Consider the following 55,890-nt stretch of genomic DNA (forward strand, 5'->3'; position numbering starts at 1 on the left):
CCATGCGGCACACCTCGGCGTGCAGTTCGCCATAGGTGATGCGGCGGCTGTCGGCGGGATCGTCGCCTTCCCAGATGATCGCCGTCTCGTCCTTGCGGTGGGGCAGGTGGCGGTCGATGCAGTTGGCCGAGACGTTCAGCACCCCGTCCTCGAACCAGCGGATGCGGAAGTCTTCCTTCCTGAACGAGACGTCCTTGATTTTTGTCGGCGGGGTGATCCAGTCCAGCCGCCGGGCCTGTTCGGCCCAGAAGGCCTCGGGGGTCTCGCGCGCCGCGACCCGTGCGGCCTCATAGGCCTGCCGGTTCATATGGGCCTTGGCGGCCCAGTCGGCGGGGACGGGATAGAGGTCGAGATCAGGCACGAAAGGCGTCTCCGGGGGAAATCAGAATCCGTATTTGGCGAACAGGATCAGACGGGTCATGTCGCCGCTGGCGCCGGTCTCGATCTCGCGATCCGCGAACATCAGCTCGGCCCCCACATCAAACGCCGTAACCGGCGACCAGATCAAGTTGGCGTGGAGGCTCTGGGCCGATCGGTTGGCGGACAGGCCGGTGAAGGCGACATCGTTGTCCACCTTCTGCGCCGACCAGATCAGGCTGGAGCGCCAGCCGGGCGCCCAGACGTGGCGATAGGCGGCGAAGCCGGCGACCACGCCGATGGCGTCCAGATCGCCCGAGGCGTTCAGCACCGCGTCGTTGGAGAAGTTCAGCCCCACATAGCGGCCGATGCCCTCGCCGCCGGTCACCATCAGGCGCAGATCGTCCTTCGATCCGACCTTGATCTTGGTCGAGGCCGACAGACCCCAGCCGGTCGCGGTGGAATCGATGCTGGTCGCCGGGTTCTGATACTTCAGCTGGCGCAGCAGGCCGGCGACCTGGACATCGCCCCAGGGCCGCGACACCGCATAGCGGGCGGTGAAGTCCGGCAGGCTGTTGTCGTCGGCGACGATGCGCGCGCCGCCGCCGAACGGGGTCACGGTCGTCTCGGGGTTCTCGACCGAGACCGAGAAGGGACCGCGCGTGTAGCGGACCTGGACCTGACGGGCGAAGACCGTGCCCTCGGCCGCGCCGATGAAATCGGCGGATTCGGGCAGGACGGCGGTGTTCTGGAAGTTGGTCCACTCCTGGCCGATCAGCCAGTTGTCGATGGTGACGAAGGCGCGGCGCAGGGCCGGGTTGGCCGGGCTGGTGGTGCGTTGATCGCCGGCGCCGGGCAGGGTCTGGAAGTCCATCTCCATCCGCGTGCCGATCTTGTGGCCGCCCACCATGCCGTCGGTGGTCAGCCAGAAGCGGGTCTGGCGGGCGTTGAAGTCGGTCGCCGTATCTTCCTTGGAGCCGCCGATGGGGATGGAGCCGGGAATGTGGAACTCGCGCAGGGCGTCGCCATTGACCGGATCGCCGCCGGAATAGCGGCTGGCGTAGGCGTCCACCTTGACGAAGCCGCCGAACTTGACCGTGTGGTCGCCGATGCGGAAGCCCTCGCCGGGCGACGCCGGCGCCGCAGCCTGCTGGACCGGGGCGTGCGCGGCCGGGCGGGTCTCCAGGCGAATGATGTCCTGGGCCTGGGCGGCCTGTTGGGTGCGGGCGGCGACGACCTCGCCCTTCAGGGCGTTCAGCTCGGCCTCTAGTTGGGCGATGCGGGCCTCCAGCGCCGCCTGGCTGGACTGGGCCGAGGCCATGCCGGGCGCGGCCAACAGGGCGACGACGGCGGCGCCCGCGAAAAGGGTGGTCCTGGTCATGCTGATATCCTCCGCGCCCGTCTCCGCAGGCGTCCCTGATCCCAGCTTTCCGCCTATGTCCTCGCCAGACCATTGGCCATTGGTCTAGTTTCGACCAAAGTCGAACGGCGCCATGGTGGCGACGACGCGGCCGATCAGACGCCGCGCAGGGGAAGGACGCCCCAGGGGAAGGACGCTATGGATCGCATCGTCGTCGCCGACGACCATCCCCTGTTCCGCGCCGCCCTGCGCTCGGCGGTCGACAAGGCCGCGCCGGGCGCGGAGGTGATCGAGTGCGCCAGCCTGGCCGAGGCGCGGGCCGCGCTGAAGGCGGGGCCGGTCGATCTGCTGCTGCTGGATCTGAAACTGTCGGACAGCGAGGGGATGGCGGGCCTGGCGGCGCTGCGGGCCGAACATCCGGCCGCGCCCGTGGCGGTGGTCTCGGCCAGCGAGGAGGCGGCGGTGGTGCGAAACGCCCTGGGTCTGGGCGCCGCCGGCTTCATCCCCAAGTCCACCGCCCTGCCGCAGATGGTCGAGGCCATCGCCGCCATCCTGGCCGGCGACGGCTGGGCGCCGGACGTGCCCGAGGCCGAGGGCGACGACCTGGCCGAACGGGTGGCCAGCCTGACGCCCTCTCAGCTGCGCATTCTGGAAGGGCTGAAGGCGGGGCGGCTGAACAAGCAGATCGCCTTCGACCTGGGCGTCTCGGAGGCCACCATCAAGGCGCATCTGACCAGCGTGTTCAGAAAGCTGGGCGTCCACAACCGCACCCAGGCGGTCATCCTGGCCAAACAGATGGATCCGCTGTGATCAACTGGACAGAAAGGCCTTCAGCGCCGCCGGCTTGATCGGCTTGGGCAGCAGGACGGCCCCGGCGGCCGTGGCCTGTTCGTTCAGCCCGTCGCGCGTATCGGCGGTGACCAGGGCGATGCGGCGTACGCCGTGGGGGCGCAGCCAGTCGATCACGGCGAAACCTTCCGGCCCGTCGCCCAGATGAAGATCGACCACGGCGGCGTCGAACGGCCCCGGCGACGCCATGGCCGCCTCGACGCTGGCCGCCAGCGTCGGTCGCGCGCCCCAGCGGGTCAGAAGGGCGTTCAACGCATCCAGGATCACTGGCTCGTTGTCCACGCACAGCACCCTCAGCCCCGCCAGCGGCAGGCGCACGTCTCGCGACGGCGCGATCTCGGCGACCACATCCGGTGCGCAGCGTTTCAGGTCGATGCGGAAGGTCGCGCCCGCCCCCAGGTCCGAGGTCAGCGACAGCGGATGGTCCAGCAGGCTGGACAGGCGTTTGACGATGGCCAGGCCCAGGCCCGCGCCCGGCTCGTCCACCGCCGCGCCGGGCAGCCGCACGAACTCGTTGAACACCGTCTCCTGCTGCGCCTCGGGTATGCCGCGCCCGGTGTCGCAGACGAACAGCCGCACCGTCTCGCCGCGCCGCCGCACCCCGACCAGAACCCGGCCCCGGTCAGTGTAGCGGATGGCGTTGGCCACCAGGTTCTGCAGCATGGAGCGCAGCAGGTCGCGATCCGACGTCACCCACAACCGCGTCGGCGCCAGGGTGAGGCAAAGACCCTTGGCCTCGGCCACCGGCGCGAACTCGCGCCGCAGATCGTCGAACAGGCCGCCCAGGGACACCCGGGTCACATTGGTCCGCACCCCGCCGGCCTCCAGCTTGGACAGGTTCAGCAGGGCGGTCAGCAGCCGGTGGGCGCTGTCGATGGCGCGGTCGGCGTTGACGGCCAGGGTGCGGCTGGCGGGATCTTCCAGCGCCGGCTCCTCCTTGAGTGCGGCGATGAACAGGCGCGCGGCGTGCAGCGGTTGCAGCAGGTCGTGGCTGGCGGCGGCCAGGAACCGGGTCTTGGAGGCGGTGGCGTCCTCGGCGACCTGACGCGCCTCGTCCAGCCGGACGGTGCGGTCCGCGACGCGCGCCTCCAGCCGTTCGTTCGCCTCTTCCAACTGACGCGCTGCGCGGCGCAGGGCGGTGATGTCGGTATAGCTGGTGGCGTAGCCCCCGCCGGGGATGGGCGCGCCGGATGAGCGCAGCACCCGGCCGTCCGGCTGCTGGCGTTCGTGGTCGTGGGGGATGCGGCGGCTGAGCGCCTCCAGCCGGCGTTCGACCCAGGCCTCGATGTCGTCGGGGCTCTCGCCGCGCTCGGCGTTCAGCCGATAGATGTTGGCGATGGGCAGGCCGACGTGTACGAAGCCGACGGGCAGGTCGAACATGGCGACATAGCGCCGGTTCCAGGCGGTGACGCGCAGATCCTCGTCCACCACGATCACGCCCTGGTCGATATTGTCGAGCGTGGTCTGCAACAGGTCGCGGTTGAACTGGACGGCCTGGGACGCCTCGTCCAGCATCCGCACCACGTCCTCAGGCGCGCGGCCGACCCCGGCCAGGGCGGCGGAGATGACCCGGCGGGCCGAGGCCGCGCCGATGGCGCCGGCCAGCATCCGCTCCGCCGCGCGGGCCAGGGCGGCGTCTGCGGGGTCGGCGTCGCGCAGGCGGGCGGCGGTTTCCCTGCCCCAAGCGGAAAAGGCGCGCTCAGCCCTTTCGTCGCCGATGAAGCGGGCGACCAGGGCGCGCAGGTCGCCGACGGAGGCCCCCGACGGCGCGGGCTTGGCCTCCATCCAGTCCGGCCCCAGCCGATCCACGAAGGCGCGCGCCTGAACCCGGTCGATCAGCCGGGGCTGGGCCAGACGCGACACCCCGACATAGGCCGTCAGGTTCAGCCCCAGGCTGACGAAGACGCCCAGCGCCAACGGGTCCTCGATGCCCAGCATGACATAGATGTGCCAGGGCGCGCCCGGCGCCAGTTGCGGCAGGGCCAGCATCATGATCCAGACCAGGACCCCCGCCGCCATGCCCGCCAGCGCGCCTTGGGCATGGCCGCCACGCCACAGGACCGCGCCGAACAGGGCGGGCGCCAGCTGGGCCAGGGCGGCGAAGGACACCAGCCCCATGGCCGCCAGACCGTGCGACTGGTCGGTCGCCTGATAATAGAGCCACGCCAGCAGCAGGACCGCGACGATGGCCCCGCGCCGCACCTGCAGGATGGTGCCCGCCATGTCCGAGGCGTCGCCGCGCATCCGCCAGCGGTCGCGCGCCAGGAAGGGCAGGATCAGGCTGTTGGACACCATGGCCGACAGGGCCACGGCCTCGACGATCACCATGGCGGTCGCCGCCGAGAAGCCGCCCACGAAGACGATGGCGGTCAGCAGGGTCTCGCCGCGCTGGAACGGCAGGGCCAGCACCAGAAGGTCGGGGTTCACCGTGGGCGCGAACAGGGCGCCGGCCGCCACCAGCGGCAGGACCGCCAGGCTGGTCAGCATCAGATAGAGGGGAAAGATCCAGCGCGCCCGCCGCACGTCCGACGGCTGGGCCCCCTCCACGAAGGCGACGTGGAACTGACGCGGCAGGCAGAAGATCGCCAGGGTCGAAACCAGGGTGATGGCGGTGAAGCGCGGCGTGACGTCCGGCGGGGCGGCCAGGGCGCCCAGCCCCTGCGCGATACGCGCCGGCGATCCCTGGTTCAGCAGCAGGACCAAGGCGAAGACGGCGACGAACAGCAGGGCGCCCAGCTTGACCATCGATTCCAGACCGATGGCCTGGATCAGGCCGCGATTGTGCTCGGTCAGATCGGGCCGCCGCGCGCCGAACAGAATGGCGAAGAAGGCCAGCACCCCGGCCAGCACCAGAACCGTCAGCCGCTCGGACCCCGCGACCGGCGTGCCCGCCGTCAGAAGGGCGCCCGCCATCGACAGCGATTTCAGCTGCAGCGCGATATAGGGCAGCGACCCCAGGATGGCGACCACGGTGACGGCCGCGCCCAGGGTCTGGCTCTTGCCATAGCGGGAGGCCACGAAGTCGGCCATGGAGCCGACGTTCTCGCGCCGGGCCGCCGCCGCGATGCGCCGCCACAGCGGGAACAGCAGGGTCAGGCCGATCACCGGCCCGATATAGATGGGCAGATATTCCCACCCGTCGCGCGCCGCCGTGCCGACCGCGCCATAATAGGTCCAGGAGGTGCAGTAGATCGCCAGCGACAGGGCGTAGACCGACGGCCCCAGGCCCTTGCCGCGCGCCCTGGCCGCCGGACGTTCCTGATGCCAGGCGACGGCGAACAGCACCGCCATATAGGCGGCGACCAGGCCGAGGATCGTCAGGCTGAACATGGGGGCATCTGAACCGGGCAGGGGGTGTTTCACAAGCGAAAGGCGGGCCGTCTTTCGACGACCCGCCCCTCGTTCCGCCTGAAAGCAGGATCAGGCGTTCAGATCGACGTCCTTGCCTTCCTTGACCAGCAGCAAGCCCAGAACGACCGTCCCCAGCGCCACCACGATCGGATACCAGAGGCCGGAGTAGATATTGCCCGTCGCCGCCACGATGGCGAAGGCGGTGGTGGGCAGGAAGCCGCCGAACCAGCCGTTGCCGATGTGATAGGGCAGGGACATGGAGGTGTAGCGGATGTTGGTCGGGAACATCTCGACCAGAGCCGCCGCGATCGGCCCGTAGACCATGGTGACATAGAAGCCGAGGATGAACAGGATCATCACCACCATCGGCTTGTTGACCAGGGCGCTGTCGGCCTTGGCCGGATAGCCGGCGGCGGTCAGGGCCTCGCCCAGGCTTTTGTCCCAGGTCTTCTTCTGGGCGGCGAAGTCGGCCGGGGCCATGGCGTCGCCGCGGAAGCTGGGGACCACGACCTGATCGCCGATGCGGACCTGGGCCACCGTGCCGGCCGGGGCGGCCTCGTTGGCGTAGGTCACGCCCGCCTTGGCCAGATAGGATTTGGCCACGTCGCAGGAGTGGTTGAACACCGTCTTGCCGACCGGATCGAACTGCAGGTTACAGTCCGCCGGATCGGCATAGACCACGACCGGCGCCGAGGCGGCGGCGGCGGCCAGGCGCGGGTTGGCGGCCTGGGTCAGGGCGTTGAACAGCGGGAAATAGGTCAGGGCCGCGAGCAGGCAGCCGGCCAGGATGATCGGCTTGCGCCCCACCTTGTCCGACAGCCAGCCCCAGAAGATGAAGAAGGGCGAGGCGGCCAGAAGCGCGATGGTCAGCAGCACATAGACCAGGGTCGCGTCGACCTTCATGACCCGTTCCAGGAAGAACAAGGCGTAGAACTGGCCCGTGTACCAGATGACGGCCTGGCCGGCGGTCAGGCCCAAGAGCGCGATCAGCACCAGCTTCAGATTCGGCCATTTGCCGAAGCTGTCCTTCAGCGGGGTCTTGGAGCCTTTGCCCTCGGCCTTCATCTTCTTGAACGACGGGCTTTCGGCCAGCTTCAGGCGGATCCAGAGCGAGACGCCGAGCAGCAGGATCGAGACCAGGAAGGGAATGCGCCAGCCCCAGGCGGCGAAGGCTTCCTCGCCCACGCTGTAACGGACGCCCAGGATCACCAGCAGGCTCAGCACCAGGCCGGCGGTCGCGGTGATCTGGATGAAGGAGGTGTAGAAGCCGCGCTTGCCTTGCGGGGCGTGCTCGGCGACGTAGGTGGCCGCGCCGCCGTATTCGCCGCCCAGGGCCAGGCCCTGGATCAGGCGCATCAGCACCAGGATGATCGGCGCCGCGATGCCGATGACCGCATAGGGCGGCAACAGGCCGACCACGAAGGTCGACAGGCCCATCAGCAGCATGGTCACCAGGAAGGTGTTCTTGCGCCCCCAGAGATCGCCCAGCCGTCCGAAGACCACGGCGCCGAACGGACGCACGGCGAAGCCGGCCGCGAAGGCCATCAGGGCGAAGATGTAGCCGGTCGTCTCGTTGACGCCCGAGAAGAACTGGACGGTGATGATCGCCGCCAGCGAGCCGTAAAGATAGAAGTCGTACCACTCGATGACGGTGCCGACCGACGAGGCGAGGATGACCAGCCGATCGCTGCGATCGACCGTGTGCTCCCCGTCCCCGGACGCAATGGGTGCGTCGGTTCCCATGATCCATTTCCTCCCAAGTCGCCGTTATCGGCCGTTCTGCACATCCTTCAGGATGCGTGGACGCCGACATTGACCGAGAGGGAGGCGGCTGGAGAGAGCGACTTTGGTCGAGGATCGCCGCTCTTCAAGCAGGATCAGCCGTCGATGGAGATGACCGGCCCGAGTTTAGGCTGACGCTGGCCGCGACGGGCGCTGCGCCGCTTCAGCCAGTGTCGGATGCGGACCTGAATCGGATTGTCGATGGCGAAGTGGAAGGCGAAGGCGAAGCCGACCGCCGCCGCGACCCCCAGGCCCCAAAGGCCCCATTGGGCGGCGACCGGCAGGGCGAAGCGGGCCTCCAGCGCATTGACCACGCCGAACCAGGCGATGCGGACCACCTCGTTGGAGATGAACATCGAGAAGGACACCATGGCGGCGGTCTCGACCAGTTTGGACGGGCGCTTCACCGGCACGGCGCCGGCGGCCAGGATGATGATCGAGATCAGCGCCAGGGCGACGAGGGCGTGCTTGTCGTGAAGCTCCAGCGCGAAGAAGCCCACGGCGGCCAGCACGCCGGCCCAGCCGGCCAGACGCGGCGCGACCCAGACCTTCTGGGCGAACCAGGCCAGGCACATGCCCAGGAAGAACAGGGGCAGGGCGCGCACGATGCCGTAGCCCATCGGCATCTGATAGACGGGATAGCCCAGCAAGGCCCAGCACAGCTGGTTGGCGACCAGATAGACGCCGACGCCCATCGCCAGCGCCGACCACGGCCCCAGCCGCATCAGGCCGCGAATGATCCAGGGGAAGGCCAGGTAGCAGCCGATCAGGGCCGAGATCGACCAGGTCGGCGCATTCCAGCCCAAGCCGCCATGGACCCCATAGGATTGCAGCAGCAGCAGTTGGGCCGGCAACTGATCCCAGGCGAACCATTCGGGATTGCGCGGCGGCGCGCCGGCGGCCGTCGCCAGCAGGACCAGCCCGACCAGGGACAGGCCCATGATCAGATGGGCGGGCACGACGCGCAGGAACCGCTTCAGGAAGAAGTCGCCCGGCGACATCCGGCCCTTGTCCACCGCCGCCCCATAGACGCGCATCAGCACATAGCCGCTGTCGATCAGGAAGAAGTTGGTCAGCAGGAAGCCGGCGCGTTCGAAGATCGGATTGACGACGTGGGCCAGCGGCGCGGGTCCGGCCGCCTGGAAGTGGTGCAGGACGATCAGGAAGGCCACGATGAAACGCAGGGCGTCCAGCCAGCCGCCGCGCGCGATCCGAACTGTCTCATTGCGGGTCGAAACCAGGGACCAGGGCATCGTCAGCGCCTCCTTTTGGTCCTTTCGACGCAAGGGCGGCGCCAATGCACGCCTTAAGGGAAGATCAGCCCCTGACCAGCCGCAGGAACTCCTCGCGGGTGCGCGGGTCGTCTCGCACGACGCCGATCAGGTGGCTGGTCGACAGGCTGGCGCCCGGCGCATTGACGCCGCGCAGGGTCATGCAGCTATGCTCGGCCTCGATGACCACGCCGACGCCGTGCGGGCGCAGCACGGTCTGGATGGCTTCGGCGATCTCCGACGTCATCTTCTCCTGAATCTGCAGACGCCGCGCGAAGCCGCGCACCACGCGCGCCAGCTTGGAGATGCCCACGACCCGGTCGGTCGGCAGATAGGCGACGTGGGCCTTGCCCACGACCGGCAGCATATGATGCTCGCAGAAGCTGACGAAGCGGATGTCCTTCAGCACCACCAGCTGGTCGTAGCCGCCCGTCTCTTCGAAGGTCTTCTCCAGATAGGACAGGGGATCGACCTCATAGCCCTGGAACAGCTCGCGATAGCTTTTCGCCACGCGGGCGGGGGTTTCCAGCAGTCCCTCGCGCGCGGGGTCGTCGCCGGCCCATTCGATCAGGGTGCGCACGGCGGCTTCGGCGTCGGCCTGGGAGACTTTCGGGGATCGGGCGTCGGTCATGGCGGCTACATAGCCACAAGCGAAACGGAAGGGGAGAGGCTGCGACGATCAAGCGTTGGTTAGCGGCCTGTTAACCATCCTGTCGGCATTTTCTGCCCAGTAGTTGCTGGAGTGGGCCGATGAACGGCGCGGAAGTTCTGGACGTCGGGCGTGACGCCATCTGGCTGACGATCCAGCTGTGCCTGCCGGTCCTTCTGGTCGGGCTGGTGGTCGGCGTGGTGATCGGCCTGTTCCAGGCCCTGACGCAGATTCAGGAGCAGACCCTGATCTATGCGCCCAAGATCATCGCCATCTTCGTTTCGCTGATCCTGTTCCTGCCGCTGATGGGGGCGCTGCTGGGCGGCTTCATGCGTCAGATCGCGGCCCGCATCGCGGGGATGTAGTGGACGGCCTCTAGACATGGATTCGTGGGCGACCGCCGATCAGGTCTGGGCCGGGGGGCTGATCTTCGCCCGGGTCGCGGCGATCCTGATGCTGATCCCCGGCTTCGGCGAGGCCTATGTGCCGCCGCGGGTGCGGCTGTCGCTGTCGCTCGTCATCAGCCTGGCCCTGTGGCCGGTGGTGCGCGACGCCCTGCCGGGCCTGCCCGACAGTCTGGGCCTGATGGTCGGCTGGATCATCCGCGAGGTGGTGGTCGGCCTGATGATCGGCCTGTTGCTGCGCATGTTCATGACCGCCCTGTCGACGGCGGGCGAGATCGTGTCGCTGCAGACCACGCTCAGCTTCGCCCAGACCGCCAACCCCATGCAGGCCCAGCCGGGCACGACCATCGCCGCCTTCCTGACCCTGTTGGGGGTGACGCTGCTGTTCGCCACCGACACCCACCACCTGTTCATCGCCGGGATCGTCGGCTCCTATCAGCTGATCGCCCCGGCCAAGCCGCTGATCATGGCCGACTTCACCCAGATGGCGGTGCGCACCCTGGGCGACAGCTTCATGCTGGGGGTTCAGCTGGCCGCGCCGGTGCTGGTCTTCGCCCTGATCTTCAACCTGGCTTCGGGTCTGGTGGCGCGGGTCATGCCGGCCTTTCAGGTCTATTTCGCCGCCGCCCCGCTCAGCGTCATCCTGGGCCTGTCGATCTTCGCCCTGAGCCTGGGGGCGCTGGGCGCCGTCTTCATCGACCGCTACCGCCGTCTGGCTGAGTATTTCGTGTTCGGAGGCGCCGGTGGCTGAAGGCGCCGATCCCGAATCGAAAACCGAAGAGGCGACCCCGCGAAAGCTTGAGGACGCGCGAAAGAAGGGCGACGTCGCCAAATCGCCCGATGTCGCCCAGGTTCTGTCCCTGGCGGGGGCGGCGGCGGTGATCCTGATGGCGGGGGGCTGGTTCGCCTCGTCCATCGCCGAGCAGATGCTGCCCTTCATCGCCGCCCCGCATCAGATGCTGGGCACGCTGAACTCGGGCGCGGGCAATCAGATCATGGTGCGCGCCGTCTGGGCCGTCGCTCCGTTCCTGGGGGCGGTGATGCTGGCCACCATCATCGGCGGGGCCGGGGGCAATCTGGCGCAATCGGGCCTGATCTTCACCGCCGAGAAGCTGAAGCCCAAATGGTCGGCGGTCAGTCCGATGCAGGGGTTCAAGCGGATCTTCGGTCCCGACGGCCTGGTGCAGTTCCTCAAGACCTTCCTGAAGCTGGTCGCCGTCTGCCTGGTCTGCTGGATGGTGCTGAAGCCCCATGCGCGCGAGTTCGAGAACTTGGTCGCCGTCAGCCCCTTGGCCATCCTGCCGCTGGCGCGCGACATGGCGATCTCGCTGTTCGTCGCGGCCATCATTCTGCTGGGCGCGACCGCGGGGGCGGACTTCATCTGGCAGAAGATGCGCTTCGCCAAGCGGATGCGGATGACCAAGGAAGAGCTGAAGGAAGACTTCAAACAGTCCGAGGGCGATCCCCACGTCAAGGCCAAGCTGAAGCAGATCCGTATGCAGCGCAGCCGCCAGCGGATGATGGCCAATGTGCCCAAGGCCACCGTCATCGTCACCAACCCGACCCACTATTCGGTCGCCCTGCGCTACGAGCCGGATCAGGGCGACGGGGCGCCGATCTGCGTGGCCAAGGGCGTCGACGCCCTGGCCCTGCGCATTCGCGAGGTCGCGACCGAACACAATGTCCCCATCGTCGAGAACGTGCCCCTGGCCCGCGCCCTCTACGCCACCGTCGATGTGGACGAAGTCATTCCGCGCGAGCATTTCGACGCCGCCGCCAAGATCATCGGCTTCGTCTTCCAGTCCCGCGCACGCCGGTAAGGGTGCGTCAGGATTTGAGCGTATGATGAAACCCTTGATTCGCGAGGCCGTATGACGTCCACCCGCCGCTCCCCGTTCGATCTGTTGTCCGCCGTGATGGCGTTCGGCGTCGTCGTGGCGATCGCGGCCCTGGCCTATCCGGCGTTTCGTGACAATCCGGTCTCGGCGCCGGGTTTGGTGCTGATCCTGACGGTGGGGATGATCGCGCTGATCGGCCTGTTCGGGTTTCGCCGCGCCGCCGGTGCGCGCCCCAATAGCGACGCAGCCATTGAGGTGCTAGACGCTATGGCCGAACCGGCGGCCCTGGTGTGGGACTCAGGCCAGATTCTGGCGTTCAACGCCGCCTGGGCCGAGGCCAATGGCTCCACCACCGCCCTGCCGCGCGGCAAGTCGGCCCAGGCCCTCTATATGGCCTTCGCCCAGGCGCGGAAGGGCGAGCCGGGTCGCGCCATCGTCCTGATCGGCCAGCGCGAGGTCGAGGTGGTGATCGGCCGGGTCGCCGAGGGGCGGTTCCTGATGCGGGCGGCGCCGGACGCGGTGCTGCCCATCGCCTCGGCCCACCTGCCTTCGCCCGTCGCCGCCGCGACCGGAGAGGCGCGCGCCATGGCCGCCGGCGCGCCGTTCGGCTCGGCCGTCATCGGCGGCGACGACCTGTTCGCCGGCCGGGCGGAAGAGGCCAATCCGGCCCTGGCGGTCCTGACCGGCCCCGCGGCGGCGCGCGACGCCGCCTTTGGCCATCTGTTCGATCCGCCCGGCGTCGCCGAGGCGCGGGCCAAGCTGGCGGCCGGATCGTCGGGGCCCATCGAACTGGTCGCGCGCGCCTATCCCGACAAGATGCTGCATCTGTATGTGGCGCCGGAGGGCGAGCGTCGGCGGATATGGCTGTTCGACGTCTCGTCCCAGAAGTCGATGGAGCTTCAGCTCAACCAGGCCCAGAAGATGCAGGCCGTGGGTCAGCTGGCCGGGGGTGTGGCGCACGACTTCAACAATCTGCTGACCGCGATCCAGCTTCAGCTGTCGGGCCTGTTGGAACGCCATCCGGTCGGCGATCCGTCCTACGAGGGGCTGAACGAAATCCGCCAGACGGCCATCCGCGCCGCCGACCTAGTGCGCAAACTGCTGGCCTTCTCGCGCAAGTCCACGGTGCGGCGCGAGCGGCTGGACCTGGGCGAACTGGTGGGCGAGTTCGCCATCCTGCTGCGCCGCCTGCTGCGCGAGGACGTGCGGCTGGAGACCGACTACGGCCGCGACCTTCCGGTGGTGCTGGCCGACAAGAGCCAGTTGGAGACGGCGGTGATGAACCTGGCCGTCAACGCCCGCGACGCCATGCGCGGCGTGGTCGAGCCGGGCGCGGGCGTCGTCACCATCTCGACCCGGCGTCTGACGGCGGACGAGGCGCGCGGCCTGGGCTGGGCCGACGCCCCGACCAGCGAGGTCGCCCTGATCGAGGTGTCCGACACCGGCCCCGGCGTGCCGCCGGAACTGCTGGACAAGATTTTCGAGCCCTTCTTCACCACCAAGGCGGTCAACGAGGGCACCGGCATGGGCCTGGCCACCGTCTATGGCATCGCTCAGCAGGCCGGCGGTCATATCGCGGTCAGCAATGTGGAAGGGCCGGACTCCAAGATTGTTGGCGCCGCCTTCCGCCTATTCCTGCCCGCCGCCGGCGAGGCGGAACTGGCCGAAGTTCAACCGGTCGAGGTCAAGGCGAAGGCGCCGCGCGACCTGTCGGGCGCCGGCCGCATCCTGTTCGTCGAGGACGAGGACGCCGTGCGCGGCATCGCCGCCCGTCTGCTGCGCCAGCGCGGCTATGAGGTGATCGAGGCGGCGGACGGCGAGGAGGCGCTGATGCTGGCCGAGGAACACGCGGGCCAGATCGACATGATGATCTCCGACGTCATCATGCCGGGCCTGGACGGTCCGTCGCTGCTGAAGAAGGCGCGACAGTATCTGGGCGACGCGCCGGTCATGTTCATCTCCGGCTATGCCGAAAGCGACTTCTCGGACCTGTTGCAGGACGAGACGGGCGTGTCCTTCCTGCCCAAGCCGCTGGACATCAAGACCCTGGCCGAACGGGTGAAGCAGGAACTGCACGCCGCCTGACGACGGCGGCGCCTGTCGCGCGGTTCAGGCGGCGCGGCGCAGGGCGGACGGCGCCTTGACGTACAGGCCCCGCCGGCCGTTCACCGGACGGAAGGCCACCGTCTCGCCTTCCAGCCGTTCGTCGGCGCCCAGGAACAGGCAGCCGTCGTCGACCAGCCGCCGCTCCAGCCCGTCCAGCAGCCGTGCGCGCCGCGACGGCTCCATGTCGCCCAGCACATTGCGGCAGAAGATGACGTCGAAGCGCGCATCGTCGGTCGGTTCGTCCAGCAGATTGGCGCGGCCGAAGCGGACTGCATCGGCCAGTTCGGCCTTGACGATCCACTGGTCCTCCATCGGCTCGAACCAGCGCAGCATGGTCCGCGCCGTCAGGCCGCGCTGGATCTCGAAGCCGGTATAGAGGCCCGAACGCGCCTTCTCGATGGCGCGTTGCGACAGGTCGGTGGCGATCAGATCGACGGCGGTGTGGGTCTCCAGCGCCGCCATGGCGATTGACCAGGCTTCCTGGCCGGTGGAGCAGCCGGCCGACCAGATTTTGACGCGGCCGTCCGGGCGGGCCCTGGCCAGGGCCGGCAACAGCTCGGCCTCCAGTATGCGGAACGGCGCGCGGTCGCGACGGAACCAGGTCTCGGCGTTCAGCAGCACCTCGATCACAGACCAGGCCAGGGAGGCGACCGGATTGGCCCACAGATTGGCCAGCAACGCCTCGACATTGCCGTAGCCTTCCCGACGCGCCACAGGACCCAGCCGATGTTCGGCCAGATGGATGCGATCCCGCGACAGACGATAGCCGGCGCGGGTGGCGAGAAGGGACTGCAGCTTGTCGAAATCGTCCGGCGTCATGCGGCGATCGCTCCGACCTCCGTCAGCTTGGATTGCAGGATTTCGCCGTCGAAGGGCTTCATCACATAGTCGTCGGCGCCGGCGGCCAGGGCCTCGGCGATCCGTTTGGGGCGGGTTTCGATGGTGCAGAACAGCACCTTGGGCCGGTCCCCGCCGGGGGTGGCGCGCAGGCGGCGCAGGAAGGTGATCCCGTCCATCACCGGCATGTTCCAGTCGACCAGCACAACGTCCGGCATGGCGCCGATGCAATAGGCCAGGGCCTCGGCGCCGTCGGCGGCTTCGTCGACCTCATAACCCAGGCCTTCGATGATCCGGCGCGCGACCTTGCGGATGATGCGGCTGTCATCGACGATCAGGCAGGTTCGAAAATTCATGGCCCTCTCCTCGACGCTGCGGCGCGGTTCGCCCCTTGGATTCGCGCGGATTATAGCGCTGATGCCAGTTAACGAGTCGTTTGGAAATGGCCTCAGGCGGGCATTCGGGCGACCAGTGCGACCTTTCCGTCCTCAACCTTGACGTGCAGGGCGCCGCCGGCCTCGGTCACGGTCAGCCACAGCCAGTAGGGCTGGATCCACTGGCCCGCCAACCCCTCGGTCAGACGTTCGCCCGCCAGACCCGCCGCCGCTTCGGGCTTCAGCCGGGCGCGCGATCCTTCCGCGAACCCTTCCAGATAGACAAAACCGTCCTCGACCCGGGACTGGATCACCGCCGAGCCGCCCATCGGCAGGGCGCCGACGGTCAGATAGGCCAGGTTGGTCAGGGCCCGCGCCTGAGGTTTGGAGAACTCGCCCTCGGCGATGCGCCAGTCCAGAGTGGCGCGTCCCCCTTGCGTCATGCCGACCAGCAGGCTCTCCAGCTCGCGCGCCGTGAACCGCTCGCTGGTGGTCGCCGCGCCGAAGGCCACGCGGGCGTAGTGGACCAGGGCCACCATCTTGCGGGCGCTCTGTTCGATCAGGGCCAGGGCGTCGTCGCGCATGTCCTGCGCCGCCGGGTCCTGCATCAGGTCCAGGCCCGAGACGATGGCGCCGGACGGGCTGATGAAGTCATGGCACAGCTTGGCCGCGACATAGGTGGCCAGTTCGGTTCCGTCGACGGGAAGGTCGAGCGGAGCGGCGTCTGCGTCGTCGGTCAGGGTCATGGCGGCTGGAGCACTCAGGTCACAGTTCGTGTCGCGCGCGAAGGTGACGTGATTTGCCGGTTCATGGAACCGCCCGGATGGTCTATCGACCCGCCCATGACGACCGCCGCCTCCCCCGTTCCGTCCCACGCCGATCTCGAACGCGACCTGAAGTCGGGCGCCCTGGCCCTGACCCTCGCCGAGGTCGCGGAGGAGGCCGCGCGGCTGATCCTGCCCTACTGGCGGGCCGGCACGGCGGTCGAGACCAAGTCCGACGACAGCCCCGTCACCCAGGCGGATCGCGCGGCGGAGGCCCTGATCCTGGAGCGACTGGCGGCCGCCTATCCCGGCGTCCAGACCGTGGCCGAAGAGGCGGTGTCGGAAAGCGGCGCGCCCGCCTCTGCCGAGGACTGGTTCTGGCTGATCGATCCGCTGGACGGCACGCGCGGCTTCGTGCGCGGAGGCGAGGCCTTCACCGTCAACATCGCCCTGATGCACGCCGGCTATCCGGTCGCGGGCGTGGTGACGGCGCCGGCGACCTCGACCACCTGGCGCACCGACAGGCCCGAGGGCGGCGCCTTCCGGCGTCAGTTCGGCGCCCTTCAGGCCGGCGAGGCCCATGCCGGCGAGGACTGGCGTCCCATCCGCGTGCGCGACCGCCCGCAGGAAGGCCTTGCCCTGCTGAGCCACAGCATCACGGACGAAGAGGCGGCGCGCCTGGCCGCCCGGCACGGCTGCACCCGCTGGCAGGGCACCGATTCCTCGCTGAAGTTCTGCCTGATCGCCGAGGGCCGGTTCGACGCCTATCCGCGCACCGGCCCGACCTCGGAATGGGACACGGCGGCGGGACAGGCGGTTCTGGAGGCGGCCGGCGGGCGCGTCCTGGCCGACGACGGCCAGCGCCTGAGCTATGGCAAGCCCAGTTTCCTGAACGGGGCCTTCGTCGCCATGGGCGGCTGAGGCGGGCGTTAAGCCCGCGCGCTCGACAGCAGGGCTTCGGCCCGTTCGGCCAGAACATCGACGCCCCGTTCGCGCGCCGTCGCCGCCGCCTCGCCCAGGATCAGCCCCAGCCCGCCGGTCGCGGCGCCCGTCAGCCGCCGGCGCGCCAGCAGAATCTCGGCCATGCCGATCTGGTCGGCGGACCAGTCCAGCGGCGTCGCCTCGGGCATTCGCGCGCGCAGCCGCGTCTCCAGCGTCATCAGGGCCGCCAGATCGCCGACCGCCTCGGCCAGGGCGACCTCGCGGGTGATCCGCCGCTCGCGCACCACAGCGCCCAGCACCAGATCGCGGCCCTGGGTCAGGCTTTCCGCTTGGGCCAGCAGCATCAGGGGCTGGGCCTCGTCGCCGGGGCGCAGGATCTGGATGGCGACCCAGTCCAGAGGGCTGTGATCGGGGGTGAACTGTTCGGCGGCGGCGTCGAACATGGTCCGCGCCTGGGCCCGCGCCGCCTCATGCCCCGCCACGGCGGCCAGCGCGGACAGCCCGGCGCCGCACAACGCCAGCGCCCTTGCGCGCGTCAACGGGCGATGGTCGGGAGAGGCGGCCTCGACCAGGGCGCCCAGGCTGCGGCCCGCCTGGTCCAGCAGACGCACGTCGCGTCGCACGACGCCCGTCTCCAGCGCCAGGGCGGCGTGATCCATCCTCAAATCCAAATCCAAATCCTGAGCCGCATCGCCCTGAACCGCCGCGTCCATCAGTCCGCCCGCCTCGGCCAGGCTGTCGATGTCTCCGGCCAGCCGCGCCGTGCGCGCCTTCAGCCGGGCCTGGGTCGCGGCCAGGATCGAGGCCACACGCCGGCTGCGCGGGCGATGAAGGCTGGCCAGAATGGCCAGGGCGCGGTCCAGCCGCTGCGGTTCGCCGCACAGGTCGAACCGCAGCATCGCCGCCGCCGCGCCGTCCGCCGCCGCCAGGGCCGCCTGATCCTCGGTCGTTGCGGAACGGGACAGGCTGTCGGCGCAGCGGTCCGCCCGATCCAGGCTTTCGGCGGCGCCCGTCCGCCGGGCGTGTTCGCGCCACAGGGCGGCGGCGCGGTGTTCGGTCTCGAACGGGCGGTTGCAGGACACCCGGCCCGCGTCGATGGATTCGCGCAGCGCCTCGGCCCGCAGCAGGTCCGGGCCGATCAACTCGACCCAGCCCAGGTCTTCGCTCTCTCGCGCCTGGGCGAAGAGTTTTCGAAGATCGCGGCCGAATTCGAACATGCGCTGGACCTCTGTAATCCCGCTTCGAGACGCAGACTGGGTCTCTTGCGGCGTCCAATGCAAACGCAGCGCCGCCGAAGCGGTTCGGTCGGGCTTATCCCCAGCCGTTGTCGCGGAGCGGTCAGCCCAGGTTCGGCGTCTTCTGCTGACAGCGTTGCAGGGTCGCCCTGGCCTCCGCCGCGTCGCCGTTCAACTGACGCACGGCGGCGATGCGGGCGCGGGTCTGGTCGGCCTCTGCGGCGGGGGCCGGCTTGCCGGCGACGGTCGCGGCCTGCATCGCCGCCAGGGACCAGTAAAGCGCCGCATCGTACAGCCGGCGCCCCTGCGCGCTCTCGCCGCCCTCCAGTTCCGACGCCGCCTGGGTCAGCCCGGCGCAGCGCACCGCCTCGTCATAGGAGACCAGCCCCACGGACGGAGCGGCCTGCAGCATCAGGGCGGCGCTGGTTAGGGCGAACAGCAAGGGCATCGGTCCTCCGGCGCGATTGCGCCCGACATCCGACCATGGCCCAGACGCGGGGCCGAATAAAGTCCGAAGCGGCGCCGTGAGGCGACCCATTCCGTCTCAGCCGCGTTCGCGCGTCTTGGTGAAGGCGATCTTGGGGAAGCGTTCGCCGACATAGCCGGTCTCCCAGCTCGACTTGGCCAGGAAGACCGGGGCCTGGTCGATGTCGCGGGCCATCTGCGGGCGGTACTTGCCGCTGAAGTCCTCGACGTCGGCGTCGGCGCCGCCGATCCAGCGGGCCTCAGCGTAGGGGCTGGGTTCGAAGACGACGTCCAGGCCGTATTCCTCGCCCAGACGGTCGGCCATGACCTCGAACTGAAGCTGGCCCACGGCGCCGACGATGAAGTCCGAGCCGATCTCGGGCCGGAACAGCTGGGTCACGCCTTCTTCGGCTAGGCCCTCCAGCGCCTTCTTCAGATGTTTGGCCTTCAGCGGGTCCTTGACCCGCACGCGCTGCAGGATTTCCGGCGCGAAGTTCGGCAGGCCCGCGAACCGCACCATGCCGCTTTCCGACAGGCTGTCGCCGACGCGCAGCACGCCGTGGTTGGGGATGCCGATCACGTCGCCGGCGAAGGCGTCGTCGGCCAGTTCGCGGTCCGAGGCGAAGAACATGATCGGCGCATTGACCGACAACGACTTGCCCGTGTTCTGCACCTTCAGCTTCATGCCGCGCTTGAAGGCGCCCGAGGCCATGCGGAACATGGCGATCCGGTCGCGGTGGTTGGGGTCCATGTTCGCCTGGACCTTGAAGACGAAGCCGGTGACCTCGTTCGATCCCGGCTCGACCTCGGTTTCGACAGGGGCGGGGGCGTTGCGGGTCTCGGGCGGCGATTCCTTCCTGGCCTTCATGACCTTGGGCGCGGGGGCCCAGTCGCCGATGGCCTTGAGCAGTTCGTCGATGCCGAAGTGGCGCAGGGCCGAGCCCCACAGCACCGGCGTCAGATGGCCTTCCAGGAAGGCCTGACGATCGAACGCCGGATAACCGCCCTCGACCAGTTCGACGGCTTCGGCCAGGGCGTCCTGTTCGCCCGCCTCGAAGTATTGCGCCGCCTGGTCCAGCGGCAGGGCGTCGGGGTGTTCGGGATCTTCGGCCGAACCGGCGGCCTTGCGGGTATAGGGCTGGAACCGGCCGGTCCCGACCTCGACCATGCCGCGCAGGCGGTTGCCGCTCTCGGCCGGCCACCAGATCGGCGCGGGGTCGAGCTGCAGGCGCGAGGCGATGTCGTCCAGCAGGGCCATCGGGTCCTGGGCCTCGCGGTCCAGCTTGTTGATGAAGGTGATGATCGGAATGTCGCGCAGGCGGCAGACCTCGAACAGCTTCAGCGTCTGCGGCTCGATGCCCTTGGCGGCGTCCAGCACCATGATGGCGCAGTCGGCGGCGGTCAGGGTGCGGTAGGTGTCTTCCGAGAAGTCCTCGTGCCCCGGCGTATCCAGCAGATTGAACATCTTGCCGTCGTGCTCGAACGTCATGACCGAGGCGCTGACGGAAATCCCGCGTTCCTTCTCGATCTTCATCCAGTCCGAACGGGTCCGCCGGTTCTCGCCCCGCGCCCGCACGGCGCCCGCCGCACGGATGGCGCCGCCCGCCAAGAGGATATGCTCGGTCAGGGTCGTCTTGCCCGCATCGGGGTGGGCGATGATGGCGAAGGTCCGGCGCCTCGCCGCCTCGGCGGCGAGGGTTCTTGAAGACTTGGCGGCTTCTTCGGGGAAGGTCAGTGAGGACATGGCGCGCGACTACCCCGCCGCGCGCCGAAAGTCACTCGCTGGCGGCGTCGCACATGACATCACGATGTTGCGTCAGATCAAATAACCCCTCGCCATAAAGGGCTATTGGAGTCATGGTCGTGTCCGAGGTGACGATCGGACCGACAGAGTTCGACGCCCTCTCCCGGAAATCTCCGGGGTCATAGGGAAAGGAAACGAATGATGGCTGTGATCCATCCTCAAGACCGTATCGCCCACCTGGTGAGCGAGCGTCCGACCGCCAACAGACCGCTGCATCCGGCCGTGGGTCTTGCGGTCGGCTTCGGCTTCATCGTCGCCGTGGCGACGATCGTCCATGTCGTCTTCAACGCGGTGATGTGAGCGCAGGCTAAAGCGTCAAGAGGCGGTCGGCGTCGCCTCGTCGCTGCCCTCGTCCGCTGAAGGCGCTTCGTCGCCTGCCGAAGCAAGGCCAGCCTTTGCGCGCGCCTCGTTGAGGATGCGTCGAACCTCGTCCAACTCCTTGCCGCCATGTGGGTCATTGGCGAGCGGCGCCAGATAGCTGATCGCTTCCACGTATCTGGCATGGGCCATCAGAGCCGCGCCTGCCTCGAAACGCAGTTGCTGTACCTGCGGCGCAAGCTCCGATCCGAGCAAAAGCACCTGAAGGTCGTTCTCGGTGGGATAATCCGGCTGGCCCCGCCGATTTCGAGCCATGGCCATATATGTCCGATAGTCGGTGGCGTCGAGGCGATAGGCCGCCGCCAGAGCCGTTTGCGCCTGCTGATACAGCGATGAACGCTGGTCAGCCTCTTCGTCGCCGACATTCATCAAGGCGACCGCCTTGAGCCGCAGCGCCAGAGCATCCTCGGGATTCTGGGCCAGATGGCTGTCGAGAACACGCACGGCGTCCTTGTCCTGCTGCATGTCCATATGCGCCTGGGCCAAGACGCGCGCCGCCAAGGGATCGCCGGGGTATCGGTCGTAAGCGCGCTGTGCTTCGGCTAGATTTTCGGCGCGGCGATCTTCCGGAACGTATCGGGCCAGGCGCAGATCCAGCCACATGAGATCACGAGCCGAGGCGGGCAGCCGACTAACCTTGACCTCCGCAGGCTCGAATTCGCGATTCTGCCACTGGTACGTCATGCGTTCCAGATAGCTGTGGACGTCGGACTGCAGCTGGTTCGGCGTCCGTCCGGTCGCGGTCGTCATGGACGCCACGCGATCCTCTCCATTCATGACGCTGGACAGATACCGACCCAGCATCGCGCGCCTTTCGGGCGTGCTCATGAAATAGGCCGTCAAGGCCCAGGCCTGGGCATAGTAGGCGTGGCCACGGCCTTTGACCTCCATCGGACGGGTGCGCAGCAGGGTCTCCATCGGCATCCAGCTGTTCAGCCCGCCCTGCAAGGAATACATCCGTCCTTGATTGGGCAGACCGACCTTCATCCGACCGACGGTCACGTCGGCTGTCGCGAAGAATTCCGCGAACCCTTCCACAAACCAGCCCGGATAGGCGCCGGGCAGATACTGGCGCATGAAATGGTGCGCGTATTCGTGGAACAGGGTGTGGTCGTTGTCCGAGCCACGCCCGCCCGTGACGGCGAAAATCCGTTCGTTTCCGGGGGTATAGAAGCCGCCGACATTCTCTGGAATGTCGGGCCAGACCTTGCGCATATCGGAACGGCCGTCGACCAAATAGATGGCGAGCGGCGGCACATCGACGTCCGATTGAACGGGGAAGAAGACGCGAATGATGCTGTCGAATCGCTCGACCTTGCGGGTGTAGTTGCGGATCGCGCCTTCGCTCGTGTCGCCATAGACCACAAAGTGTTCGCTCTCGGCCTTCAACCACTCGGCGCGGGCCGGTGTCGTAGTGGATACCGCAGACGCCAGAACCGCCACAACGGCGAAAGGCTTGAAGGATTTGATCATGTGGTTCCCCTGTCGAGGGTGAACCAGCCACAACCCGAGATTTCTGGCAACCTGGGAAAGCAACCGCCCGACCTCAGGCGGCCATGCGGTTCCAGACGGCGCGGTCGGCGGCGACGGCGTTCAGGCGACGGCCCTTGGCCTGGAGCTGATGCATGACGATGTCGGGCAGGGCGCAGAAACGCGGCTCGACCAGGTCGGGATCGCAGGCCACCGCCGGGGCGGCGAACAGGGCGGCGTTCACGTCCGGGCTGCGCTCGGCGATCAGCCAGGCCAGGCGACGCGCGCGCTGAGGGTCGTTGCGGTGAAGCATCGGATCCTCGGCGAACAGTTCGCAGCCCAGCTCCAGCACATAGTCGAAGGACAGCTTCTCGAACCGGCGCGTGTCGGCGGGCGTGACCGGGCAGGCCTCGTCCAGGTCGAACACCACATCGTTCAGAAGAAACAGCATCGGAAACACGCTCGACCGGGCCGGACGCGATGTCGTCCGTAAGCCCACAATAGGCGCCGCCGCTTGCGGTCTCGTTCACGGACGCGGTTAAGCGTTTCTGACCAGCCGCGCCCCGCCTTGGACGAAAAGCGACGGCGATGACGCGACGTGACCCTTGCGCAGGCGGGCGGGCTCCGCTTACCTCATCACGCATTGTTACAGGTCGGCCCAAGCCCTGGCGCCGGCCGCAAGGAGCCGCCGTCATGACCACCCATGAAGATCGCGCCGGGTTGAGCGTCGCGGGCGAACTGATCGCTCTGATCGAAGGGCAGGTGCTGCCGGGGTTGGGGCTCGATGCGGCGGCCTTCTGGTCGGGGGCGGCCGCGATCTTCGAACGATTCGCCCCGGAGAACCGCGCGCTGCTGAGCCGGCGCGACGCCCTGCAGGGCGAGATCGACGATTGGAACAGGACGCGGCGGGGCCAGCCCTACGATGTCGCGGCGTCCGAGGCCTTCTTGCGCGAGATCGGCTATCTGGTCGAGGAGCCGCGGCCCTTCACGATCACGACCGACGGGGTGGACGCCGAGATCGCGCAGATGGCCGGGCCGCAGCTGGTGGTGCCGGTTCTGAACGCCCGCTTCCTGCTGAACGCCGCCAATGCGCGGTGGGGCAGCCTGTATGACGCCCTGTACGGCACCGACGCCTTAGGCGACCTGCCGCAAGGGGGCGGATACGATGCGGCGCGCGGCGCGCGGGTCGTGGCGCGGGCCAAGGCGTTTCTGGACGAGGCGGCGCCGCTGGCGGAGGGTTCGCACGCCGATGTCGCCGGCTGGTCGGTGGTCGATGGCGCCCTGTCGCCGGCGCTGAAGGATGCGGCTCAGTTCGTCGGGTTCCGGGGAGAGGCGGCGGTCCCGTCCTCGATCCTGTTGGTCCACAACGGCCTGCATATCGAACTGGTCATCGACCGCGACCATCCGGTCGGGCGAGGCGATGCGGCGGGACTGGCGGACGTGGTGCTGGAATCGGCCCTGACCACCATTGTCGATCTGGAGGATTCGGTCGCCGCCGTCGATGCGGCGGACAAGGCCGAGGCCTATCGCAACTGGCTGGGCCTGATGCGCGGCGACCTGTCCGCGACGTTCAGGAAGGGCGGCGAGACCCTGACCCGCGCGCTGGAGCCGGATCGGCAATGGACCGCGCCGGACGGATCCTCGGTGACGCTGAAGGGGCGCAGCCTGCTGTTCGTGCGCAACGTCGGCCATCTGATGACCACGCCGGCCATTCGTCTGGCGGACGGGTCAGAGGCGCCCGAGGGGATCATGGACGCCATCGTCACCAGCCTGATCGCCCTCTATGACATCAAGGGGCTGGGTGGGTTCGGCAACAGCGCCACCGGCTCTGTCTATATCGTCAAACCCAAGATGCACGGACCGGACGAGGCCGCCTTCACCGACCGGCTGTTCGACGCGGTCGAGGACCTGCTGGCCCTGCCGCGTCATGCGATCAAGGTCGGGGTGATGGACGAGGAACGCCGGACCTCGGCCAATCTGGCGGCCTGCATCCATGCCGTGAAGGACCGGATCGTCTTCATCAACACCGGCTTTTTGGACCGCACGGGCGACGAGATCCACACATCCATGCAGGCCGGGCCGGTGGTGCGAAAGGCCGATATCAAGTCCAGCGCCTGGATCGCGGCCTATGAGGCCCGGAACGTCGCCATCGGTCTGAAGTGCGGCCTTTCGGGCAAGGCCCAGATCGGCAAGGGCATGTGGGCGGCGCCGGACCGCATGGCCGACATGCTGGAGCAGAAGATCGGTCATCCGAGGACGGGCGCCAACACCGCCTGGACCCCGTCGCCGACGGCGGCGACCCTGCATGCGCTGCACTATCATGCGGTGGATGTGTTCGCGGTTCAGAAGGATGTCGCGCGGCGCGAGACGCCGGGTCTGGAGGCCCTCTTGACCCCGCCCCTGGCCAATGGCGTCAACTGGCCCGAAGACGAGGTGGCGGCCGAACTGGACAACAACGCCCAGGGCATTCTGGGCTATGTGGTGCGCTGGATCGATCAGGGCGTCGGCTGCTCCAAGGTGCCGGATATCCACGACATCGGCCTGATGGAGGACCGGGCGACTCTGCGGATCAGTTCTCAGCATATCGCCAACTGGCTGCTGCACGGGGTCTGCACGGCGGAACAGGTGGACGCCGCCTTCCTGCGCATGGCGGCCAAGGTGGACGGCCAGAACGCGGGCGATCCGCTGTATCGGCCGATGGCGACGAACCCCGAGACCAGCCTGGCCTATCAGGCGGCGCGGGCGCTGGTGTTCGAGGGGGTGGAACAGCCGAACGGCTATACCGAGCCGCTGCTGCACGCCTGGCGGTTGAAGGCGAAGGCGGCTCAGTCCGCCTGACGCAGCGCAGAGGGGGCGGCCGGCTCGGTCGCCTCCGCCTCGTCGTCCGCCATGACGTCGTCGGCGGCGTCGTTGGCGGTCCGGGCGCTGCGCTGGGGGCCGGTTGGCGGGGGCGGGGCGCCGTCGCCATGGCCCAGACGCTTCAGAGCCTCGTCGCCCTCCAGGCCGAAGGCGCGGCGCAGGCGCAGGTCCGTCTGCGGCACCGGCACCTCCACGCCCGCCTCATCCAGCGCGTCGGCGATCAGCCAGGTATAGGCCGCGTGCATGGCGGCGGGGCGTTTGACCGCATCGCGCGTGGGCCAGACCACCAGTTCGAACGACAGGCCCCGCTCGCCGAACGCCACCAGCCAGACCTGACTCTTGCGCGCCTCGGTTTCCGGCAGGGTGAAGGGGCTGGCGCGGGCGGCCTTCAGCACGGCGTCGCGGACCTGGCCCCGGTCAGAGCCATAGGCGACGGTGAAGGGCACATGGATGCGGCGGGTGTCGCCCTTCAGCGTCCAGTTGGTCACCGGCTGTTCGATGAAGCGCGAGTTGGGCACCAGGACATTGACGTTGTCGTTGGTGCGGACGCGGGTCGCGCGCGGGCCGATCTCCATGATGGCGCCGCGAATGCCGATGTCCTCGATCTCGATATAGTCGCCGACCGACACCATCCGGTCGAAGATCAGGAACAGGCCCGATACGAACTCCTTGACCACCCCCTGCAGGCCCAGACCCACGCCGATGCCCAGGGCGCCGGCGAAGACCGCCAGGGACGACAGGTTCAGCCCCGCCGCCGACAGGGCCGCCATCGCCCCGATCACGATGATGCCGTAGCCGGCCAGCCGCTCCAGCAGATAGACGGCCTGGCGGCTGCGGTCCGCCCGCTCGCGCACCCGGCGCAAGGATCGTGTCACCAGCCAGTGGGCGGCGAAGGCGACCACAACGATGACGCCCGCGCTGACCAGTCCGCCCAGCGTCAGGTTCGTCCCGGCGATGCGGGCGATCTGCGACTGCTCGATGGCGGACAGGTCCAGTTTTTGGATCGGCAGGGTCATCGGCCTCTACAGCGCGTCGGAAACAGTCAAGGTTCCCGTGCGGTGCGTGCAGCCGGATTTCAAGTCAGATGCTGAAATCCTCGTTCCAGAACCGGCCGTCCAGCCAGGCCACGATGCGCTCGGCCGCCTGCTCGGGCGACATGGTGGTGGTGTCCACCACGATCTCGGGCGTCTCGGGCGCTTCATAGGGGCTGTCGATGCCGGTGAAGTTCTTCAACTGGCCCGCGCGCGCCTTCCTGTAGAGCCCCTTGACGTCGCGGGCCTCGGCGACCGCCAGGGGGGTGTCGACATGGACCTCCACGAACTCGTCTTCGCCCAGCAGGTCGCGCGCCATGCGGCGTTCGGCGCGGAAGGGGGAGATGAAGCTGACCAGGACGATCAGGCCGGCGTCCACCATCAGTTTGGACACCTCCGCGACGCGGCGGATGTTCTCGACCCGATCCTCCTCGGTGAAGCCCAGGTCGCGGTTCAGGCCATGGCGGACATTGTCGCCGTCGAGAAGATAGGTGTGGCGGCCGTCGGCGTGCAGCCGCCTTTCGACCAGATCGGCGATGGTCGACTTGCCCGCGCCGGACAGGCCGGTCAGCCAGATGACGCGGCCCTTCTGGTTCTTGATCGCCGCGCGCGCGGCCTTGTCCACCGACAGGGCCTGCCAGTGGATGTTGTGGGCGCGGCGCAGGGCGAAGTGCAGCAGGCCCGCGCCGACCGTCCGGTTCGAGATCCGGTCGATCAGGATGAAGCCGCCCAGATCCTTGTTTTGGGCATAGGGGGCGAAGGCGACGGGGGCATCCAGCGACAGGTTGCAGACGCCGATCTCGTTCAGCTCAAGGCGCTTTGCCGGCTGCTGCTCCAGGGTGTTGACGTTCACCTTGTGCTTGGGCTCGGTGATGGTCGCGCCCACCAGCTTTGCGCCGATCTTCAGCAGATAGGGCCGACCCGGCAGCAGGGGCTCGTCGTCCATCCAGACCACCGTCGCCTCGAACTGATCGGCGGCCTCGGGCGGGGCGTCTGCGCTGGCCAGGACGTCGCCCCGCGACACGTCGATCTCATCGGTCAGAGTCAGGGTGATCGACTGGCCGGCGACGGCCCTGTCCAGATCCCCGTCGGCGGTGACGATGCGGGCGACGGTCGAGGTCCTGCCCGACGGCAGAACACGCACCGCATCGCCCGGCCGCACGGTCCCCGCCGCGATCTGGCCGGAGAAGCCGCGGAAGTCGAGATTGGGCCGGTTGACCCATTGCACCGGCAGGCGGAACGGATCGGCCTGAAGATCGTCGCCGACCTCCAGCGTCTCCAGCAGACGCATCAACGGCGGCCCGGCGTACCAGGGCGACCGGGGGCTGGGTTCGGTGATGTTGTCGCCGCGCAGGGCCGACATCGGAATGGCGTCGAAGGTCTTCAGCCCGATCTGGGCGGCGAAGGCGGAAAAGTCGGAAACGATGGCGTCGAACACCTCCTGGGACCAGCCCATCAGGTCCATCTTGTTGACCGCCAGGATAACGTGGCGGATGCCCAAGAGGCTGACCAGATAGGCGTGTCGCCGCGTCTGGGTCAGCACCCCGCGCCGGGCGTCGATCAGGATGACGGCGGCGTCGGCGGTCGAGGCGCCGGTGACCATGTTGCGGGTGTACTGCTCATGCCCCGGCGTATCGGCGACGATGAATTTGCGGGTCTCGGTCGAGAAGAAGCGATAGGCCACGTCGATGGTGATGCCCTGTTCGCGTTCGGCCGCCAGACCGTCGACCAGCAGGGCGAAATCGATGTCGCCTCCTTGGGTGCCGAGGCGGCGGCTGTCCGCTTCCAGCGCCGCGATCTGATCCTCGAAGATCATCTTGGAATCGTAGAGCAGCCGCCCGATCAGGGTGGACTTGCCGTCGTCCACGCTGCCGCAGGTGATGAAGCGCAGCAGGCTCTTGTGCTGGTGGGCGTCCAGATAGGCGTCGATGTCGCGGGCGATCAGGTCGGACTGGTGCGCCATCAGAAATAGCCCTCCTGCTTCTTCTTCTCCATCGAGGCGGACTGGTCGTGGTCGATCATCCGGCCCTGACGCTCCGAGGTGGTGGTCAGCAGCATTTCCTGAATGACCTGGGGCAGGGTCGCCGCCGTGCTCTCGACCGCCCCGGTCAGGGGGTAGCAACCCAGGGTGCGGAACCGGACCGACTTCATCTGCGGCGTCTCGCCGGGCCGCAGGCGGAAGCGGTCGTCATCGACCATGATCAGGGCGCCGTCCCGCTCGACCACCGGCCGCTCGGCGGCGAGGTAGAGGGGCACGATGGGGATGCGCTCCAGGTGGATGTATTGCCAGACATCCAGTTCGGTCCAGTTGGAGATGGGAAAGACGCGGATGCTCTCGCCCGGCCGTTTGCGCGTATTGTAGAGCCGCCAGAGTTCCGGCCGCTGGTTCTTCGGATCCCAGCGATGCTCGGCGGTGCGGAACGAGAAGACCCGCTCCTTGGCCCGCGACTTCTCCTCGTCCCGCCGCGCGCCGCCAAAGGCCGCGTCGAAACCGTGCCGGGACAGGGCCTGTTTCAGCCCCTCGGTCTTCCACAGATCGGTGTGCAGGGCCGAGCCGTGATCGAACGGATTGATCCCGCGCGCGACCGCTTCAGGGTTCTGGTGGACCAGCAGTTCGACGCCCAGGTCGGCCGCCGCCCGTTCGCGCATCGCGTACATGGCGCGGAACTTCCACGTCGTATCGACGTGCAGCAGGGGGAAGGGCGGACGTGACGGATAGAAGGCCTTTTTCGCCAGATGCAGCATCACCGCCGAATCCTTGCCTATCGAATACAGCATGACCGGACGCTCGGCCTCGGCCGCCACCTCGCGCAGGATGTGGATGCTCTCGGCCTCCAGACGCTGAAGATGGGTCAGGCGCGCAGGCGGCGGGGCGAGGCTGTTTCTGGTCAGGGTGGCGATATTCACCGAGGCGTCTCCGTCGAACGCCATGTGACAACGCCAATGCGCGCCTAGGGACAAGCGAGGGTTACTGTCGTCCGCTGTGAGATTTTCGGCCCGCAGCATCCGATCCCGGCGCCCGGACGTAACGGAACCACGGTCGCCGAAAGCGACTTGTCGCTTCAAACGGAAACGCACATGTCCAGCCTGAAATCCCTGATGGCGTCGGCCGTCGCCGCTGTCGCCTTGGCCGGTTGCGTCACAGCGCCGTCCCCTTCCGAATACCTTGCGCCCCAGCCCGCCAAGCCGGTGGATGTGCAGCGCCTGTGGTCCGGGCGCTGGCACGAAATCGCGCGCCTGCCGGATCGGCTGACCGACGGCTGCGTGGCGGGGGCGTCCATCTATACGCCGATGGAGGGCACGCGCATCGACGTGCGCGACACCTGTCAGGTCGGCACGCCGCAGGGCAAGGAAAAGGCCATCGGCGGCCGGGGCGAAATCCTGGACCCCGGCACGAACGCGAAGCTCAGGGTCAGATATCTGGCCGGGTTCGTGACCTGGGATTACTGGGTGCTGGACCGTGCGGACGACTACAGCTGGTTCATCTCGGCCGATCCGACGTTCGAGCGACTGTTCATCTATACGCGCGAACTGCCGACCCAGGCCCAGGTTCGCAGTCTGACCGACCGGGCGCGCGCCCTGGGTTACGACGTCAGCCGGCTGGAGTTTCCAGAGCAACCGGCACGCTGAGCCAGATCGCAAAAAAGCCCCGGCCGAAACCGGGGCTTTTCTTCAGGCGACGACGATCAGTTCAGCGGTTGACCGTGATCGTCGGCGCGGGGGGGTGGGCCGGAGCCGACGTGGGCGCTGTCGTCGGAGCCGTGTTCAACTGGCCCGTGCTGGCCACCGGCGACGTCGCCGCCGCATAGGGTTGCGGACCCGTGGGCGTCGCAGGGGCCTCGACGCGGGGCGCGGCGGCCGGGCGTTCCGCCACCGGCGCGGCGCGACGGGCGACCGGGGCGGGCGTAGCCGGCGTCGGCGCGGCGGCCGGAGCCTGAACGGTCTGCATAGGCGCGGCCGGCGTCACGGGCGTTTCGACGGCGGTCATCGCGGCAGGCGCGGTCTGGATGGCGGGAGCCGCCGCTTCCGTGGACTGAGCCGGCGCGGCCTGTTCGCCGCCGCCCATCACCATCGCGACCCCGCTGCCCAGCAGCACCACGGCGCCGATGGGGGCCAGGATCATCCAGGTCTTGACCGACTTCTTGGACTTGGTCGGGCGGGCGTAACGCGGCACGAAGGCGTCTTCGGCGCGGGTTTCGGTATTGGCGTCAGCATATGTCATCGACATCGTTCTGGTCCTCCATAACGTCGGTCAACCAACCCGTCGTCTTGCACCGTCGTTCCGCGAACGGCGCAAAAGCCCCGAAGAAACACCGTTTTCGCCTGGAATGGGGCGCTGATCGCGCCTTTTGCGGTCGGATCACCCGGAATGCGGCAATAAAAAGCACCCGCCGGCTCTGGATTTCCCCCGCGTCAACAGAACAAATGGGTCACGGCTGTCGCCAATCCTCCTGACCCGCCAGGGATCGCGGTCGGCGCGGTTGACCCGACAGCCCGCCTTCGTCCATCACCGGCGGGGTGGAACACGCATTGACCGGAGATACGGCGCACATGGGTTTTGTAGCCAATATCCGTCGGGACGTCCGGTTCGCGCGGGGTCTGCTCCGCCTGCTCAAGCGCATCAAACCGATCCAGCTGGATAGCGACGTCCTGCTGTGCGACGACTTCGAGGAAGCCGTCGACAAATACCCGGACAACATCGCCATCGACGACGGTCAGCGCACCCTGACCTATCGCGACCTGGACGCCATGGCCAACCGCTTCGGTCACTGGGCCAAGAACCGCGGTCTGCGCCGCAGCGACACCATCGCCCTGATGATGACCAACCGGATCGAATATCTGGCGGCCTGGATCGGCTTCTCCAAGGTCGGCATCGCCACGGCCCTGATCAACACCAATCTGAACGGCCAGGGGCTGGCCCATTGTCTGGCCATCTCCAACGCCTTCAACGTGGTCGCCGACGAGGATTGCTGGCGCCAGATCGAAGAGGCGCGGCCTCTGGTCGATCACAATCTGGCGCTCTGGGTCCTGGGTCTGACCGAGGACATGGAGACCAGCGACCGGCGCGGGGTGGACAAGCCGGTGCGCGGCGCCTCTTCGGTGCGGCCGTCCAAGGCGGCGCGCGAGGGCATGACCAACCGCGACACAGCGCTCTACATCTACACCTCCGGCACGACGGGCCTGCCCAAGGCCGCGCGCATCCCCCATTCGCGCGCCCGCACCTATATGCGCGCCTTCGCCGGGGCCACGCGCTCGACGCCCGAGGACCGGATCTTCAACGTCCTGCCGCTGTATCACTCGACCGGGGGCCTGGTCGGGGTGGGAGCGGCCCTGTTGAACGGGGCGCGGTTGGTCATCCGCAAGAAGTTCTCGGCCACCAGCTTCTGGCCCGACGTGCGGTCGTCGGGAGCGACCATGTTCGTCTATATCGGCGAGCTGTGCCGCTATCTGGTCAACAGCGCCCCGTCCGATGACGAGACCCGGCACAAGCTGCGCCTGGCCTTCGGCAACGGCCTGCGCGCCGACGTCTGGCCCGATTTCCAGAAGCGGTTCCGCATCCCCGAGATCCTGGAGTTCTACGGCTCGACCGAGGGCAATGTCTCGCTGTTCAACTTCGACGGCAAACAGGGCGCCATCGGCCGCGTGCCCGGTTTCCTGAAATCGCAGATCAACATCCGACTGGTCGAGTTCGACGTGGACACCGAACAGCCGATCCGGGGCTCTGACGGCCTGTGCCGCCTGGCGCGCGTGGGCGAGGTGGGCGAGGCCATCGGCCTGATCGGCAACGACATCCGCCACGACTTCTCGGGCTATGCCGACAAGGCCGCCTCGCAGAAGAAGATCCTGACCGACGTGTTCAAGAAGGGCGATCGCTGGTTCCGCACCGGCGACCTGATGAAACAGGATGGGGAGGGCTATTTCTACTTCGTGGACCGGATGGGCGACACCTTCCGCTGGAAGGGCGAGAACGTCTCGACCTCCGAGGTCGAACAGGTGCTGATGGATGCGCCAGGCGTCACCGAAGCCATCGTCTATGGCGTGCCGGTGCCGGGCCAGGACGGCAAGGCGGGTATGGCGGCCCTGGTGGTCGAGGGCAAGTTCGACGCCCAGGCCTTCTCGGACCACGTCGAGGCCAAGCTGCCGGCCTACGCCCAGCCCGTCTTCCTGCGGCTGATCAAGTCGGCCGAGACGACCGGCACCTTCAAATATCGCAAGGCCGATCTGGTCGCCGACGGCTTCGATTCCGACAAGACCGGCCCGTCGCTCTACGTTCGGGGCGGCAAGACCGGCTATCAGAAGCTGACGGTCGCGGCGCGCAAGGCGATCCTGGCCGGCGAACAGCGTCTCTGAGGCCCTGTCCTGGCCGCCGGACGCCGTTCGCGAAACGCCGTCTTAATGATTAATGGGGATGATCCCGGCCTCTCGCGTCAGGATCGTCCTTCCCCATGTTCCAGATCATCGGCATCGTGCTGCTGTTTGGCCTCGTCTTCGGCAGCTACGCGATTTCGGGCGGCAAGTTCGAAGTCATCATGCACGCCGCCCCGCACGAGCTGATGGCCATCGGCGGCGCGGGCATCGCCGCCTTCCTGATCTCCAACTCCCTGCCGGTGATCAAGAGTTCGATGGGCGGGCTGGGCAAGACCTTCGCCGGGCCGAAGTGGAAGAAGCAGGACTACAAGGACCTCTTGTCGTTGCTGTTCCAGCTGACCAAGACGATGAAGTCCAAGGGCGTCGTGGCGCTGGAAAGCCACATCGAAAAGCCCAAGGAATCCCCGATCTTCCAGAAGTACCCCAAGGTGCTGAAGGACCATTTCGCCGTCGACTTCATCTGCGACACCCTGCGGATGATGACGATGAACCTGGAGGATCCGCACCAGGTCGAGGATGCGATGGAAAAACAGCTGGAAAAGCACCATCACGAGCATCTGGAGGCCGCCCATGCGCTTCAGAACCTGGCCGACGGCCTGCCCGCGCTCGGCATCGTCGCGGCCGTTCTGGGTGTCATCAAGACCATGGGGTCGATCACCGAACCGCCGGAGGTTCTGGGCGGCATGATCGGCGGCGCCCTGGTCGGCACCTTCATGGGGGTGTTCCTGGCCTATGGCCTGGTCGGTCCCTTCGCGGCACGCCTGACCGCGATCATCAACGAGGAAGCGGCCTACTATAAGATCATCCAGTCAGTGCTGGTGGCCCATCTGCACGGCAACGCCGCCCAGATCTCGGTCGAGATCGGCCGGGGCGACATCCCCTCCACCGCCCAGCCCTCGTTCGGCGAGATGGAAGAGGCGCTGAACAGCATCACCGCCGACTGAGCCGGATCGCCGCAGCGCCGATCCCGACTTGCCCCCTCCGGCGGCGCGGCCCTATCGTCGGGGATCAGAGGCGCGCCGCCTCGCGAACCGTTCGGAGATCTTCCATGCGTATGCCCGCCCTCATCGCCGTATCGGCCGCCCTGTTGGCCGTCGCCGCCTGCGGCTCGTCCAACGAGAAGAAGGCCGAGGTGCCCGCCAGCGACGCGGTCGAAGCCGCCGGCAGCGCCGAAGAGGCGGCCGTGACCGTCGATCAGGCCGCGCGCGACGCCGAAGCCGCCGCCAACCAGGCCATTCAGAACGACGCCGCCGCCGCCCCCGCCGCGACTCCGCCGGTCGAGGGCGCGGCCCCGACCACGCCGCCCGCGCCGGAGCCGGTTCCGGCGCCGTCCGGCCACTGATCCTCGGAACGTTAATCCGCACAAGGGGCCGCTTCCGATGGAGGCGGCCCTTTTTCGTTGTGGGGTCGACAATGCTAAAGCCCCAGCCATGCACCCCAACGACGCCTCGCCCCGACTGACCTGGACCGACGAGGGGGAGCCGCGCTCGGGCCGGTTCGGCGATGTCTATTTCTCGCGCGAAGACGGGCTGGCCGAGACGCGGGCGGTTTTCCTGGACGGTTGCGGCCTGCCGGATGCCTGGGCCGGGCGGGCCGCCTTCAGGGTCGCGGAACTGGGCTTCGGCACCGGGCTGAACATCGCGGCCCTGCTGGACCTGTGGCGACGGTCCGGCCCCGCAGGCGGACGACTGCACGTCTTTTCGTTCGAGGGCTTCCCGCTTACGGCGGAGGAGGCGGCGCGCGCCCTGGCCAACTGGCCCGAACTGTTGGATGCGGCCCAGGCCCTGATCGGCGCCTGGCCGGCGGCGACGCCGGGCTTTCACCGGATCGACCTGCCGGACTTCAATGCGGTGCTGGACCTGGCCATAGGCGACGCGGCCTGGGCCTTGGCGCAATGGTCGGGCGCGGCCGACGCCTGGTTCCTGGACGGTTTCTCGCCCGCCCTCAATCCCGGCATGTGGTCGCCGGAGGTGATGGGGCTGATCGCCGCCCGCTCGGCGCCCGGCGCGCGACTGGCCACCTTCACCGTCGCCGGCGCTGTGCGACGCGGCCTGGCCGAGCAGGGCTTCGTCGTCGACAAACGCCCCGGCCATGGCCGCAAGCGCGAGCGGCTGGAGGCCCGCCTGCCGACGCCGGTCGAGGCCGAAACCCGCCCGCGCGTCGCCGTGATCGGGGCGGGGATCGCCGGCGCCTCCGTCGTGCGCGCTTTGGGGGCGGAAGGCGTGCAGGCCATGGTGTTCGAGGCCGATCGGCCGGGCGCCGGCGGCTCCGGCTTTCCCGCCGGCCTCGTCACGCCGCGCCTGGACGCCGGCGACGGGGGCATCGCGGCCCTCCACGCCCAGGCGCTGGAGCGGGCGCGCGCGCTCTATGCGCAAACGCCGGGCGCCATCGTCGGCGACGGGGTGCTGCAACTGCCTCAGACGCCGCGCGACCGTGGCCGGTTCGAAAAGATCGCGAACCAGCCGATCTGGCCCGCCGGCGCCATGACGATCCCGGACGCCGAGACAGCCGACGCCAGGGCCGGCGAGGCGGTCGGGGCAGGGGGGCTGATGATGGCCGACGCCTGCACGGTTCGACCGGACGCCATCCTGTCCGGCTGGCTGGCCGATGCGGACATTCATGCTGCCAGGGTCGCACGGGTCGCGCGCGGCGAGGAGGGCTGGCGCCTGCTGGACGCCGCCGGCGCCGTCCTGGCCCAGGTCGATGTCGTGGTGGTCGCCGCCGGCTGGGGCGCCGCCGACCTGCTGGTCGATCATGACGCCGCGCCGCGCCTGTCGCCCGTGCGCGGCCAGGCGGACTGGATCGAGGATGCGACGCCGATTCAGGCCATGGCCTGGGGCGGCTATGTCGCCCCCACCGGCGAAGGCTTCCTGTACGGCGCCACCCATGATCGCAGCGAGGTGGATGTCGCGCCCCGCCCCGCCGACAGCGCGCGCAACCTGGAAACCCTGCGGGCGCGTCTGCCCGGCCTGGCGGATCGAGCGGCTTGCGCTGGCGTGGCGCGCAGCCGGGCCGCCGTCCGGGCCACAACGCAAGATCGCCTGCCGCTGGCCGGCGCCCTGGACGAGGGCCTCTATATTCTCGGCGGTCTGGGATCGCGCGGCTTCTGCGTCGCGCCCCTGTTGGGCGAGCATCTGGCGGCGTCGATCCTGAACCGGCCGTCGCCCCTGCCGCGCGACCTGGCCGAGCGGGTCGCGCCCCGCCGCCCGGCCGCGTCGTCGAATTCGCTTGCGCCCGGCGCTCCCCGGCGAGAGGGTTGAGGCGGGGGCTGTCAGGAGACCATCATGCTGCGCCTTGTCCTCGTCTCATCCGCTGTTCTGGCGCTGGCCGCCTGCGCCCCGGCCGGGTCCGGCCTGTCGCCGTCCGCCACGCGCGCCGCCGCCAATCCCTGTTTCCGGCCCAATCTGGTGCGCAACTTCACCGCGCCCAACGAACAGACCCTGTATGTCCGCACCTCGGCGACGGAGGTGTTCCAGATCGACGCCACCGTGTGCCGCGACCTGCCCCAGGCCGTGTCCATCGCCCTGGAGCCGCTGGGTGCAACCAGCCGCCTGTGCGTCGGCGACCAGGCCCGGTTGCGCAGCCCGACGACGGGGCCGGAACCGTGCCGCGTGCGCGTCCTTCGCCAGCTGACGGCGGACCAGATCGCCGCCCTGCCGTCGCGCGACCGCCCCTGATCCCGCCCGCGGAAAACCGCGCGACGACGATTGAAATTCGCCGCGTCCAGGTATGAAATGATCGCCTTGCCTGGGGAGGGAAGAGGATGATCAAAGCGATAAACATCACGGCCGCCGCGTCGGCGGTCGGACTGGGGCTGTTCGGCCTGGCGTCGCCGGCGGCGGCGGAAAGCTGGGCGGCCTTCTCGCGCAGCGACGCCGTCGTCTATCTGGTGGACATCGACGCCTTGACGCCGGTCGACGGCGTGGTCGCCACCAAGATGGCGCGCGTCCATGCGCGGGGCGAACCCACGGACCTCGGCCATGAGACCGAAGAGGTGATGGTGCGCTGCTCGGACGGTCAGTCGCGCTCGGGCGCGACCGTGACCTACGGCAAGGACGGCGGGGAAACCGACCGCTATTCGGAGGACACCCCGTGGGAGGCGACCCCGGCCGGCGGCATCTACGGCGCCATCAAGTCCTTCGCCTGCGAGGAAATGCGGCCCCAAGCCACCCGCTTCCCCACCATCGCCGCCTTCATCGCCGCCGGACGCGGCCAATAGGCCGCATCGCGCTCGACGCCGCCGCTTTCGACGTCAGACGTCGACGGCGGCGTCCAGGGCGTTTTCCTGGATGAACTCGCGGCGGGGCTCGACCACGTCGCCCATCAGCTTGGCGAACAGGTCGTTGGCGTCTTCCTCGTGTTCGACCGAGACCTGCAGCAGGGTGCGGGCGTTGACGTCCAGCGTCGTCTCCCACAACTGCTCGGGGTTCATCTCGCCCAGACCCTTGTAGCGCTGGATCGACAGGCCCTTCTTGCCCGCGTCCAGCACGGCGTTCAGCAGGTCCAGCGGGCCGCGGATGTCGGTGGACTTGTCCTTGCGGCGATAGACGGCGGGGGCTGAGAAGACGCCGTCGAAGGCGGCGGCGCGTTCGGCCAGACGCCGGGCGTCCAGCGAGCGGACCAGGGTTTCCTCCAGCACGATCGTCTCCTGCACCGCGCGACGGGTGCGGGTGAAGACCACGGCGCCCTGTTCGCCCGGGGCGCCCGTCCATTCCCCGTCGCCCTCTTCAGCATAGAGGTTCAGGCGCGCGGCGGCAGCGGCCGAGGCGGCGGCCATGTCGGCGTCGTCGGCGAACAGACCGGCCAGGGCCGCCTGTTCGATGGCGAAGGCGGGCGCGCGCTGGCTGAGGCGATCCACGCCGGCCTTGAACGCCTTGGCCTCGCGCACCAGGGATTGCAGGTCCAGGCCCAGGCGGCGCTCGCCGGTGGACAGGTCCAGTTCGGCCTCGGACGAGCCTTCCTCGATCAGATAGGCGTCCATCTCGGCCTGATCCTTGAGGTATCGGCTCTGCTTGCCCTTGGCGACCTTATAGAGCGGCGGCTGGGCGATATAGACGTGGCCCCGCTCGATCAGCTCGGGCATCTGGCGATAGAAGAAGGTCAGCAGCAGGGTGCGGATGTGGGCGCCGTCGACGTCGGCGTCCGCCATCAGGATGATCTTGTGATAGCGCAGCTTGTCGGCGTTGAAGTCGTCGCGGCCTATGCCGGTGCCCAGCGCCAGGATCAGGGTGCCGATCAGGTCCGACGACAGCATCCGGTCAAAGCGCGCGCGTTCGACGTTCAGGATCTTGCCGCGCAGGGGCAGGACGGCCTGGTTCTCGCGGTTGCGCGCCTGTTTGGCCGAGCCGCCGGCGGAATCGCCCTCGACGATGAACAGTTCGGACTTGGCGGGATCGCGTTCCTGACAGTCGGCCAGCTTGCCGGGCAGGCTGCTGATCTCCAGCGCCGACTTGCGCCGCGTCAGGTCCCGCGCCTTGCGGGCGGCTTCACGGGCCGAGGCGGCTTCGATGATCTTGGAGACGATCATCTTGGCCTCGACCGGGTGTTCCTCGAACCAGGTGGCCAGACCTTCCGAACACAGGTTCTCGACCGCCGGGCGCACCTCGGACGAGACCAGCTTGTCCTTGGTCTGGGAGCTGAACTTGGGGTCCGGCACCTTGACCGACAGGACGCAGGTCAGGCCTTCACGGGCGTCCTCGCCGGTCGGGGCGACCTTCTCCTTCTTGGCCAGGCCGGAGCTTTCGATATAGCCGCCCATGACGCGCGTCAGGCTGGCGCGGAAGGCCGACAGGTGGGTGCCCCCATCCCGTTGCGGGATGTTGTTGGTGAAGCACAGCATGGTCTCGTGGTAGCTGTCGTTCCACCACAGGGCCAGGTCCAGTTCGATCCCGTCCTTCTTGCCGCGAATGACGATGACGTCCTTCAGGATCGGCGTCTTGGACTTGTCGAGGTGGCGCACGAAGGCCTCGACCCCGCCCTCGTAGTGCAGCGTCATTTCGATGGGTTCGGCGTGACGCATGTCGGCCAGGCGGATGACCACGCCCGAGTTCAGGAAGGCCAGTTCGCGCAGCCGGTGTTCCAGCGTCTTCAGGTCGAAGTCGATGTGGCTGAAAGTCGTGACGGACGGATAGAAGGTGACCTCGGTGCCGCTCAGCGGCTTGCCCGTGTCCTCGCGGATCGGAGCGACGCCGGTGACTTCCAGCGACTTGGCCGTGTCGCCGCGTTCAAAGCGCATTTCGTGCTGCTTGCCGTCGCGATAGATCTTCAGCTGCAGCCAGTCGGACAGGGCGTTGACCACCGACACGCCCACGCCGTGCAGACCGCCGGAGACCTTGTAGGAGTTCTGGTCGAACTTACCGCCCGCGTGCAGCTGGGTCATGATGACCTCGGCCGCCGACACGCCTTCCTCGGCGTGGATGTCGGTGGGAATGCCGCGCCCGTTGTCGGTCACGGTGACCGAACCGTCGGCGTTCAAAATGACCTGGACCAGATCGGCATGGCCGGCCAGGGCCTCGTCGATGGCGTTGTCCACCACCTCATAGACCATGTGGTGCAGGCCCGAGCCGTCGTCGGTGTCGCCGATATACATGCCCGGCCGTTTGCGCACCGCATCCAGGCCTTTGAGAACCTTGATGGAATCGGCGCCGTATTCGGGCATGTCGGCAATCGGATCGGTCATGAAATCGTTGGCTCTGAAGTCCCGACCGGGACGGGGAGAAAACGCCGTGCCCGGCGTTCGAATCGACGGCGGGATCGCACCGCACCGAAGCCCGCAACATATAGGAAATTTCGGCGAAAAAGCGAGGGAAAGACTACTCTTGGTCCGCGTCCCATGGACGATCCGCCAACACGGCGTCGAGGTCGCGCGCACCGTGCAGAATTCGCCATACATCTATGTAGTCCGGCATATCGAAATAGCAGACCAGATAGGGAAAGTTCGGGATCGGCCAGGTCCGCAGGCCCGGCAGGCCGCAATCGTCTCCAACCAGACGGGAGCCCACGCCCGGATTGCGCCCAATCCGCTCGAAAGCGCTTTTCAACGCGGCGGAAAATCTTGTCGCCAGCTTTGCGCCTGACTGTTCGAGGTAATAGTCCACGACGCCTTCATGATCGCCGATCGCAGCTGGTCGTAGCCGGATCGCCTTGCCGGTCACGCCGATTTCTTGTGCTCGAACTGGCGTATGCGTTCGCGCTGGCGCTCCCAATAGGCGTCATCGACCAGAACGCCGGGGCCAGAGTTACGCCCCTCCAGCAACATGTCGCGGATGCGCTTCTTTTGCTGGTCCTGACGGACAAGGGCGCGGATGTATTCGCTGCTGGTGCCGAAACCCTGGTCGCTGACCTGGTCGTCAATGAAGGTCTTCAGCGCATCCGGCAGTGAGATGTTTATTGTGGCCATGCGGCGAACGATACGCCAATGGCAAAAAATGGCAAACTAATCGCGTTCCAGCGCGCCGCCTGTGACACGGACGAACTGCGCGCGACCTTCAAGACCGGCGAACAGGTCGCGTTCGGTGCCGGTCATGAAAGCCTGGAGATCGAGGGCGACGATCTCGTCGAACAGGGCGGCGCGGCGGCGTTCGTCCAGATGAGCGGGGGCCTCGTCCAGCAGCAGGATCGGGCGAGCCGACTGATCAGACAGACGTGCGATCTGGGCCAGGATCAGGTTCAGCACCAGGGCCTTCTGCTCGCCCGACGAACCCTCGGCGGCGAGACGCCGCTTCTCGCGGTGGATGGCCGTCAGGTCGGTGCGGTGGGGTCCGTAGAGGGAGCGGCCGGCGGCGCCGTCGCGGGTGCGCGCCTTGGCCAGACCGCCGCGCAGGACGGCGGCGATCTCGTCCTCTTCCGCGCCAGCCTCGGCCATCTGTTCGGCGGGACCGTCCAAGCCCAGGTCCGCCTGGGGGAAGGGGCGGTCGCCGCGCCCGTCGATGGCGGCTTGCAGGGAATGCAGGGCCGCGACGCGGGCGATGGCGGCCCGCGCGCCGGCCTCGCCAAGACGGGCCTCCAGCGCGTCCAGCCAGACGGGATCGGCCTCACGTCCGTCCGCAGCGTCGTTCAACAGTCGCAGCCGCTCGCGCAGCGCCTTGTCATAGGCCGAGACGCTGGCGGCATGGTCGGGATCGGCGGCGAAGACCAGCCGGTCGAAGAACTTCAGCCGTTCGGCCCGCGCGTCCGAGAACAGCCGGTCCTGCTCGGGCGTGGCCCAGACGGGACGCAGATAGTCCAGCAGCCGGCCGGGCTGGGCCGTCTCTCCGTCGATGCGGACGATGCGCCGCGCCGCGCCCGCCGCCTGGACGCCGGTGCCCAGCCGCGTCTCGTCGTCCAGTTCGACCATGACGGCCCAGGCGCGGCCGGTCGCTTCGCCCGGCTCGCGCCGCCCCATCTCGGCGGCGGTCGCGCCGCGCAGCCCCTTGCCCGGGGTCAACAGGCTGATCGCCTCCAGGAGATTGGTCTTTCCCGCCCCGTTCGGCCCATGCAGCACGACGGGGCCGGAGGTCATCTCCAGCCGCGCGCCCGCATAGGAGCGGAAGTCGGTGAGGGTGAGGGAGGTGATCAAGGTGTTCCGCTCATCCCGGCGAAAGCCGGGACCCAGTGCTTTCGCTCAGCACGATCTAACCGAGCAATGTTGGAAACAGATCCGCCCATGCCGGGTTCTTGCGCTCGATCACTTCCAGCTTCCAGACCCGTTTCCATTCCTTGATCTGGCGTTCGCGTCTGAAGGCCGCTTCGCGCGTCTCATGGATTTCGTACCATACCAGCATGGCCACGCCGTATTTCCTGGTGAAGCCTGCGCGCAGCTTGTCCCGATGTTCGGCGACCCGCTTGATCAGATCGTCCGTCGATCCCGTGCACAGCGTTCCATTGCGACGACTTGCGAGGATGTAGGTGTAGAACGCCAACGCCAGCCTCCGATGCGACACGAAAGAACTGGGTCCCGGCTTTCGCCGGGATGATCGGACGAAACTGGACCTAAACCCGCAGCGGCATCAGCACATACTGCACGCCCGGATCACCCGGATCGAGCACCAGGGTCGGGCTGGCCGGGTCGGCGAAGCGGAAGGCGGCGTTCTCGCCGGTGATCTGGCCGGCGACGTCCAGAAGATAGCGGGCGTTGAAGCCGATCTCGAACGGTTCGTCGGAATAGCCGATCTCGACCTCTTCCTCGGCCTGGCCGGCCTCCATGTTGCGCACCGTCAGCTTCACCCGGTCGTTGTCGAAGGCCAGCTTCACGGAGCGGCTCTTTTCCGCCGAGATGGTGGCCACGCGGTCGACGGCCTTGGCGAACAGGGCGTTGTCGATGTCGGCCTGTTTGTCGTTGCCGCGCGGGATGACGCGCAGATAGTCGGGGAAGGCGCCGTCGATGACCTTGGAGGTCAGGGAGGCCTCGCCCATCTGGAAGCGGATCTTCTGGGCCGAGACCTGGACCTCGACGGGGCCGCCGGCGTCGTCCAGCAGGCGGCGGACCTGATCGACGGTCTTGCGCGGCACGATGACGCCGGGGCCGCCCGCCGCCCCTTCCGGCGCCGGGGTCTCGGCCAGGGCCAGCCGGTGTCCGTCGGTGGCGACGGCGCGCAACAGGGGGATGCCCTGTTCGGCGACCGTGTGCAGATAAAGGCCGTTCAGATAATAGCGCGTCTCTTCGGTCGAGACGGCGAACCGGGTCTTGTCGATCAGGCGGGCCAGGTCCTCCTTGGGCAGGACGTAGGACGCGCCGGCGCTGTCGGTGGACATGACGGGGAAGTCGCCCGCCGGCAGGACCGGCAGGTTGAAGCGCGACCGCCCGGCCGAGACGACCAGACGCGGATCGTCGCCCGAATAGAGCAGCGAGACCTCGGCGCCTTCCGGCAGTTTTCGCACGATTTCATACAGGGTGTGGGCGGGGGCGGTGATCTGGCCCTCCACCTGCACCTGGGCCTCGGCCTCGTCCACCATCTCCATGTCCAGATCGGTGGCGGCGAAGGCCAGACGATCCCGACCTGCGCTCAGCAGCACATTGGACAGGATCGGAATGGTGTTTCGACGTTCAACGACGCTCTGCACGTGGCCCAGGGCCTTCAGGAGCGCGGATCGTTCGATGGTCAGCTGCATGTCGTCTCGCCCGGCGCGGCCCTCGTTGGAAGGGCCGCGGTTAAGTGACCTGGGACACTAGCGGATTGGGCGCAGGCTGCAAGGAAGCGGCGAGGGGTTAGTGGCGAGCAGCAAGTGGATATTGGGGGCAAATCGGCAGGACGAGGGGGTTTCCGTTCCCGCGTCGCCCGCCGCTGACCCCACGCGCCTGGAAATCAGCCCCGCAGCTTGCGCGTCAGGGCCTCGACATCGCGGGCGATCTGGTCGTCCTGCGGCATCAGTTCCTCGATCTTGCGCACGCCGTGCAGGACCGTGGTGTGATCGCGCCCGCCGAAGCGACGGCCGATGTCGGGATAGGAACGGGTCGTGTGCTGTTTGCACAGATACATGGCGATCTGGCGCGGGCGGGCGACCGAACGGGTGCGGCGTTCGCTGAGCAGGTCGGCCTGTTTCATGTTGAAATGGTCGGCGACCGTCTTCTGGATCTCGTCGACGGTGATGCGGCGCTCGGGCCCGCCGCGCATGGCCATGCCCAGCAGGGTCGAGGCCTCATCCACCGAAACGGACGACAGGCGCGCGCCGGCGGCGGCGGCCAGGGTGTTCACGGCGCCCTCCAGCTCGCGCATCGAGCCGGGGGTGCGATCCACCAGCTGGGCCAGGACCTCGGGCGCGGCCTCGCCCTGGACGACGCCGAGGGCCGACAGGGCCTTGAGGCGGTTCTGGGCCACGGCGATCTTCAGCTCGCGGTCCCCCGCCTCGACCGGGCAGGTCAGGCCGGCGGCCAGGTGGCTGCGCAGGCGCGGCTCGACCTCGGTCAGGGCCATCGGCGCGCGGTCGGCCGAGAAGACGATGCGTTTGCCGTCCTCGATCAGGGCGGTCAGGGTCGAGAGCAGTTCTTCCTGGGTGCTTGTCTTGCCGCCCACGAACTGCACGTCGTCCAGCAGCAGCATGTCGGCCGAGCGCAGGCTTTCCTTGAAGGCGGCGGTCGAACGGTCCTGCATCGCCTTGACGAAGGTGGACAGGAAGCGTTCGGCGGTCAGATAGACGACCTTGGCCTGGGGCCGCAGGCGCTGGGCCTCCCAGGCGATGGCGTTCAGCAGATGGGTCTTGCCGTAGCCATAGGGGCCGCAGAAGAAGACCGGGTTGAAATGGCCGTCGGCCCAGCTGGCGACCTGTTTGGCGATGGCCAGGGCGAAGGCGTTGCCTTGGCCCTCGATGAAGCTGTCGAAGGTCAGGCGGTCCTGCAGTCCGGCGGCGCGCACCGCGCGGGCGCCGTCCGCGCTGATGGGGGCGGCGGCCTGGGGCGCGGCGAAGGCGGCCAGGCGCGGCGTGGCGTCCACCACATTGCCGGCGCCGGGCAGCACGGCCGAGGCCGGCGGGGCCGACCCCACCTCGGCGCGGCAGCGCACCTCGAGCCGGCGCGAAAGGCCGTCCAGGCCCAGCCACAGCTCGTTCATGCGGCGCAGGGCGTTCTTGCGCACCCAGTCCCGGGCGTAGGCGGTGGGGGTGACCAGGATCAGGCCGCCGGCGTTGTCCAGGCGCACGGCCGAAGGGGCGATGTAGGACGAGAAGGGACCGTCGCCGATCTCGGCGCGCAGACGCAACGAGGCCTCGCTCCAGATGCGGTCCGGGTCCGTCAGTCCCGACGTCTTCGTTCCGCCCGCCATCGCCGTTGCGCCCCCAACCATCTTGCCCGCCGCTCCAAAACCAATCCGACCTTCCGCGCTTCAGGGCGATGGTTCAGGGACGACTTCTCCTGCGCCGAAAAGCGATGCTTTTCGGACGGGGCCGAGCTCCTGGACAGACATCTCCCGCCAACGCGAAACTGAAGTCCCGCGCTGTCTTCATCCGTATTGGGATGGAAGTGCGTTAGAGGCCAAAACTTACGCCGCGAGCCGGGTGGGTCAACGCTGATTCGTTGGTCGATTCGCAGTTAAATTGTTTGACTCCGTCAACCCCTGTTCCCGCTTGGAATTTTCGCGGGATCGGCGCTCGACGACCGCGGTTCAGCCTTAATGAGGCTTAGCGGCCAAACGCAAAACGGCGAAGAAGCAGATGCTTCTTCGCCGTTGTAATCGCTTGATAATCCCGTAACGAAACAGCGACAGCTGTTCCGTCCGCTGTGGGATTAATTTTGGCTCAGGCGGCCGACAGCTTCTTCAGCTGGGCGGCGAGACGCGACACCTTGCGCGAGCCCGTGTTCTTGTGAACGACGCCCTTGGAGACGGCGCGCATCAGTTCGGACTGGGCCTCCACGAAGGCCGTCTTGGCGACGGCGGCGTCGCCGCCGGCCAGGGCTTCCTGGAACTTGCGCAGATAGGTGCGGACGCGCGAACGGCGCGCCTTGTTCACTTCGGTACGCGCTTCGATCTTGCGGATCGCCTTGCGGGCGCCGGGGTTGTTGGCCATGTCAAACCTTCGAACGGAAAACGCCGCGGAGCACACGTCCACGGCGCGGAAATCTCAAGAGGGCGGGCCTATAGCCGAAAGCCCGGAGGCGGTCAACGCGGAGTCTTCCCTGATCGACTCTGCGGTTGGACGGCGCGGCGGAGAGCCTGGCGCCTTTCGGGTCGCGTCCCGGACGCACCCCGATTGTCTTCAACGCGCCGGATCGCCCTTTCCGTCGCAGGTTTTTCAGCCCTGTTGGAAACGCGCAACGCTTTCTCTTTCTTCATGAATTGTGTCGTTTTACGGCCATGTTTGTCCCGTCCTCCAAGGGGCTGACATCATCTCCCGGATCATCGTTCAATGACCCAGACCGCGCTTCTGCTCCTCGCGCTGGCCCCCGCCGCCGTTCAGCCCGCCGCCGAGCCGGCTGTCGTGCAGGCGCTGCCGCAGACCGCCACGCCTGCGTCCCAGCAGGATGCGGCGACGGTGGTTCTTCCCGACGTCGAGGTCACGGCGGCGCGGCGCGGCGTGGCCCTGGGCGGGCAGGAGCCGATCGTCTCCTACGACGCCGCCCAGATCCAGGCGTTCGGCGCGACCAACATCGGCGAGTTGGTGACGCTGCTGGAGGCCCAGACCCGCAGCGCGCGCGGCGGCTCTCCGGTCTTTCTGGTCAATGGGCGGCGCATCTCGGGCTTTCGTGAAATCCGGGGCATTCCGCCCGAGGCCATCGAGCGTTTCGACGTCCTGCCGGAAGAGACGGCGCTGTCCTATGGCTACAGCGCCAATCAGCGGGTGGTGAACATCGTCTTGAAGGCGGACTTCAAGTCCCTGACCGCCTCGGTCAACGTCAGCCGGCCCGAGCAGGGCGGCCGCACCACGACCGCCAGCGAGAACAACGTCCTGCGCATCGCCGGGTCGGACCGCTGGTCGCTGGACATCAACGGCACGACCTCCAACACCCTGTTCGAGACCGAGCGCAACATCGACCGCACCGCCTCGGGCGTCCTGTTCGACGGCCGGGGCAATATCACGGGCCTGGGCGGCATCCCTCGGGCAGGCCAGGTCAATCCGGCCAACACCGGGATTGATCCCGCCCTGTCGGCCCTGGCGGGATCGACGGTCTATGTGGCGGGCGTTCCCGTCTCGGCCGCGACCGGCGCGCCGACCCTGTCCGATTTCGTCTCGACGGCGGGCGTGGCGAATACGGGAGACCTGAACGCCTATCGCACCCTGCTGCCCCAGACCGACCAGGCCTCCATCGCGGGGACCTACAAGCACGACCTGAACGACAAGGTCGGCATGACCCTGAGCGGCAGCCTGGAGGATTCCAGCAGCTTCAGCTATCTGGGCCTGCCGGGCGTCACCCTGACCCTGCCGTCGGCCAACCCCTTCTCGCCGTTCGGCGACGACGTGCTGCTGTATCGCTACGTCGACCGGCCCGACGCCCTGACGCGCCAGACCGATACCCGCACGATAGGTCTGGGCACGGTGTTCGACGGCTATTTGGGCGATTGGCGCTGGACGGCGACGGGCGACTACAACCGGGTCACGACCGACACCTCCACCGGGCGCGGCCTGGACGCGGCGGCGTTGCAGGCGGCGATCACGGCCAACGACCCGTCGGTCAATCCCTTCGGCGACATCGGCGGCCGGGTGACGGAGCGGGCGCGCGACACCGCCCATTCGACGGCCCAGACGGCGACCGGCGAGCTGGTGCTGAACGGCCGGCCGTTCGAACTGCCGGCGGGCGAGGTCACTTCGACCTTCAAGGTCGGCGCCGGCTATCAGTCGCTGGATTCCGAAAGCGTGCGCGGCGGCGTCTCCATCGATCGGTCGCAATCGCGCAATTCGGGCAGCGTCCAGGCCAACTTCGACCTGCCGATCTCCAACGTCGATCGCGGCGTCCTGCCCAAGATCGGCGACCTGTCGGCCAATCTGAACCTGGCCTATCAGGAACTGTCCGATTTCGGCGGCGTCTCATCGGTCGGGGCCGGTCTGAACTGGTCGCCGGTCCAGCGCCTGTCGCTGTCGGCCAATTATTCAGACGAGGGCAAGGCCCCCACCGTTCAGCAACTGAACGATCCGACCGTCGCCACCCCCAATACGCCGGTGTTCGACTTCAACACCAACCAGACGGTCGAGATCACCCAGATCACCGGCGGCGATCCCAATCTGAAGGCCGAGGATCGGCGCATCCTGAAACTGGGCGTCAACTGGCAGCCGGTGTCGGACAAGGACTTCCGCCTGAACCTGGCCTACACCCGCACCGAGGCGGATAACGAGATCGCCAGCTTCCCCGCCATAACCCCCGACCTGGAAGCGGCCCTGCCGGATCGGTTCGTGCGCGATGCGAACGGCGATCTGGTCTCCATCGACGCCCGCCCGCTGAACTTCTTCAAGCGCGAGCAGCAGGACGTTCAGTGGGGCTTCAACTTCTCGCGTCCGTTCGGCAAGGCCGACCCGTCGCTGGCGGGACGTGGACCGGGCGGTCCGGGCGGTCCCGGGGCTGGCATGATGATGGGCCCCGGTCCCGGCGGCCCGCGCGGCCCTGGCGGACCGGGCGGACGGATGCGCGGTTCGCGTGGCCCAGGCATGCAGCCGGGGCAGGGGATGTTCAACCTGTCGCTGACCCACACCTGGCGGGTTCAGGACGAGGTGACGATCCGCGACGGCCTGGCGCCGCTGGACCTGCTGAACGGCGATTCCATCTCCGGCTCGGGCGGCCAGTCCCGGCACGAGGTTCAGTTGCAGACGGGTCTGTTCAGAAACGGCCTGGGCGCCTTCGTCAACGCCAATTGGCGCTCGGGCACGACGGTCAACGGCGATGCGCTGGGATCGCCCGATCTGGACTTCTCGGGGCGCACCACGGTCAATCTGTTCGCCTTCGCCGACCTGACCCAGCGCAAGGCCTGGGTGGAGCGGTTCCCGATCCTGAAGGGCACGCGCATCGGCTTCGGCGTGCAGAACATCTTCGACGACCGGATTTCCGTGACCAGCAGCGACGGCTCGACCCCGGTCAACTATCAGTCGGACTATCTTGACCCGCAGGGCCGCGTCTTCCGCATCAATCTGCGCAAGATCCTGTTCTGACGCAGGCGGGCCGCCCTAGGGCCAGACGAAGGCGACCGCGATCATGACGGCGGCGGCGCCGAAGGCCAGGGCGAAGAAGATGCGGTCGGACATGGCTCCTTGGTTACGCCCGCGCGGGCATGGCGGCAAGGACGGCGGGGCAGGGCGTTAACGTCGCCGAACCTTGACCGATTTCTGACGGCGGCCTACCCCGCAGGGGACCCGTCTGCCTGCCAGACCGACGCCCAAGGACCGACCGAATGCCGCGCCTGATCCTGCTCCGCCACGGCCAGAGCCAATGGAATCTCGAAAACCGCTTCACCGGCTGGGTCGATGTCGATCTGACGGCCGAGGGCGAGGCCCAGGCGCGGCGCGGCGGGGAGTTGATCGCCCAGGCCGGGTTCAAGCCGGCCGTCATGTTCACCTCGGTCCTGACGCGCGCCAAACGCACCGGCGCCCTGGCCCTGCAGGCGGCGGGCCTGACCGATCTGCCGGTGATCGAGGACTGGCGCCTGAACGAGCGCCACTACGGCGGCCTGACGGGGCTGAACAAGGCCGAAACGGCCGAGAAGCACGGCGAGGATCAGGTCAGGGTCTGGCGCCGCAGCTATGACGTGCCGCCCCCGCCGCTGGCGCCGGGCGGAGAGTTCGATTTCAACGCCGATCCCCGCTACGCCGGCAAGGCCATCCCCGACACCGAGAGCCTGAAGACCACGCTGGACCGGGTGAAACCCTATTGGGACGCCGAGATTGCGCCGCGCCTGAAGGCGGGCGAGGACGTGCTGATCGCCGCCCACGGCAATTCGCTGCGCGCCATCGTCAAACTGCTGTTCGGCGTGCCGGACGACCGGATCGTCGGTGTCGAGATCCCGACCGGCAATCCGCTGGAGATCGACCTGGACGCCGCGCTGAAGCCGACGGCCGCGCGCTATCTGGACGCCGACCGGGCCGAAGCCCTGCCCGAGGCGTCATGAGCTGGAGCGACGCCGACCGGGGCTTCATGGCCCAGGCCATCGCCCTGGCGACCGGCCGCATGGGCGAGACCTGGCCCAATCCCGCCGTCGGCTGCGTCATCGTCAAGGACGGCCGCGTGATCGCACAGGCCGCCACGGCGCCGGGCGGCCGCCCCCATGCCGAGGAGCAGGCCGTGCCCGCGGGCGGGGCCGAGGTGGCGGGCTCCACCGTCTATGTCACGCTGGAGCCGTGCGGCGCCCGTTCGTCGGGCCGCAAGTCCTGCGCCCACTTCCTGACCGAGGCGGGGGTGGCGCGGGTCGTGATCGCCTGCCTGGACCCTTCGCCCTTCGCCGCCGGACGCGGCACCGAGCGTCTGCGCGCGCAGGGCCTGACCGTCGAGACCGGCCTGATGTGCGAAGAGGGCGAGGCTCTGTGCGAGGGCTTCCTGCACCGGCTGGAGACCGGCCGGCCGATGGTGCGGGTCAGTTCGGACGGCGTCGGCTTCGACGGCCGCTTCGTCGCCTCGCCCAAGGCCGATCTGGTGACGGAGCTGAAGCGCCTGGGCGAGGCGGGCTACACCCGTCTGTGGACCGGCCCCGGCGAGCTGGCCGACGTCCTGGCCGAGCAGGGCCTGCTGACGGTCTGAGCCAGCCCGCGAGGCTGTCGACGGCGTTCAAGGCTTCTTAAGCGACAGCCGATAGGGTGATCCGATGGCCCTGGCTGCGGAACCCCTGGTGAGACGACGCCTGACGCAGGCGGAACTGGACGTGGTCTGCGCGCGACACGACCGGCTGTTCCAGGCCCGACCCGGCGGCGCCCGCGCGGTCTTCGCCTGGATGGACCTGTCGGGCCTCAGCCTGAAGGGCCGCAATCTGGCCGACGCCGATTTCGCCGCCGCCTGTCTGGAAGGCTGCGACCTGACGGGCGCCAAGCTGGACAACGCCAACTTTTTCGGCGCGGACATGCAGGACGCCATTCTGGCCGAGGCCAGCCTGCGGCGCGCCGACCTGCGCGGCGCCTGCCTGCGCGGCGCGGACCTGTCCGGCGCCGACATGTTCGAGGCGGACCTGCGCGAAGGCACGATCGCCGCCGCCGACGCCAAACTGGGCTTCAAGGTCATCGAGCCGCGTCATCGCGACGAGACGGAGGCCAACGGCGCCTGTCTGGCCGGGGCCAATCTGCAGCGTTCCAAGATGTCGGGCGTCATCGCCATGCGGGCCGACTTCTCCGGCGCGGTGATGAAGGACTGCAAACTGGTTCGGGCCAATCTGAAACAGGCCGATTTCCGGGGCGCGGACCTGGCCGGGGCGGACCTGTCGGGGGCGGACCTGTCGGGCGCCGACCTGCGCGACGCCATCCTGGTCGGCTGCAAGACGACCCTGTGGCGCGCCGACGGGGCGGACATGCAGGGCGCGCTGACGGACAATCGTTCGGCCTGCGAGTCCGTGGATCGGATGCCGGCGGCCGAAATGCTGCGCGAACACGCCCGCTGGTGCGAGACGGGCGGGGCGGAGGGGCAGCCGTCCGTCTTCGACGGGGTCGATCTGCGTCCGCTGAAATCCATCACCGGACTGAACCTGACCGCCCTGTCGGCCAAGGGGGCGGTCTTTTATGGCCTGGACATGGAAGGAGTGCAGCTGCAGGGCGCCCAGCTCGAAAACGCCGACCTGAGGTCCGCCCGGCTGCGTCGGGCCGATCTGCGCGGGGCGCGTCTGAAGGGCGCGCGGCTGAATGGGGCGGACCTGCGCGAGGCGCAGTTGGGGCCGCTTCTGATCGCAGCGGATCGGTTGATGCCGGCCGATCTGACCGGGGCGGTCCTGCGCGGCGCCGACCTGTCGGGCGCCGATCTGAAACGCGCGATGCTGGTCGGCGCCGACCTGGGCCGGGCGATCCTGCACGGCGCCCAGACGCGCCAGATCGATCTCACCGACGCCAATCTGACGGGCGTGCGCGGCCTGATCGTCGACGACCAGGCCGCCTGACCTCGGTTTAGACCAGCGCCTTGAGCTGATCGACCAGATCGGTCTTTTCCCAGCTGAAACCGCCGTCCGCATCCGGCTCGCGGCCGAAGTGGCCATAGGCCGTGGTGCGGGCGTAGATCGGCTTGTTCAGGCCCAGATGCTGACGGATCGCACGCGGCGTCGCGCCGCCGATCAGGTCCAGGATTTTGTCTTCCAGCACCGCTTCCGAAATCTTGCCGGTGCCGTGCAGATCGACGTGGATCGACTGGGGCTTGGCCACGCCGATGGCGTAGGAGATCTGGATGGTGCAGCGGTCGGCCAGACCGGCGGCGACCACGTTCTTGGCCAGGTAGCGGCAGGCGTAGGCGGCCGAACGGTCCACCTTGGTCGGGTCCTTGCCCGAGAAGGCCCCGCCGCCATGCGGCGCCGCGCCGCCGTAGGTGTCGACGATGATCTTGCGCCCGGTCAGGCCGGCGTCGCCGTCAGGCCCGCCGATCTCGAAGATGCCGGTCGGATTGATGTGCCAGACGGTGTTCTCGTCGGTGAAGCCTTCCGGCAGCACTTCGAGGATGTAGGGCTTGACGATCTCGGCGACCTGTTCGGAGCTGAGACCCTTGGCGTGCTGGGTCGACAGGACGATGGACGTCGCGCGAACCGGCTTGCCGTCCTGGTATTCGATCGTGACCTGGCTCTTGGCGTCGGGCTCCAGCTGCGAACCGCCGGCGTGGCGCACCTCGGCCAGGCGCTTCAGGATGTTGTGGCTGTATTGCAGGGTCGCCGGCATCAGCTCGGGCGTCTCGTTAGAGGCATAGCCGAACATGATCCCCTGATCGCCCGCGCCCTCGTCCTTCTCGTTGGTCGAGTCGACGCCGACGGCGATGTCGGCCGACTGGGCGTGCAGGTAGCAGGCGTATTCCGCCGTCTCCCAGTGGAAGCCGTCCTGCTCGTAGCCGATGTCCTTGACCGCCGCGCGGACCAGCGGCTCCAGGCTGTCGATGATGCTCTGGGTGAAGGCTTCGTTCTCTTCCTTGGTGGCGCCCGGGTGGGTGGCGCGGACCTCGCCGGCCAGCACGATGCGCTGGGTCGTGACCAGGGTCTCGCACGCCACGCGCGCCTCGGGATCCTTGGCCAGGAAGGCGTCGACGACCGTGTCGGAGATGCGGTCCGCGACCTTGTCGGGGTGGCCCTCGGAAACGCTTTCCGAGGTGAAGAGGAAGGAGGAACGAGCGGCCAAGGGTGGCTCCTGTCTGTGTCAGGCCGACAGACATATAAAGATATGCTTATATGTTCAAGTGATCTGACGACGTGTCTGCGCCGTTGGACATCCTTCGGACCCTAATCATAGGCGGCTGACACCTGCGAGAAATACGGTAAACACCACGCGGGGGGATCCGATGCCTGACAGCCTGACCACGAGAGAGATCGAATGTGTCCATCTGGCCGGTCAGGGGCTGGAGGATAAGGAGATCGCCGCGCGCCTGGGCATATCGCCCCGCACCGTCGGCAACCACCTTCACCGCGCCTACGCCAAGCTGGGCGTGTCGGATCGAAAACTGGCCGCGCGCCGACTGAGTATCGCCTACTCAGAGGCGTCGATACTCATTTCCGAACCGGTCGATGCCGGGCCAGTTGACCCGGCGTCGGCTGAACGGTCGGTCGACGACAGCGCCGAAGTCCTGCCGTCCTGGCCTCTGCCGTCCCCGCCTCGCGGGATCGGCGCACGGTTGGGGGTCATGATCGCCGGCGCCGTCGTCGCCCTGCTGCTGGCCCTCGGGATCGTGACGGCAGGCATGGGGGTTCCCGCCCTTTTCGACCGGATCGCTCCCGAATGGGCCCGCTGACGCGGACATCATTCTGAAGGATCGACCAATGAGAAATATGCAGGTTGGGGTCAGGGTCGCACGCCAGGTCCGCACGGCGGAACATGCGATCGACCAGGCCATGATCGAGGTATGCCGCCTTGTCCAAACCTCTCTGGAAGGCCGCGTGGAGAGCCGTCTGGCGGCCGAGGTGGGCCAATCGGCCGTCGAACACATCATTTCGGGCCTGGGCCAGCTGGCCACGGTTCGCGCCAGCATCGTCGCCGGTCATGCCGACTTGGCGACGGTCGCTGACGACCATGGCATCGGCTGGCGGATGGAAGGGATGGGCGAAGCCAAGACCGATCCCAAGCCGACCGCCCGCCTCGACGTCGTCAAACTGGCCGCCTGATCGGAGGCGGCTTCATGCCCTCGCCGCTATTGATGTTCGGCTCGGGCGTGACTGTCCTCGCCCTGTGCCTGCTTGTCTGGAAAGGACGACGGCCCGAGCGTGAAGCCGCCCTGGGACTGTTTCTCGCCCAGATACTGTCGGGCTGGGTCGATCATCTGGTCATCGGTCAATTCCGGTGGGCGGTCGCGACGATCTCCTTGGGCCTGCTGATCCTGCTGATCAGGCTCGCCCTTCGCTATGACCGCTGGTGGCTGCTGCTGGCCGCCGGCGCCCAGATGCTGGCTTTCGTCACCCATCTGTCTTCGCTTGTCGGTCCCGGCGCCCTGACCTGGTCCATCGTCACCGCGCGCATGACCGTCTGGGTCGAGATCATGTTCTTGGCCCTCTTCGGGGTGTGGGAGGCGCGTTGCGCGCCCTACGCCCGCTCTCAATCTTCGCTGCGGCCCGGTCCGACGGCGCACGCACTCAAAGGATCTGAAACGTGATCACCGAACCCATCAAGGGCTTCCTGCCCCTCTTCCGCTCCTGGTTCGACACCGCCGCCATGGCCGAAAAGGTCGGCGTGTCGGGCAGTCCCGACAACCTGCTGGCCGAACTGGACCTGGGGCCGATGGTCGAGGCCGAGCCGCGCCTGCTCAACCACACCCCCGTCAGCGCCGCCGAGGCGGCCTGTATGCTGGAGGTGGTGCGTCAGAACATGGTCGATGCGGGCCGTTCCGACGGTCTGGACCTGCGCGCCCTTACGGCCGTCCAGCGCTGGCTGGCCGACCATTCCACGGGCGAGGCCGACGATCAGCCGGTCGAGCGGCTGCTGCGTCAAGCCCAGGTCTGATCTAGGCCGTCAGGGGGCGGCTGCCGCTCAGCCGCGCAACCCCTTGGCGACGGTCAGCAGGGCGTCGCGTTGGGCGGGGTCCTGAATGCCGCGGAAGGCCGCCAGCAGTTCGGCGACGCCCGGGGCGGCCAGCGCAAGCTCGTCGCCCTCGGCCGTCTCCAGTTCGCCCAACAGGGCCGCGCCGGTGGATTTCAAAACCGAGGCGATCTGCAGCAGGCGCGCGGCGGACACGCGATTGACGCCCCGCTCGTACTTCTGAATCTGCTGGAAGGTGACGCCCGCGCCGGCGGCCAACTGGGCCTGGGTGATGCGAAGTTCCTCGCGACGCGCGCGGATGCGTCCGCCAATGGCGATGTCTACGGGATCAACTGCGTCGTTCATTTCGGCCTACGGTCAGATCTGATGCGGTGCCAAGGCCCCAAAACGCCCTCCGCGTCAAGCCAAAGCTCGCAACCTAAGGGGTGTTACTTGCGCCGGTGACCAGCAATTCAACCGCAAGGATATGCGGCCCGTCGCCTGCCGCCGCCGACGGCATTCCGTGCTGAGAGAAGGAAGTGGTGCCGCTTAGGTGACTCGAACACCTGACCCCATCATTACGAATGATGTGCTCTACCGGCTGAGCTAAAGCGGCTCCGGCTGCGAGGGGCTGAGGCCCTGCGCGAGAGGGGGTCTTTATACGGACGCGCCGCGCTTGCCAAGCGTCGGATTGAAGATCGCGAGCAATGCGGCTTCGTTCGGGCTTGGGGCGACGAGGGGGGGCAGGCCCAGGGCGGCGAGGGGCGCGGCGGCGGCGGGGGAGATGCAGGCGATCATAGCGCCGTGCAGCGCGGCGGCGTGCCGGTCGGCCAGCAGTCTGGCGGCGCGGGGTGAGTGGATCAGGACGGCGTCGAAGGCGGCCGGGGCGGGCTGAGCGGTGGGGTTGGTGCGGTAGATCGGCAGGGGGTGGGCCATGATGCGCCGGGCGCCGGCCTGGGTCAGGGCGGCGGTCATGTCGCCGGCCGGGGTTTCGGCCTGAGGGATCAGGATGGCGGCGTCGGACAGGCTTTCTGCGATCAAGCGGGCCAGGGCGGTCAGGTCGCCCTGGGCGGATCGAACGTCGGGAAAGCCGGCGGCCGACGCGGCCTGGGCGGTGGCGTCGCCGACGGCGAAGACGGCGTGGTCGCGGCGCGGCGTCAGGGGGGCGTAGGCGGCGACGCCGTTGGGGCTGGTGAAGGCCAGGGCGTCGAAGATCGCCAGGTCGGGCAGGGCGGGCGTCAGCGGCTCGACCGCCAGCAAGGGGGCGATGATGGGCTCCAGCCCCATGTCCCGCAGCCGCGCGGCGGTGCGCGCGGCGCCAGGTTCGGCGCGTGTGATCCAGACGCGGAGCGGGGCCGCGCCGGTCATCCGTCCAGCGTCGCGGGGTCGACTTCCTGATCGCCGGCGAAGTCCTTGACCTCAGCCCCCAGCCGCTGGCCCAGGGCGCGGGCGGCGGCCGTGTCGGGCTGGGGCAGTTCGCCGACACGGCGCCAGCGGGCCGAGCCGTCGGGGCTGAGCATTTCGGTGGTCAGATGCAGGATGTCGTTATCGATGCGGGCATAGGCTCCCACGGCGGTGCGGCAGGACCCTTCCAGCGCCGTCATGGCCCCGCGCTCGGCGGCGACGCACAGGGCGGTCTCGGCGTGGTTCAGGGCCGCGACCCAAGGCGCGTTTCGCCCGGCGTCGATGTCGGCGGCGCGGGTCTGGAGCGCCAGCGCCCCCTGGCCCGGCGCGGGCAGGAAGGCGTCCAGCGACAGCTTTTCGCGAATATGGTCGGTGACGCCCAGCCGCGTCATGCCCGAGACGGCCAGCAAGATGGCGTCGAACTCTCCGTCGGCGGCGCGACGCAGCCGGGTGTCGATATTGCCGCGCAGCATCTCGACCTTCAGATCGGGGC

At 68.2% G+C, this 55,890-nt stretch carries 53 protein-coding genes and 1 tRNA gene (2 of these 54 cut by a window edge); 23 read left to right on the forward strand and 31 right to left on the reverse strand.

What is annotated here, in order from left to right; genetic code table 11:
* Positions 1-361, reverse strand: the beginning of a protein-coding gene (gene acs / locus B3Z70_RS07355; RefSeq protein ID WP_292045255.1) for an acetate--CoA ligase. 1,577 nt of this gene lie to the left of the window's left edge; only the first 361 of its 1,938 coding nucleotides appear in the window; the start codon lies at positions 359-361; its stop codon lies beyond the left edge, outside the window.
* Positions 362-382: 21 nt separating this feature from the next.
* Entirely contained in the window at positions 383-1,738 is a 1,356-nt protein-coding gene (locus tag B3Z70_RS07360) for a DcaP family trimeric outer membrane transporter (RefSeq protein WP_292019987.1), read from the reverse strand.
* Positions 1,739-1,915: 177 nt separating this feature from the next.
* Between B3Z70_RS07360 and B3Z70_RS07365 the strand changes: the two genes are divergently transcribed.
* Positions 1,916-2,527: a response regulator gene (locus tag B3Z70_RS07365; protein ID WP_292019985.1), complete on the forward strand. Its 612-nt coding sequence runs from the start codon at positions 1,916-1,918 to the stop codon at positions 2,525-2,527.
* On the opposite strand, the gene B3Z70_RS07370 is transcribed toward B3Z70_RS07365, so the two are convergent.
* From B3Z70_RS07370 to folE, 4 genes are all read right to left on the reverse strand, one after another.
* Positions 2,528-5,896, reverse strand: coding sequence for a hybrid sensor histidine kinase/response regulator (locus B3Z70_RS07370; RefSeq protein WP_292045257.1), 3,369 nt, complete (start codon positions 5,894-5,896; stop codon positions 2,528-2,530).
* Positions 5,897-5,986: 90 nt separating this feature from the next.
* A complete protein-coding gene (locus B3Z70_RS07375; protein WP_292023545.1) occupies positions 5,987-7,660 on the reverse strand; it encodes an MFS transporter in 1,674 nt (557 codons plus the stop codon).
* Positions 7,661-7,794: 134 nt separating this feature from the next.
* Complete coding sequence (locus tag B3Z70_RS07380) at positions 7,795-8,952, reverse strand: acyltransferase family protein (RefSeq protein WP_292023547.1); 1,158 nt, start codon at positions 8,950-8,952, stop codon at positions 7,795-7,797.
* Positions 8,953-9,016: 64 nt separating this feature from the next.
* Entirely contained in the window at positions 9,017-9,601 is a 585-nt protein-coding gene (gene folE / locus B3Z70_RS07385; RefSeq protein ID WP_292023550.1) for a GTP cyclohydrolase I FolE, read from the reverse strand.
* A gap of 119 nt (positions 9,602-9,720) precedes the next feature.
* On the opposite strand from folE, the gene fliQ reads away from it, so the two are divergent.
* The 4 genes from fliQ to cckA are packed head-to-tail and all read left to right on the forward strand — an operon-like array spanning position 9,721 to position 13,946.
* Positions 9,721-9,984 carry a flagellar biosynthesis protein FliQ gene (gene fliQ / locus B3Z70_RS07390; protein ID WP_017505641.1) on the forward strand — a complete coding sequence of 88 codons (264 nt, stop codon included), beginning with the start codon at positions 9,721-9,723 and terminating at the stop codon, positions 9,982-9,984.
* Between the two features lie 16 nt (positions 9,985-10,000).
* Positions 10,001-10,774: a flagellar biosynthetic protein FliR gene (fliR, locus tag B3Z70_RS07395; RefSeq protein ID WP_292023552.1), complete on the forward strand. Its 774-nt coding sequence runs from the start codon at positions 10,001-10,003 to the stop codon at positions 10,772-10,774.
* The gene (gene flhB, locus B3Z70_RS07400; protein WP_292023554.1) at positions 10,767-11,843 is read left to right on the forward strand and encodes a flagellar biosynthesis protein FlhB; all 1,077 of its coding nucleotides are present in this window, start codon (positions 10,767-10,769) and stop codon (positions 11,841-11,843) included. Before fliR ends, flhB begins: the two co-directional genes overlap by 8 nt.
* Before the next feature lie 51 nt (positions 11,844-11,894).
* Positions 11,895-13,946 (forward strand): cell cycle histidine kinase CckA, encoded by a 2,052-nt coding sequence (cckA, locus tag B3Z70_RS07405; RefSeq protein WP_292045259.1) that lies wholly within the window; start codon positions 11,895-11,897, stop codon positions 13,944-13,946.
* Between the two features lie 24 nt (positions 13,947-13,970).
* Here the strand turns inward: cckA and B3Z70_RS07410 are convergent, their stop codons facing one another.
* The 3 genes from B3Z70_RS07410 to chpT form a co-directional block, all read right to left on the reverse strand.
* Positions 13,971-14,786, reverse strand: coding sequence for a CheR family methyltransferase (locus B3Z70_RS07410; RefSeq protein WP_292019393.1), 816 nt, complete (start codon positions 14,784-14,786; stop codon positions 13,971-13,973).
* Complete coding sequence (locus B3Z70_RS07415; RefSeq protein WP_292019391.1) at positions 14,783-15,160, reverse strand: response regulator; 378 nt, start codon at positions 15,158-15,160, stop codon at positions 14,783-14,785. Before B3Z70_RS07415 ends, B3Z70_RS07410 begins: the two co-directional genes overlap by 4 nt.
* 92 nt (positions 15,161-15,252) lie before the next feature.
* The gene (chpT, locus tag B3Z70_RS07420; RefSeq protein WP_292019389.1) at positions 15,253-15,924 is read right to left on the reverse strand and encodes a histidine phosphotransferase ChpT; all 672 of its coding nucleotides are present in this window, start codon (positions 15,922-15,924) and stop codon (positions 15,253-15,255) included.
* A 96-nt stretch (positions 15,925-16,020) separates the two neighbouring features.
* Here chpT and cysQ point away from each other — a divergent pair, with 96 nt between their 5' ends.
* A complete protein-coding gene (gene cysQ, locus B3Z70_RS07425) occupies positions 16,021-16,863 on the forward strand; it encodes a 3'(2'),5'-bisphosphate nucleotidase CysQ (RefSeq protein WP_292019387.1) in 843 nt (280 codons plus the stop codon).
* An 8-nt stretch (positions 16,864-16,871) separates the two neighbouring features.
* On the opposite strand, the gene B3Z70_RS07430 is transcribed toward cysQ, so the two are convergent.
* The 3 genes from B3Z70_RS07430 to B3Z70_RS07440 all read right to left on the reverse strand — a co-directional run bounded on the left by B3Z70_RS07430 (position 16,872) and on the right by B3Z70_RS07440 (position 20,328).
* Complete coding sequence (locus B3Z70_RS07430; protein ID WP_292045260.1) at positions 16,872-18,101, reverse strand: hypothetical protein; 1,230 nt, start codon at positions 18,099-18,101, stop codon at positions 16,872-16,874.
* A gap of 121 nt (positions 18,102-18,222) precedes the next feature.
* A complete protein-coding gene (locus B3Z70_RS07435) occupies positions 18,223-18,561 on the reverse strand; it encodes a hypothetical protein (RefSeq protein ID WP_292022698.1) in 339 nt (112 codons plus the stop codon).
* A gap of 102 nt (positions 18,562-18,663) precedes the next feature.
* Positions 18,664-20,328, reverse strand: coding sequence for a peptide chain release factor 3 (locus tag B3Z70_RS07440; protein WP_292022696.1), 1,665 nt, complete (start codon positions 20,326-20,328; stop codon positions 18,664-18,666).
* 198 nt (positions 20,329-20,526) lie between these two features.
* Here B3Z70_RS07440 and B3Z70_RS07445 point away from each other — a divergent pair, with 198 nt between their 5' ends.
* The gene (locus B3Z70_RS07445) at positions 20,527-20,688 is read left to right on the forward strand and encodes a hypothetical protein (protein ID WP_292022694.1); all 162 of its coding nucleotides are present in this window, start codon (positions 20,527-20,529) and stop codon (positions 20,686-20,688) included.
* A gap of 15 nt (positions 20,689-20,703) precedes the next feature.
* On the opposite strand, the gene B3Z70_RS07450 is transcribed toward B3Z70_RS07445, so the two are convergent.
* Complete coding sequence (locus tag B3Z70_RS07450; RefSeq protein WP_292022693.1) at positions 20,704-22,239, reverse strand: tetratricopeptide repeat protein; 1,536 nt, start codon at positions 22,237-22,239, stop codon at positions 20,704-20,706.
* 73 nt (positions 22,240-22,312) lie between these two features.
* Positions 22,313-22,687 (reverse strand): hypothetical protein, encoded by a 375-nt coding sequence (locus B3Z70_RS07455; RefSeq protein WP_292022691.1) that lies wholly within the window; start codon positions 22,685-22,687, stop codon positions 22,313-22,315.
* Positions 22,688-22,929: 242 nt separating this feature from the next.
* On the opposite strand from B3Z70_RS07455, the gene B3Z70_RS07460 reads away from it, so the two are divergent.
* On the forward strand, positions 22,930-25,074 hold the full coding sequence (locus B3Z70_RS07460) for a malate synthase G (protein ID WP_292022689.1): 2,145 nt from the start codon (positions 22,930-22,932) through the stop codon (positions 25,072-25,074).
* Here B3Z70_RS07460 and B3Z70_RS07465 read toward each other — a convergent pair.
* The 3 genes from B3Z70_RS07465 to cysD all read right to left on the reverse strand — a co-directional run bounded on the left by B3Z70_RS07465 (position 25,062) and on the right by cysD (position 29,057).
* Positions 25,062-26,111: a mechanosensitive ion channel family protein gene (locus B3Z70_RS07465; RefSeq protein ID WP_292045262.1), complete on the reverse strand. Its 1,050-nt coding sequence runs from the start codon at positions 26,109-26,111 to the stop codon at positions 25,062-25,064. The two genes, B3Z70_RS07460 and B3Z70_RS07465, sit on opposite strands and share 13 nt — an antisense overlap.
* Positions 26,112-26,175: 64 nt before the next feature.
* Complete coding sequence (cysN, locus tag B3Z70_RS07470; protein ID WP_292024643.1) at positions 26,176-28,089, reverse strand: sulfate adenylyltransferase subunit CysN; 1,914 nt, start codon at positions 28,087-28,089, stop codon at positions 26,176-26,178.
* Complete coding sequence (gene cysD, locus B3Z70_RS07475) at positions 28,089-29,057, reverse strand: sulfate adenylyltransferase subunit CysD (RefSeq protein WP_292024641.1); 969 nt, start codon at positions 29,055-29,057, stop codon at positions 28,089-28,091. The genes cysN and cysD overlap by 1 nt, the downstream gene beginning before the upstream one ends.
* A gap of 147 nt (positions 29,058-29,204) precedes the next feature.
* Between cysD and B3Z70_RS07480 the strand changes: the two genes are divergently transcribed.
* A complete protein-coding gene (locus B3Z70_RS07480; RefSeq protein WP_292024639.1) occupies positions 29,205-29,756 on the forward strand; it encodes a lipocalin family protein in 552 nt (183 codons plus the stop codon).
* A gap of 61 nt (positions 29,757-29,817) precedes the next feature.
* On the opposite strand, the gene B3Z70_RS07485 is transcribed toward B3Z70_RS07480, so the two are convergent.
* Positions 29,818-30,354: a hypothetical protein gene (locus B3Z70_RS07485; protein WP_292045264.1), complete on the reverse strand. Its 537-nt coding sequence runs from the start codon at positions 30,352-30,354 to the stop codon at positions 29,818-29,820.
* A 323-nt stretch (positions 30,355-30,677) separates the two neighbouring features.
* Here B3Z70_RS07485 and B3Z70_RS07490 point away from each other — a divergent pair, with 323 nt between their 5' ends.
* The 6 genes from B3Z70_RS07490 to B3Z70_RS07515 all read left to right on the forward strand — a co-directional run bounded on the left by B3Z70_RS07490 (position 30,678) and on the right by B3Z70_RS07515 (position 36,714).
* A complete protein-coding gene (locus B3Z70_RS07490) occupies positions 30,678-32,477 on the forward strand; it encodes a long-chain-acyl-CoA synthetase (protein ID WP_292019403.1) in 1,800 nt (599 codons plus the stop codon).
* A gap of 95 nt (positions 32,478-32,572) precedes the next feature.
* Positions 32,573-33,439 (forward strand): flagellar motor stator protein MotA, encoded by an 867-nt coding sequence (motA, locus tag B3Z70_RS07495; protein ID WP_292019401.1) that lies wholly within the window; start codon positions 32,573-32,575, stop codon positions 33,437-33,439.
* A gap of 104 nt (positions 33,440-33,543) precedes the next feature.
* On the forward strand, positions 33,544-33,837 hold the full coding sequence (locus B3Z70_RS07500; protein WP_292045266.1) for a hypothetical protein: 294 nt from the start codon (positions 33,544-33,546) through the stop codon (positions 33,835-33,837).
* An 88-nt stretch (positions 33,838-33,925) separates the two neighbouring features.
* Entirely contained in the window at positions 33,926-35,755 is a 1,830-nt protein-coding gene (mnmC, locus tag B3Z70_RS07505; protein ID WP_292045268.1) for an FAD-dependent 5-carboxymethylaminomethyl-2-thiouridine(34) oxidoreductase MnmC, read from the forward strand.
* Positions 35,756-35,779: 24 nt separating this feature from the next.
* Complete coding sequence (locus B3Z70_RS07510) at positions 35,780-36,172, forward strand: DUF6491 family protein (protein WP_292023925.1); 393 nt, start codon at positions 35,780-35,782, stop codon at positions 36,170-36,172.
* A gap of 86 nt (positions 36,173-36,258) precedes the next feature.
* Positions 36,259-36,714 (forward strand): hypothetical protein, encoded by a 456-nt coding sequence (locus tag B3Z70_RS07515; protein WP_292023923.1) that lies wholly within the window; start codon positions 36,259-36,261, stop codon positions 36,712-36,714.
* Positions 36,715-36,747: 33 nt separating this feature from the next.
* On the opposite strand, the gene gyrB is transcribed toward B3Z70_RS07515, so the two are convergent.
* From gyrB to rpsT, 8 genes are all read right to left on the reverse strand, one after another.
* Positions 36,748-39,174 (reverse strand): DNA topoisomerase (ATP-hydrolyzing) subunit B, encoded by a 2,427-nt coding sequence (gyrB, locus tag B3Z70_RS07520; protein WP_292023921.1) that lies wholly within the window; start codon positions 39,172-39,174, stop codon positions 36,748-36,750.
* A 133-nt stretch (positions 39,175-39,307) separates the two neighbouring features.
* Positions 39,308-39,649: a type II toxin-antitoxin system RelE/ParE family toxin gene (locus B3Z70_RS07525; protein ID WP_292023919.1), complete on the reverse strand. Its 342-nt coding sequence runs from the start codon at positions 39,647-39,649 to the stop codon at positions 39,308-39,310.
* Positions 39,646-39,894: a ribbon-helix-helix domain-containing protein gene (locus B3Z70_RS07530; protein ID WP_292023917.1), complete on the reverse strand. Its 249-nt coding sequence runs from the start codon at positions 39,892-39,894 to the stop codon at positions 39,646-39,648. The genes B3Z70_RS07525 and B3Z70_RS07530 overlap by 4 nt, the downstream gene beginning before the upstream one ends.
* Positions 39,895-39,930: 36 nt before the next feature.
* Positions 39,931-41,052: a DNA replication/repair protein RecF gene (recF, locus tag B3Z70_RS07535; RefSeq protein ID WP_292045270.1), complete on the reverse strand. Its 1,122-nt coding sequence runs from the start codon at positions 41,050-41,052 to the stop codon at positions 39,931-39,933.
* Between the two features lie 55 nt (positions 41,053-41,107).
* Complete coding sequence (locus B3Z70_RS07540; protein ID WP_292021849.1) at positions 41,108-41,395, reverse strand: GIY-YIG nuclease family protein; 288 nt, start codon at positions 41,393-41,395, stop codon at positions 41,108-41,110.
* A 70-nt stretch (positions 41,396-41,465) separates the two neighbouring features.
* A complete protein-coding gene (gene dnaN, locus B3Z70_RS07545) occupies positions 41,466-42,584 on the reverse strand; it encodes a DNA polymerase III subunit beta (protein ID WP_292021847.1) in 1,119 nt (372 codons plus the stop codon).
* A 194-nt stretch (positions 42,585-42,778) separates the two neighbouring features.
* Positions 42,779-44,251 carry a chromosomal replication initiator protein DnaA gene (gene dnaA, locus B3Z70_RS07550; RefSeq protein WP_409410514.1) on the reverse strand — a complete coding sequence of 491 codons (1,473 nt, stop codon included), beginning with the start codon at positions 44,249-44,251 and terminating at the stop codon, positions 42,779-42,781.
* A 451-nt stretch (positions 44,252-44,702) separates the two neighbouring features.
* The gene (rpsT, locus tag B3Z70_RS07555) at positions 44,703-44,972 is read right to left on the reverse strand and encodes a 30S ribosomal protein S20 (RefSeq protein ID WP_135194610.1); all 270 of its coding nucleotides are present in this window, start codon (positions 44,970-44,972) and stop codon (positions 44,703-44,705) included.
* Positions 44,973-45,311: 339 nt separating this feature from the next.
* On the opposite strand from rpsT, the gene B3Z70_RS07560 reads away from it, so the two are divergent.
* From B3Z70_RS07560 to B3Z70_RS07575, 4 genes are all read left to right on the forward strand, one after another.
* The gene (locus tag B3Z70_RS07560) at positions 45,312-48,041 is read left to right on the forward strand and encodes a TonB-dependent receptor (protein ID WP_292020582.1); all 2,730 of its coding nucleotides are present in this window, start codon (positions 45,312-45,314) and stop codon (positions 48,039-48,041) included.
* A 239-nt stretch (positions 48,042-48,280) separates the two neighbouring features.
* The gene (locus B3Z70_RS07565) at positions 48,281-48,994 is read left to right on the forward strand and encodes a 2,3-bisphosphoglycerate-dependent phosphoglycerate mutase (RefSeq protein ID WP_292020585.1); all 714 of its coding nucleotides are present in this window, start codon (positions 48,281-48,283) and stop codon (positions 48,992-48,994) included.
* Complete coding sequence (locus B3Z70_RS07570; RefSeq protein ID WP_292045273.1) at positions 48,991-49,620, forward strand: bifunctional diaminohydroxyphosphoribosylaminopyrimidine deaminase/5-amino-6-(5-phosphoribosylamino)uracil reductase RibD; 630 nt, start codon at positions 48,991-48,993, stop codon at positions 49,618-49,620. The genes B3Z70_RS07565 and B3Z70_RS07570 overlap by 4 nt, the downstream gene beginning before the upstream one ends.
* A 64-nt stretch (positions 49,621-49,684) precedes the next feature.
* The gene (locus B3Z70_RS07575; RefSeq protein WP_292023011.1) at positions 49,685-50,956 is read left to right on the forward strand and encodes a pentapeptide repeat-containing protein; all 1,272 of its coding nucleotides are present in this window, start codon (positions 49,685-49,687) and stop codon (positions 50,954-50,956) included.
* 7 nt (positions 50,957-50,963) lie between these two features.
* On the opposite strand, the gene metK is transcribed toward B3Z70_RS07575, so the two are convergent.
* Positions 50,964-52,169 (reverse strand): methionine adenosyltransferase, encoded by a 1,206-nt coding sequence (metK, locus tag B3Z70_RS07580; protein WP_292023010.1) that lies wholly within the window; start codon positions 52,167-52,169, stop codon positions 50,964-50,966.
* Between the two features lie 160 nt (positions 52,170-52,329).
* On the opposite strand from metK, the gene B3Z70_RS07585 reads away from it, so the two are divergent.
* Genes B3Z70_RS07585 through B3Z70_RS07600 form a run of 4 tightly spaced genes read left to right on the forward strand, consistent with a single transcriptional unit; the run spans position 52,330 to position 53,978 of the window.
* The gene (locus B3Z70_RS07585; RefSeq protein ID WP_292023007.1) at positions 52,330-52,776 is read left to right on the forward strand and encodes a helix-turn-helix domain-containing protein; all 447 of its coding nucleotides are present in this window, start codon (positions 52,330-52,332) and stop codon (positions 52,774-52,776) included.
* 28 nt (positions 52,777-52,804) lie between these two features.
* A complete protein-coding gene (locus tag B3Z70_RS07590; protein ID WP_292023005.1) occupies positions 52,805-53,146 on the forward strand; it encodes a hypothetical protein in 342 nt (113 codons plus the stop codon).
* 14 nt (positions 53,147-53,160) lie between these two features.
* Positions 53,161-53,631 carry a hypothetical protein gene (locus B3Z70_RS07595; RefSeq protein WP_292023003.1) on the forward strand — a complete coding sequence of 157 codons (471 nt, stop codon included), beginning with the start codon at positions 53,161-53,163 and terminating at the stop codon, positions 53,629-53,631.
* A complete protein-coding gene (locus tag B3Z70_RS07600; protein ID WP_292023001.1) occupies positions 53,628-53,978 on the forward strand; it encodes a hypothetical protein in 351 nt (116 codons plus the stop codon). Before B3Z70_RS07595 ends, B3Z70_RS07600 begins: the two co-directional genes overlap by 4 nt.
* Before the next feature lie 27 nt (positions 53,979-54,005).
* On the opposite strand, the gene B3Z70_RS07605 is transcribed toward B3Z70_RS07600, so the two are convergent.
* From B3Z70_RS07605 to hemC, 4 genes are all read right to left on the reverse strand, one after another.
* Complete coding sequence (locus tag B3Z70_RS07605) at positions 54,006-54,359, reverse strand: helix-turn-helix domain-containing protein (protein ID WP_248118646.1); 354 nt, start codon at positions 54,357-54,359, stop codon at positions 54,006-54,008.
* A gap of 174 nt (positions 54,360-54,533) precedes the next feature.
* Positions 54,534-54,609, reverse strand: a tRNA-Thr gene (locus B3Z70_RS07610).
* A gap of 41 nt (positions 54,610-54,650) precedes the next feature.
* Positions 54,651-55,361: a uroporphyrinogen-III synthase gene (locus B3Z70_RS07615; protein ID WP_292022998.1), complete on the reverse strand. Its 711-nt coding sequence runs from the start codon at positions 55,359-55,361 to the stop codon at positions 54,651-54,653.
* On the reverse strand, positions 55,358-55,890 hold the 3' portion of the coding sequence (gene hemC, locus B3Z70_RS07620; RefSeq protein ID WP_292022996.1) for a hydroxymethylbilane synthase. The gene runs 433 nt beyond the window's last position; 533 of the gene's 966 nt are visible here — the last part of the coding sequence; the start codon falls outside the window, past its right edge; its stop codon occupies positions 55,358-55,360. The genes B3Z70_RS07615 and hemC overlap by 4 nt, the downstream gene beginning before the upstream one ends.

The organism is Brevundimonas sp. UBA6550, from assembly GCF_002434505.1.
In the GTDB taxonomy this organism is placed as follows: domain Bacteria; phylum Pseudomonadota; class Alphaproteobacteria; order Caulobacterales; family Caulobacteraceae; genus Brevundimonas.

Bases quoted from the DNA above. Each gene is read 5' to 3' on its own strand.
- B3Z70_RS07565 (WP_292020585.1), top strand. From the start codon at position 48,281: ATGCCGCGCCTGATCCTGCTCCGCCACGGCCAGAGCCAATGGAATCTC.
- B3Z70_RS07410 (WP_292019393.1), bottom strand. From the start codon at position 14,786: ATGACGCCGGACGATTTCGACAAGCTGCAGTCCCTTCTCGCCACCCGC.
- B3Z70_RS07485 (WP_292045264.1), bottom strand. From the start codon at position 30,354: ATGTCGATGACATATGCTGACGCCAATACCGAAACCCGCGCCGAAGAC.
- B3Z70_RS07440 (WP_292022696.1), bottom strand. From the start codon at position 20,328: ATGTCCTCACTGACCTTCCCCGAAGAAGCCGCCAAGTCTTCAAGAACC.
- cysN (WP_292024643.1), bottom strand. From the start codon at position 28,089: ATGGCGCACCAGTCCGACCTGATCGCCCGCGACATCGACGCCTATCTG.
- B3Z70_RS07615 (WP_292022998.1), bottom strand. From the start codon at position 55,361: ATGACCGGCGCGGCCCCGCTCCGCGTCTGGATCACACGCGCCGAACCT.
- B3Z70_RS07575 (WP_292023011.1), top strand. From the start codon at position 49,685: ATGGCCCTGGCTGCGGAACCCCTGGTGAGACGACGCCTGACGCAGGCG.
- motA (WP_292019401.1), top strand. From the start codon at position 32,573: ATGTTCCAGATCATCGGCATCGTGCTGCTGTTTGGCCTCGTCTTCGGC.
- B3Z70_RS07500 (WP_292045266.1), top strand. From the start codon at position 33,544: ATGCGTATGCCCGCCCTCATCGCCGTATCGGCCGCCCTGTTGGCCGTC.
- B3Z70_RS07430 (WP_292045260.1), bottom strand. From the start codon at position 18,101: ATGTTCGAATTCGGCCGCGATCTTCGAAAACTCTTCGCCCAGGCGCGA.
- rpsT (WP_135194610.1), bottom strand. From the start codon at position 44,972: ATGGCCAACAACCCCGGCGCCCGCAAGGCGATCCGCAAGATCGAAGCG.
- fliQ (WP_017505641.1), top strand. From the start codon at position 9,721: ATGAACGGCGCGGAAGTTCTGGACGTCGGGCGTGACGCCATCTGGCTG.
- cysD (WP_292024641.1), bottom strand. From the start codon at position 29,057: ATGGCGTTCGACGGAGACGCCTCGGTGAATATCGCCACCCTGACCAGA.
- dnaA (WP_409410514.1), bottom strand. From the start codon at position 44,251: ATGGTTGGGGGCGCAACGGCGATGGCGGGCGGAACGAAGACGTCGGGA.
- cysQ (WP_292019387.1), top strand. From the start codon at position 16,021: ATGACGACCGCCGCCTCCCCCGTTCCGTCCCACGCCGATCTCGAACGC.
- B3Z70_RS07605 (WP_248118646.1), bottom strand. From the start codon at position 54,359: ATGAACGACGCAGTTGATCCCGTAGACATCGCCATTGGCGGACGCATC.
- cckA (WP_292045259.1), top strand. From the start codon at position 11,895: ATGACGTCCACCCGCCGCTCCCCGTTCGATCTGTTGTCCGCCGTGATG.
- dnaN (WP_292021847.1), bottom strand. From the start codon at position 42,584: ATGCAGCTGACCATCGAACGATCCGCGCTCCTGAAGGCCCTGGGCCAC.
- B3Z70_RS07530 (WP_292023917.1), bottom strand. From the start codon at position 39,894: ATGGCCACAATAAACATCTCACTGCCGGATGCGCTGAAGACCTTCATT.
- fliR (WP_292023552.1), top strand. From the start codon at position 10,001: ATGGATTCGTGGGCGACCGCCGATCAGGTCTGGGCCGGGGGGCTGATC.
- B3Z70_RS07515 (WP_292023923.1), top strand. From the start codon at position 36,259: ATGATCAAAGCGATAAACATCACGGCCGCCGCGTCGGCGGTCGGACTG.
- chpT (WP_292019389.1), bottom strand. From the start codon at position 15,924: ATGACCCTGACCGACGACGCAGACGCCGCTCCGCTCGACCTTCCCGTC.
- B3Z70_RS07360 (WP_292019987.1), bottom strand. From the start codon at position 1,738: ATGACCAGGACCACCCTTTTCGCGGGCGCCGCCGTCGTCGCCCTGTTG.
- B3Z70_RS07380 (WP_292023547.1), bottom strand. From the start codon at position 8,952: ATGCCCTGGTCCCTGGTTTCGACCCGCAATGAGACAGTTCGGATCGCG.
- B3Z70_RS07590 (WP_292023005.1), top strand. From the start codon at position 52,805: ATGAGAAATATGCAGGTTGGGGTCAGGGTCGCACGCCAGGTCCGCACG.
- B3Z70_RS07415 (WP_292019391.1), bottom strand. From the start codon at position 15,160: ATGAATTTTCGAACCTGCCTGATCGTCGATGACAGCCGCATCATCCGC.
- B3Z70_RS07560 (WP_292020582.1), top strand. From the start codon at position 45,312: ATGACCCAGACCGCGCTTCTGCTCCTCGCGCTGGCCCCCGCCGCCGTT.
- B3Z70_RS07510 (WP_292023925.1), top strand. From the start codon at position 35,780: ATGCTGCGCCTTGTCCTCGTCTCATCCGCTGTTCTGGCGCTGGCCGCC.
- B3Z70_RS07370 (WP_292045257.1), bottom strand. From the start codon at position 5,896: ATGTTCAGCCTGACGATCCTCGGCCTGGTCGCCGCCTATATGGCGGTG.
- B3Z70_RS07460 (WP_292022689.1), top strand. From the start codon at position 22,930: ATGACCACCCATGAAGATCGCGCCGGGTTGAGCGTCGCGGGCGAACTG.
- B3Z70_RS07455 (WP_292022691.1), bottom strand. From the start codon at position 22,687: ATGCTGTTTCTTCTGAACGATGTGGTGTTCGACCTGGACGAGGCCTGC.
- B3Z70_RS07490 (WP_292019403.1), top strand. From the start codon at position 30,678: ATGGGTTTTGTAGCCAATATCCGTCGGGACGTCCGGTTCGCGCGGGGT.
- B3Z70_RS07480 (WP_292024639.1), top strand. From the start codon at position 29,205: ATGTCCAGCCTGAAATCCCTGATGGCGTCGGCCGTCGCCGCTGTCGCC.
- mnmC (WP_292045268.1), top strand. From the start codon at position 33,926: ATGCACCCCAACGACGCCTCGCCCCGACTGACCTGGACCGACGAGGGG.
- B3Z70_RS07445 (WP_292022694.1), top strand. From the start codon at position 20,527: ATGATGGCTGTGATCCATCCTCAAGACCGTATCGCCCACCTGGTGAGC.
- folE (WP_292023550.1), bottom strand. From the start codon at position 9,601: ATGACCGACGCCCGATCCCCGAAAGTCTCCCAGGCCGACGCCGAAGCC.
- B3Z70_RS07450 (WP_292022693.1), bottom strand. From the start codon at position 22,239: ATGATCAAATCCTTCAAGCCTTTCGCCGTTGTGGCGGTTCTGGCGTCT.
- B3Z70_RS07365 (WP_292019985.1), top strand. From the start codon at position 1,916: ATGGATCGCATCGTCGTCGCCGACGACCATCCCCTGTTCCGCGCCGCC.
- B3Z70_RS07375 (WP_292023545.1), bottom strand. From the start codon at position 7,660: ATGGGAACCGACGCACCCATTGCGTCCGGGGACGGGGAGCACACGGTC.
- B3Z70_RS07585 (WP_292023007.1), top strand. From the start codon at position 52,330: ATGCCTGACAGCCTGACCACGAGAGAGATCGAATGTGTCCATCTGGCC.
- B3Z70_RS07595 (WP_292023003.1), top strand. From the start codon at position 53,161: ATGCCCTCGCCGCTATTGATGTTCGGCTCGGGCGTGACTGTCCTCGCC.
- gyrB (WP_292023921.1), bottom strand. From the start codon at position 39,174: ATGACCGATCCGATTGCCGACATGCCCGAATACGGCGCCGATTCCATC.
- B3Z70_RS07465 (WP_292045262.1), bottom strand. From the start codon at position 26,111: ATGACCCTGCCGATCCAAAAACTGGACCTGTCCGCCATCGAGCAGTCG.
- B3Z70_RS07570 (WP_292045273.1), top strand. From the start codon at position 48,991: ATGAGCTGGAGCGACGCCGACCGGGGCTTCATGGCCCAGGCCATCGCC.